Source organism: Pseudomonas sp. URIL14HWK12:I12 (assembly GCF_003097135.1).
Taxonomy (GTDB): Bacteria; Pseudomonadota; Gammaproteobacteria; order Pseudomonadales; family Pseudomonadaceae; genus Aquipseudomonas.
Window position 1 is genome coordinate 112,871 of sequence record NZ_QEQL01000004.1, and the last position, 57,671, is coordinate 170,541.

Here is a 57,671-nt window from a genome sequence, read left to right on the forward strand (position 1 = left end):
CGCTGGAGAATGGCTGGGCCTGGCCCCTGCGGCTGTCGAATCTTTACTCGATGAATGTGAGCATGACAATCGCCTGCTGCTGTTCTCGCGCGTGCGCGGCCGCCTGCAGGCGACGGCTGAAGCGCTGCAGTTACAGAGTGCTGGCCAGCGACTGCTCGAAGAGTTGGAGCAACTTCGCCGGGTGACCGGGGAATTGCGAGACCACCGGGCCCCGCCCCTACGGCTGATGGCTTGTGAAGCATTGATTGGCCATGTGCTGCCGCTCAGCGTAGCTGCCCTGCGCCGCCGTTTTCCCGACACGCCTTGCCAACTGGCCTGCGCCGACCTGTCCCATATGCAATTGGCCCTGCTAATGCGCCAGTGCGACCTGGCTTTGAGCCTGGAGCCTGCCACTCACCCGGACCTGCAGAGTACTGTGCTGCACAGTGGCAAGGTGCATCTGATCGCCCCCCGTGGCTGGCTGGGCGGCCGCCAGCGCCACGCGAATCTCACCCTGCTTGCCGGTGAGGGGATGGTTGCACTGGAGCAACCCAACCAGCTGGGCCAGGCCCTTGAGCAGCGGCTGCGCAAGCTGGCCCCGCCCCCGAGGCTGCATTTGCGCGTTCAGAGCCTGGCACTGTTGCGTGCGATGATCGAGGCCGGCGAAGGCCTGGCGCTGGTCGATCCGTTCACTGCCCACAGCGCACGGCTGGCTGGGCTTGACCAGTGCCCGGTATCGCCGGCTATCGAAGTCAAGCTGTATGCGCTGCAACGTACAGGGGCTGAAACCGGGGCAGCGCTGCGGGCGTTGAGCGAAATTGTCAGCGAAAAGGCCATAGAGGCTCTTGCAGGCTGACGTCTCAGTTCAGGCAATACCAGAATAAAGCGATCTCCCGCGCCTGGGGGTCGAGGCCTCGGTAGCGCAGCGTGTCCAGCCCCCCCAATACAAAGCCAGCACGCTCATACAAACGGCAGGCCGGCAGGTTATCGTTCTGGGCTTCGAGCATGACGCCCGGTAGCGACCGCTCATGAGCCCACTGCTTGGCTGCCTGAAGCAGCGCGCCGGCAACCCCTTGGCGGCGGGCGGGTGCATCGACGGCCAGCTCGTCGATATAAGCCAGGTTGTTCCAGTTTCGGCTTATCACGCAATGGCCCACTTGCCGCTCACCAAGCCAGGCCACGAACACCTCGCTGCCAGGCTGGCGGGCGAAATGCGCATACTCCTGCGGGTCGAGGTCGTGATGTTTACGAAACGGTGCCACCGCCTGCTGCCGCCACTGCGCCACCGGGCGGCCCACTTCGGGTTGGCAGTAGGCATCGACGATGAAGCTGAAATCCGAACTCAGTACGTAGCCGGTATAGCCACTGCCCGCCACCTTGATGCGCAGAGGTGAAGCGCTCAGGCTCAAGGCGATGCGGGCTCGGCCAGTTGTGCCCAGAGCGCCGGCCCACCCGCGGCCTTGGCGATGATCTCCAGCCGCGCTACATGTTCAGCCAACTCCGCCTCGCTGGCGCGCACGACCGGTGTTCGCCGGCGATCAGCCGGCAGGCGGCGAATCTCGCTGCCCTGCTGCCCTGCCCCCTCACCGTCTGCACCCTGCCCTGCCAATGACAGGCTGGTCTGCCCGCCGGTCATGGTCAGGTAGACATCGGCGAGCAACTCGGAGTCAAGCAGGGCGCCGTGCAGGGTGCGTTCGGACAGGTCGATGCCGTAGCGTTTGCACAGCGCGTCGAGGCTGTTGCGCTGGCCGGGGTGGCGCGCCCGTGCAACAGCGAGGGAGTCGATGATGGTGCAGTACTGGCTGATGTCGGAACGGTCTGCCTGGCCCAGCAAGGCGAACTCGTTGTTCAGGAAGCCGATATCGAACGCGGCGTTGTGAATGATCAACGTGGCGCCGCGGATATACTCGTAGAACTCATCGGCGATGTCGGCAAAACGTGGCTTGCCCTTGAGAAACTCGCTGGTGATACCGTGCACGCCGATCGCGCCCTCATCGCTTTCACGGTCGGTCTGCAGATAGACGTGGAAGTTGCGTTGGGTAAGGCGCCGGCGCACCACCTCCACGCAGCCGATCTCCAGTACCCGGTGCCCGTCGGTAACCGGCATGCCGGTGGTTTCGGTATCGAGAACGATCCAGCGATCGCCGGGGGTTTGCTGTGCCATGGGGTGCTCCTGATTGCTGGCGCGGAGGATAGCATGGGCAGGTGCCAGACATCACGGCCCCGGCCTCTCTGCCAGCGCCCCCTGCTGGCGGCGGCCCAGCGCTTGCCCCGCCTTGGCCCCATTGGGCCGGCCCAGCACCGCGCTGATCCACGCCCCCGCCTGCACTGCCAACTCAAGCGATACGCCTGTGTCGATGCCCAACCCCTCAAGCAGGTACAGCAGGTCCTCGGTCGCCAGATTGCCTGTGGCACCCTGGGCATAGGGGCAGCCGCCCAGCCCGGCGACCGCGCTGTCGAATACTGCGATACCTTCGAGCAAGCTGGCATAGACGTTGGCCAATGCCTGGCCATAGGTATCATGAAAGTGCCCCGCCAGTTGGTCGCGGGGCACGCGCCGGCCCACCACCTCCCACAACTGGCGTGCCTGCCCGGGCGTGCCACGGCCGATCGTATCGCCCAGGGAGATTTCATAGCAGCCCATGGCGAGCAGCTGCGCAGCCACCGCGGCGACCTGGTCGGGCGCGACCTGGCCTTGGTAAGGGCAGCCCAATACACATGACACATAGCCGCGAACCCTGACTCCCTCCTGCTGTGCAGCCTGTAGCACCGGGGCGAAGCGCTCCAGGCTCTGGGCAATGGAGCAATTGATGTTCTTCTGCGAAAAGGGTTCTGAGGCAGCGGCGAACACCGCCACCTCTTCGGCACCGGCGGCCAGCGCTGCCTCGAACCCGGCCAGGTTGGGCACCAACACCGGGTAGCGAGTGCCGGGGCGGCGGCTGATGCCCGTCAGCACTTGATCGGTGTCGGCCATCTGCGGCACCCACCTGGGGGAAACGAAGCTGCCAGCTTCGATAGCCGTGAACCCGGCATGGCTCAGTGCGTTGCACAAGGCAATGCGCTGCGCCACGCTGACAGGCGCCTGTTCGTTCTGCAGGCCGTCACGTGGCCCTACCTCGACTACCTGCACTCGCTTCGGCAAGCCGCTCATGGCGCGGGCTCCAGGCCGACCAGAAGGTGGCCCTCGGTAACCAGATCGCCCTCCCTGCAATAGACACCCGCCACAATGCCGGCCTGCGGCGCCCGAATGGGGTGCTCCATCTTCATCGCCTCCAGCACCAGCAATGTCGCGCCGACCTGCACCGCCTCACCTACCCGGGCGAACACCGCCGCGACACTGGCATTCATCGGGGCCGCCAACCCACCGGCTGCGGCTTGATGGCTGCCGGTTTCCGGGGGTGCCAGGCGCACCTCCTGAAAGCTCCCGTTCCATTCCAGAAACAGGGCTTCATCGCGCAGGTAAAAGCGGCAGGCGTGCTGAGGGCCACCCTGCTGGAAACCAATGCGCTCGCCTCGCAGCATCGCCTTGGGCGGGCCGCTCAAGCACACGCGTTGCACCTGCTCCCCACAGCGCAGCGCAAGGCTGCGGTAAGCGGGCGCATTCAGCCGCCAGCCACTGCACTCGGCCCAAGGCCCAACTGCCGGCACTGCGCCTGCCTGGCTCAACCAAGCCTCGGCGGCCAATGCCCAGAAATCTTCAGGCAACGGGTCGCTGCCCACCAGCAACTGCTGCTCGTGCCTGGCGATGAAGCGGGTATCCAGTTGCGCGGCGGCGAAGGCCGGGTGGGCGATCACCCGGCGCACAAACCCCAAGTTGCTGGCAAAGCCGCCAACCGCCATCTCGCCCAACATGGCCAGCAAGCGCTGGCGTGCCTGTTCACGGTTTTCGCCCCACGCGATGACCTTGGCCAGCATCGGGTCATAGAAGGGCGACACCTCGTCGCCTTCGCGTACACCGCTGTCCACACGGCGCCCGTCCCCAGGCGCCGGCTCGCGATACAGCCGCAGCGGGCCAGCGGCCGGAAGGAAACCGCGTTCGGTGTCCTCGGCATACAACCGCACCTCGATGGCGTGCCCGTTCAAGGGCACCTGGTCTTGAGTCATCGGCAGGGGCTCGCCCTGCGCGACGCGCAACTGCCAGGCCACCAGATCGAGCCCTGTGATCGCTTCGGTAACCGGGTGCTCCACCTGCAGGCGGGTGTTCATCTCCATGAAGAAGAATTCGCCACGCTCATCGAGCAGGAACTCCACCGTGCCGGCCCCCACATAGCCGATAGCCTGCGCCGCCTTCACCGCCGCTTCGCCCATGGCCTGGCGCACGGCAGGCGAGAGCCCTGGCGCAGGGGCTTCTTCGACCACCTTCTGGTGGCGGCGCTGGATCGAGCAGTCGCGCTCATGCAGGTAGAGGCAGTGGCCATGCTGGTCAGCGAACACCTGGATTTCCACATGCCGCGGGCCCAACAGGTATTTCTCCACCAGCATGCGCGCATCGCCAAAGGCGGCCTGGGCCTCGCGCTGGGCCGACGCCAGTGCCTCAGCGAGTTGGGCCTGCTGCTCCACCACCTTCATACCTTTACCACCACCACCGGCAGCAGCCTTGAGCAGCACCGGGTAACCGATGCGCTCGGCCGCTTCGGTGAAGGCCTCCAGCCGCTGGTCATCGCCGTGGTAGCCCGGTACCAGAGGTACCTGAGCCTTTTCCATCAGCGCCTTGGCCGCCGACTTGCTGCCCATTGCCTCGATGGCACTGGCCGGGGGGCCGATGAACAGCAGCCCGGCAGCTTCCACGGCACGAGCGAACGCCGCGTTCTCGGAAAGAAACCCGTAGCCGGGGTGAACAGCCTGGGCGCCACTGGCGCGGGCGGCAGCCAGCACCTTGTCGGCCGCCAAGTAACTACCTTCGGGCCGGCTACCCCCCAGGCTGATCGCACGGTCGGCCAGCTCGGCATGCAAGGCCCCGGCGTCGATGTCGCTGTGCACTGCGACGCTGTCGATGCCCAAGGCACGCGCCGTGCGAATGATGCGGCAGGCGATCTCACCGCGGTTGGCCACCAGCAAGGTCTGGATCTTCATGCAGTGTGCTCCTGCCAGTGGGGCCTGCGCTTTTCCAGGAAAGCGCGCAGGCCCTCCTGGCCCTCTTCGCTGACGCGAATGGCGGCAATGGCGTGTTCGGTGTAGTGGCGCAGCTCGTCGCCCGCACCAGCGATGGCGGCCAGCAACTGCTTGCAGGCCCGAAGCGCCTGGGGGCTGTTTTGCAGCAGGTGGCCTGCCCAGCGCGCCAGAACAGCATCGAGCCCGTCGTAAGGCGCGGTTTCGTGCAACAACCCCAGCTCAGCTGCCCGCTCACCAGTGAAGGGTTCGGCGGTGAGCATGTAGCGCCGGGCCTGGCGCTCACCCATGGCCTTGACCACGAACGGGCTGATCACCGCCGGGATCAAGCCGATTCGCACCTCTGACAGGCAAAACCGTGCGTCCTGCGCGCCGATGGCCAGGTCGCAAGCCGCCACCAGCCCCAGCGCCCCGCCGTAGGCCGCGCCATGCACCAAAGCCAGCGTCGGCATGGGCAGGGTATGCAAGCGGTACATCAATTCAGCCAACGCCTGCGCATCGGCCAGGTTGGCTGGCAGGTCCAGGGCGGCGCTGGCCTGCATCCAGGCGAGGTCTGCACCGGCGCTGAAATGCCTGCCTCGCCCGCGAAGCACCAGCAGGCGAATGCGGGGGTCGCACCGCACATGCTCCAGCGCCTGTGAGAGCTCGGCGATCATCTGCGCATCGAAAGCATTGTGCTTGTCGGGGCGATTGAGCCAGAGCGTGGCCAGGCCCTGGGCATCGATCGAAAGCTCAAGGGTGTGAAAGCTCGTCATGGTCACATCCTCAGTACGCCGAAGGTGGTGGGCTGCGCCGGCGCGTTCTGGCTGGCGGCCAGGGCCAGCGCCAGTACCTCGCGGGTCTGGGCCGGGTCGATCACCCCGTCGTCCCAGAGGCGGGCGCTGGAGTAGACCGCTTGGGCCTGCTGTTCATACTGGGCCACGATAGGCTGCTTGATACGCTGGGCCTGAGCGTCATCGAAGGGCTCCCCGGCACGGGCTGCTTGCTCCCGCTTTACCTGGACCAGCACACCGGCGGCCTGCTCGGCGCCCATCACACCAATGCGTGCGTTGGGCCACATCCACAAGAAGCGTGGGTCATAGGCCCTTCCACACATGCCGTAGTTGCCTGCCCCATAGCTACCACCGATGATCACCGTGAATTTCGGCACCCGCGCGCACGCCACCGCTGCCACCAGCTTGGCGCCGTGCTTGGCGATGCCGGCTTCTTCGTATTTCTTGCCCACCATGAACCCTGTGATGTTCTGCAGGAACAGCAACGGAATGCCCCGCTGGCAGGCCAGCTCGATGAAGTGCGCGCCCTTTTGTGCAGCCTCCGCGAAAAGAATGCCGTTGTTGGCCAGAATGCCCACAGGGTGGCCATGCAGGTGGGCAAAGCCGCACACCAAGGTGGTGCCGAACAAGGCCTTGAACTCATCCAGCTCGCTGCCGTCGACCAGCCGCGCGATCACCTCTCGCACCTCGAACGCCTGGCGCGGGTCGCTGGGTACGATGCCGTACAGGTCACTGGCCGGATACAGCGGCGGCCGCGGGGGTTTGAGCACAAGGTTGCCCAGCGGGCGGAAATTGAGGTTGGCAATGCAGCGCCGCGCCAACGCCAAGGCATGGGCGTCATTTTCGGCATAGTGGTCGGCCACACCGGAAGTCCGGCAATGCACGTCAGCACCACCGAGTGCTTCGGCTGTGACCTCCTCGCCGGTGGCAGCCTTCACCAGCGGGGGGCCGGCAAGAAAGATCGTGGCCTGTTCGCGAACCATGATGGTTTCGTCGCTCATGGCCGGTACATAGGCACCGCCGGCGGTACAAGAGCCCATCACCACCGCGATCTGGGCAATGCCCTGAGCGCTCAGGTTGGCCTGGTTGAAGAAGATCCGCCCGAAGTGCTCGCGGTCGGGGAACACTTGCTCCTGACGTGGCAAGTTAGCGCCGCCGGAGTCGACCAGGTAAATGCACGGCAGGCGGTTCTGCTCGGCGATGGCCTGGGCGCGCAGGTGTTTTTTTACCGTCAGCGGGTAGTAGGTGCCGCCTTTGACCGTGGCGTCGTTGGCCAGGATCATGCACTGCACCCCTTCGACCTGGCCGATACCGGCAATGATGCCGGCTGCGGGCACGGCTTCGTCGTAGACCTCCCAAGCGGCGAGCGCGCCGATCTCCAGGAAAGGCGAGCCAGGGTCGAGCAAACGATCGATGCGCTCGCGCGGTAGCAGCTTGCCCTTGGCCTGGTGGCGCGCCTGGGCTGCCTCGCCGCCGCCCAGGGCGATGAGGCGAGTCAGCTCACAGAGCCGCGCCAGGTGCTCGGCCATGGCTTGGGCGTTGCGGGCGAAGGTGTCGCCTCGGGTGTCCAGTTGGGTCGTCAAGATTGCCATGGGCACACTCCTCAGCGGGTTTCGTTGAACAGCTCGCGCCCGATGAGCATCCGCCGTATCTCACTGGTGCCCGCACCGATCTCGTAGAGCTTGGCATCGCGCAACAGGCGCCCGGTCGGGAATTCATTGATGTAGCCATTGCCGCCCAGGATCTGGATCGCTTCCAGGGCCATCTGCGTGGCACGCTCGGCCGTGTAGAGAATCACCCCGGCGGCGTCTTTGCGGGTCGCCTCGCCGCGGTCGCAGGCCTGGGCCACGGCGTACAGGTAAGCGCGGCTGGCATTGAGCTGGGTGTAGAGGTCGGCCACTTTGCCCTGGATGAACTGGAATTCGCCGATCGGCTGGCCGAACTGCTCGCGCTGATGCACATAGGGCAGCACCACGTCCAGGCACGCCTGCATGATGCCTACCGGCCCCCCGGCGAGCACTACCCGCTCGTAGTCCAGCCCGCTCATCAGCACCTTCACCCCACCGTGCTCAGCGCCCAAGATGTTCTCTTCGGGGACTTCGACGTCATCGAAGAACAACTCACAGGTGTTGGAGCCCCGCATTCCGAGCTTGTCGAATTTGCTGCCCTGGCTGAAGCCTTTGAAGCCCCGCTCGACGATGAATGCCGTAATGCCGTGGGCACCGCGGGCCGGGTCGGTCTTGGCGTAGATCACGTAGGTGTTGGCGTCGGGGCCGTTGGTGATCCAGGTTTTACTGCCGTTGAGCACGAAACGGTCACCCTTTCGCTCGGCACGCAGGCGCATCGATACCACATCGGAGCCGGCATTAGGCTCGCTCATGGCCAGTGCGCCTACGTGTTCGCCACTTACCAACGGCGGCAGGTAGCGAGCCTTCTGCGCCGCAGTGCCATTGCGATGTATCTGATTCACGCAGAGGTTGGAGTGGGCACCGTATGAAAGCGCCACCGAAGCCGAGCCGCGGCTGATTTCTTCCATGGCAACCACATGGGCCAGATAGCCCAGCGAGGCGCCGCCGTACTCCTCGGCGACCGTGATACCCAGCAGGCCCATCTCGCCCAGCTTGGGCCAAAGGTCGGCGGGAAAGGTATTGCTCTGGTCGATGTCAGCGGCGCGCGGCGCGATGTGGGTGCCGACGAAGGTTTGCAGGTGATGGCGAAGCATGTCGAGGGTTTCGCCGAGAGCGAAATTCAAACCGTGGCAGGTCATGGGGCACCTATGGTCAGCCGATTCTTATTGTCGTGGCCCGGCGGCGAGGCGCCGGCATGCCCTTGAGCATAGAAGGCAATCACCGAGGCGAAGGCGCCAAACGCGCCAATTTGCCGCACTGGTTTGCGCTTTGCGCGGTGGTACATTTCGCGGCCATGAACGCGACCCGCTCTCATCTTTCATCTTGGGCCTGTGCCTTGGTGCTGCTTGTGCTGCTCAACGGGCTGGCGTGCGGCATTGGCCACGGGCAGATGATGAGCACGCTGTTTCTGCCGCTGCCGCCCGCTCATGGCGAGCACGCCAGCATGGACATGGACATGAACATGAACATGAACATGCACCCCGGCAGCACCGCGGAGCCCAGGGCCGGCCACGGCCCGACAGGCAGCGAGCCCACTGCGCCGATGCCGGGCATGCATTCATTGTTCATCGACTGTTTCTTCGCAGCCTCGCTGCCCCTTGGGCTGCTGCTGTTCAGCGTGCTCGGCTGGCTGCTGCGTCATCGCACCCGGCGCTTGTCGCCCCTGGCGCTGCACGTCTTGCCATCACCGCGCTTCGCCCTGCCCGGCCTGAACCCTCGCGCGCCCTGATCCGTTCCCGTCGTTGCACACACCTGCCCACGCCCGTGATTCACGGCGCGCGCCCGCGCGTGCCGGTGTCACCGCGTGCGTCTGCCACAGAGTGTTTGGCCCCTATTCGGCCATCGAACAGATAACGGACATCATGCGCACCTACCTCAACCCCTACCGCCTGGCCCCACTGGCCATCGCCCTTGCCGCCGCCGGCGCTGCCCAGGCCGACGACAACGCCAACGACAGCCTGCTGCTCTCGCCCACAGTGATCACCGCCGTACAGCAGCAATCGCCGCTGACCATCGTCACCAACCCAAAGGACGCCCGCCAACCGGTGCCGGCCAGCGACGGTACCGATTACCTCAAGACCATCCCCGGCTTCGCCGCGATCCGCAACGGCGGCACCAACGGTGATGCAGTGTTGCGTGGGATGTTCGGCTCGCGCTTGAACCTGCGCACCAACGGCGGCCTGATGCTCGGGGCCTGCCCCTACCGTATGGATAACCCCGGTTCATACATTGCCCCTGAGACCTTCGACAAACTCACCGTGATCAAAGGCCCGCAGACCGTGCAGTGGGGCCCCGGGGCCTCGGCGGGTACGGTGCTGTTCGAACGCGAGCCGGAGCATTTCGAGCAACTGGGCGGGCGCCTCGACGCCAGCGCACTGGCCGGCTCCAACGGCCGTTTTGACCGCGTGCTGGATGCTGCCTTGGGCGGGCCGCAAGGCTACCTGCGCCTGGTAGGCAACAGCAGCCAGGCCGACGACTATCAAGACGGCGGCGGCCACACGGTGCCCTCGCGCTGGAATAAATGGAATGGCGACCTGGCGATGGGCTGGACGCCCGATGCCGATACCCTGCTCGAGCTCAGTGCTGGCACCGGCGACGGCGAGGCCCGCTATGGCGGGCGCAGCATGGACGGTTCACAGTTTGCGCGGCAGAGCCTGGGCCTGCGTTTCGAAAAGCGCAACGTGGGTGGCGCGTTGGAGAAGCTCGAAGCCAACTTCTATTACAGCTACGCAGACCACATCATGGACAACTTTCGCCTGCGCACGCCCGACGCCGGCAGCATGATGCCGATGCCCATGGCCTCGCAGGTCGATCGCCGCACTACCGGAGGCCGCCTGGCCGCCACTTGGCGCCTCGGCGCCTGGGAAGTGGTGGCCGGCGTAGATGCCTTGCGCAGCGAGCACCGGGCGCGCAACTCCCGCTACGACATGATGAGCCAGGCCTACACCGACACCAACGCCTTCCCTTGGCAGAAGGACGCGGTCATGCACAGCTACGGCGCTTTCGGTGAGTTCACCTGGCACGCCAGCGACCAAAGCCGCGTGGTGACCGGTGCCCGTCTGGATCGCAGCGATGCCGTCGACAGCCGTGCCACCTTGGGCAGCATGGGCATGGCCCGCCCCAACCCCAGCGCTGGCGAGCGTCGCGCCGAGACGCTGCCCAGCGGCTTCGCGCGTTACGAGTATGACTTGGCCCACTCACCCACCACGCTCTATGCAGGCGTTGGCCATGTGCAGCGTATTCCGGATTACTGGGAGCTGTTTTCCGCCGGTAATGGCCCGGCGGGTTCGGCGAACGCTTTCGAGGGCATCAAGCCGGAGAAAACCACCCAACTGGACATCGGCGCGCAGTATAACGGCGAGCGGCTCCAGGCTTGGGCCTCCGGTTATGCCGGGGTGGTACGCGATTTCATCCTCTTCGACTATCGAAGCACCATGGGCATGGGCAGCTCGCAGGCGCGCAACGTCGACGCGCGCATTGCCGGCGGTGAACTCGGCGCCAGCTACCACCTCACCGACCGTTGGAAAACCGACGCGACCCTGGCCTACGCCTGGGGCGAAAACCGCAGCGACCATCGTGCCCTGGCGCAGATGCCGCCGCTCGAGGCGCGCCTGGGCCTGACATGGGCCCACCAGCGCTACAGCGCCGGGATGCTCTGGCGCTTGGTCGCGGCTCAGAACCGGGTGGCGGTAGGCAACGGCAATGTAGTGGGCCAGGATTTCGCAAGCACCCCGGGCTTCGGCGTGTTCTCGCTCAATGGCGCGTACCGGCTCAACCGCCACTTCAAGCTCAGCGCAGGGGTCGACAACCTGTTTGGCAAAACCTACACCGAGCACCTGAACCTGGCCGGCGACGCCGGTTTCGGTTTTCCCGGCGACCGCGCGCTGCCTGAACCGGGCCGCACGCTGTGGACCAAAGTCGAGGTGAGTTACTGAGCCCAGTCACGCAATGACTGCAAGAAGGCCGCCAGCGCAGCGCCGCTGGCGGCCTGCGGGGCTGAGCGGGGTTGCCTGCGCAGCCGGCGGAGCTGCCCACAGCCCGCCGCACAAGCGCCTGGCACGCAAATGGTTAGCTTTCTGAACGACTGGTCAAGTTGCGGCACTTTGCTATACCTGCCTATGGATCCACATTTTCTTGCAGGAAGCGGCTGAAACCCAAGGCGAATTCCTGTGAGCGGTTCAAGGCAGGAGTGGTTATGGATAACATCGTCGTCGCCGACAAGGCCAGTGAGCAGATCACCGAAAACGTTTGGGGTAACGTCAATCTGAATGCTCCGGGTGTCGTAAGGATTCCCGCAGCCCCGCAGCAGGTCACCAGCGTTGCCCGCAGTGGGCAGAACCTGGTGGTCACCCTCAAAAGCGGCGAACAGACCACTCTGGGGAATTTCTTTGCCACCAGCCCTCAAGGGGTGGGCAGCGACATCGTCTTCGAAGGCGAAGACGGTGCCCTCTGGCAAGGTACCTACGACGCCGAAGCCTTCAATGGCCTGACCTTCGAGCAGATCGGCTCGATCGATGAATTGATCGCCGGTGCCGGTGTGGTAGGCAGCGCTACACCGACCTGGGCTATTGCGGGGCTGGGTGCGCTGGGTGCCGGTGGCACCGCTGCCGCAGCCGGAGGGCTGGCCGCAGGCGGTGGTGGCAACAATAACGGTCCAGCAGGTGTTGGCGTTGACCTGCAGGCCCCGGACGCGCCCAGCGATCTGGCGCTGTCGATCGACGGCCTAACGCTGACAGGCCGCGGCGAAATCGGCGCTACCGTCAATGTGCGCGATGCCTTCGGCAACCTCATCGGCACGGCGGTGGTGGGCAGCGATGGCCGGTTTCAGGTATCGCTCAGCACCGCACAATTGAATGGTCAGAGCTTGCAGGTCAATGTCACGGACGCTGCCGGCAACACCTCCGCCGATGCCCAGATCACTGCGCCAGGCAGTGGCGCCGCCGTGGTGGCTTCGGCCACCGACCTCGCCATCAGTGGCGATGGCAGCCTGCTCAGTGGCCGTGGCCAGGTAGGGGCCCAGGTGCGCGTTTATGATGCCAATGGCGTGCAGGTCGGCACCGGCACAGTGGGCGCTGACGGCACCTTCACCCTGCGCCTGCAGCCTTCGCAACTCGACGGCCAGGCCTTGCAGGTCAGCCTGGGGGATAACCTGGGCAACGTCTCGGCCAATACCCAAATCAACTCACCCGACCTCACGCCCCCTGCCAGCCCCGGCAGCCTTGCGCTGAGCGCCGACGGCCTGCACCTGACTGGCACCAGCTTTCCTGGCTTTCGCATACTGATCCGCACGGCCAGCGGCCGGCTGATCGGGCAAGGTCGTGCAGGCGTGGACGGGCGATTCGACATTACCCTGGACAGCCCTCAGCTCAACGGCCAATACCTGAGCATCAGCGCGAGCGACACCGCAGGCAACAGCTCGGCCCCCGCCACGCTGCAAGCGGCCGACAGCACCGCCCCCGGCCCCGTCAGCGACCTGCTGATCACACCAGACGGCAGCAGCGTTTCTGGCCAGGGTGAGCCTGGCGCCACAGTGACCATCACCGACGCTAACGGAGCCCTGATCGGTACCGGCACCGTGCAACCCAATGGCACCTTCAATGTACCGGTCACGACGCCTGTAGCCCCTGGCCAGGCCGTGAACGTCAGCCAGCAGGACCCCAGCGGCAATGCATCCAGCCCGCTGACCTCGCCGCCAGCGTCGGCGAATACACCTGAAGCCCCCAGCGGTGCGGCCAGCAGTGCCGACGGCACACGGGTGACCGGTAGTGCCCCGGCAGGCGCCACCGTGCAGGTCATCGATGCATCAGGCAATGTGATCGGCACCGGCACCGCAGACGGCGATGGCCGCTTCGATATCACACTGACTACCCCGCAGATCGCCGGCAGCACGGTGGATGTGGTGGTGGTTGGTAGCGGCAACCAAACCTCGCCCGCAGTGCCCATTACCACCCCAGACCTGACCGCCCCTCTTGCCCCCAGTGACGTGCTGGTCAGTGCCAACGGCAGCCTGGTCACCGGCCGCGGCGAAGTCGGCGCCACGGTGACGGTCACAGGTGCAAACGGCGCCGTGCTCGGTACGGCCATCGTCGACCCGGCGGGCGGTTTTGCGGTCGCTCTCAACAGCCCGCAAATCGACGGCCAGCCGCTAACCGTCACCCAGGCCGATGCGGCCGGCAACACCTCGCCCGCAACCGTTGCGCCCGCCCCGGACCTGGACGGCCCCTTGGCACTGGCCGCCATTAGCCTGGATGCCGCCGGGCTGGCATTGACCGGGGTGACCCAGGCCGGTGCACAGGTGACGGTGACCGCCAGCGATGGCACGGTACTCGGTACCGCAGGCGCAGGCGCCGATGGGCGTTTCAGCGTCAATCTCAACAGCGCTCAAATCAATGGCCAGCTGTTACAGGTCAGCGCCAGCAACGCCGCGGGCGCCAGCACCCAGGCGAGCTACGCCGCCGCCGATACTCAACCTCCTGCCCCGGTCAGCAACCTCGCCATAGACGGCGCCGGCGCTGTCATCACCGGCCAGGGGGAGCCCGGGGCGAACGTGCGCGTACTCAGCGCGAACGGCACATTGTTGGGCAGCGCCACGGTACAGGCCGATGGCGGGTTCAGCGTCACCCTGCCCCAGCCCCAGCTCAATGGCCAGGCGCTGAGCCTGGTGCAGGCCGACGCTGCCGGCAATCTCTCCAACCCTGCCAACCTTGCAGCGCCCGACACGCAGGCCCCGGCAGCCCCTCGCGAGCTGTTGATCAGTGCCGACGGGCTGGTAGTCAGCGGCCGCGGCGAACCGGGCACTACTGCGCAAGTTCGCGCGGCCGACAACACCTTGCTGGGCACCGTGCAGGTCGCTGGCGACGGCACGTTCAGCCTCGTGTTGGGCAGCCCGCGAGTCACCGGGGAGCGGCTGAGCGTGACCCACACCGACGCTGCGGGGAACGTTTCCCCCGCAGTGACCGTGACAACACCCGATCTCACCTCGCCCCCTGCACCCAGCGGCCTGGCGGTGGCCAATGGTGTGCTCACCGGCACCGGGGAGCCGGGTGCGAACGTGATCGTATACGGCCCTGGCGGCCAGGTGCTGGGCAGCGGCCAGGTGGCACCCGGGGGCAGTTTCAGTGTGACCTTGGTGCCTGCCCAGGCCAATGGCGAACTGATTTCGGTGCAACTGACCGATACAGCAGGCAATCGCTCGCCCCTGGCCAACCTCAATGCCCCGGACACTACCGCCCCCTTGGCCCCACAGGCAACCATCAGCGCGGACGGCAGCCTGGTGACCGGTACTGGCGAACCGGGCACTACCGTGACGGTCAGCCTCAATGGGCAGAGCCTGGGCACCGCCGTCGTGGCGAGTAACGGGAGCTTCACCCTGACATTGGCCACGCCCCAGGTGGCGGGCCAGGCGCTGCTGGTCAACCTGGCCGACGGAGCGGGTAATGCCTCGCCGGGCACAGGCCTGAGCGCCCCGGACTTGACCGGCCCTGCGGCCCCGTCAAGCCTGCTGGTAGTGAATGCCGGCGCGACGGTCACGGGGGTAGCCACTGCCGGCGCGCTGGTCGAGGTTCGCGACCTGGCCGGCAACCTGATCGGTTCGGCCACCGCTGGGCCGCAGGGCCTGTTCAGTGTGGCGATTGCGCCTGCACAGGCCAACGGCGAGGCCCTGGAGGTGCGGGCCACGCTCAATGGCCAAAGTGCAAGTGCAGAAGTGACCGCACCGGACACTACCCCCCCGGCATTGCCCTCAGCACTGGCTATCAGTGCCGATGGCCTGAGCCTGAGCGGCCTGGCCGAACCTGGCAGCACGGTACAGGTACGCGACACCGCAGGCGGCCCAGTGCTGGCAACCGCAGTGGCGGCCGCAGACGGCACCTTCGTGGTGGCCCTGCCGAGCGCGCCAACGATCGGCGCGACACTGCTGGTCAACGCACTGGATGTGGCGGGCAACTCCAGTGCCGATGCCAGTGCGGCCTACAGCGGCAACGCTGCCAGTGCCCCTACCGCCCTGGTGGTGTCCGCCGATGGCTTCAGCGTGACCGGGCTGGCAGCCGCCGGCATTAGCGTGACGGTCTATGGCACCGATGGCAGCCCCCTGGGCAGCGCCACGGCCGGCCCCGATGGCCGTTTCAGCGTGCTGCTGCGCACAGCCCAATTGAACGGTGAGCGTCTGCACGTGAACGCTACCGACGCCACTGGCGCCGCCTCTCCGAGCGCCGTGGTACAGGCCGGCGACAGCACTGCGCCGTCGGCCGCCACTGCGTTGGCACTCAACGCCGCCGGCACCCAGCTCACCGGCCATGGTGAGCCCGGCGCCACTGTCACGGTGCTTGGGGCCGACGGCAGCAGCCTGGGCAGCGCGCTGGTAGGTGCGAACGGGTTGTTCACCGTCAACCTGGCCAGCGCGCAACTCAACGGCCAGACGCTTCGTGCCGTGCTGGCCGATACGGCGGGCAACCTGTCGCCGGCCAGCGCGTTGACAGCGCCCGACCTCACCCCGCCGCCTGCCCCCGCCAACCTGGCCTTCAGCAGCACCGGCATGGTGCTCAGCGGCACTGGCGAACCGGGAGCTGTGGTCACAGTCACCAACGCCGCTGGCTCGGTGGTCGCCCAAGGCAACGTGGATGCCAGCGGCAATTTCCAGGTCACGCTGCAGAACGGCCAACTGACCGGCGCACCGGTGGCCGTGACGCTCACCGATGCAGCCGGCAACACCTCCCCTGCCAGCCCGATCAACACCCTGGACCGCACCGCCCCCGATGCCTTGACCCAAGTGGCGCTCAATGCCACCGGCAGCACGCTCACCGGCCTTGGCGAGCCAAACGCCACGGTGACCGTACGCGACGACGCCGGCAACGTGCTCGGCACCGCGACGGTCGGCAGCGATGGCCGCTTCACCCTGACACTCACCACGGCCCAGGCCAACGGCCAGCCATTGGTCGTCAGCCAGGCTGATACCGCAGGCAATACCTCGGTGCCGGTGAATCTGGTCGCGCCGGACATCACCGCACCGGCGGCATTGAGCAACCTTGCCCTTAATAGCAACGGCACCCAGTTCAGCGGCTACGGTGAACCGGGCGCCACGGTCACGGTACGCAGCAACGACGGCTTGACGGTGCTGGGCACCGGCACCGTGAATAGCGACGGTAGTTTCAGCCTGGCGTTGAACCCGGCCCAGCTCAACGGGCAGGTGCTCAGCGCCCGCCAGGCCGACGCCGCAGGCAACCTCTCACCCGACGCCAGTTTCACTGCGCCGGACCTCACCCCGCCGGCAGTACCCAGTGCAGCGCTGGCGCCCAACGGGCTGCAGGTCAGCGGGCAGGCCGAGCCTGGCAGCACGGTGCAGGTCCGCAGCGTGAGCGGCGCCTTGCTCGGCAGCGCAGTGGCCGCAAGCGACGGCAGCTACCAACTGACCCTCAATGCTGCTCAACTCAACGGCGAGCGGCTCAGCGTGACGGCGACCGATGCCGCCGGCAACACCTCGCCGGCACAGGCCCTGACCGCGCCCGACACCACCGCACCTGCAGCCGTCACGCAGTTGGCGCTGAGCGCCGATGGCGTGACGGTCAGCGGCTTCGGCGAGCCCGGGGCGACCATCACCGTGCGAAGCGCGAGCGGCGCCTTGCTGGGCACTGCCGTAGCCGGCAGCGCCGGGCAATTCAGCGTGCTGCTCGGCAGCGCGCCTGCGGCCAGCAGCCAATTGAGCGTGACTGCCACCGACCCCGCGGGCAACAGCTCGGCCGCTGCCAATCTGGCGGTACCAGACGCTGGGCAGCAGGTGCCAGCCACGCCCTCCGCGCTGCTGCTCAGCGCCGATGGCCTGGCGCTCAGCGGCCGCGCCGACCCCGGCACCACGGTAACGGTGCATGGCCCGGGTGGTGCGCTATTGGGCCGGGCCGAAGTGGCAGCCGACGGCACCTTCACCGTCAACCTGAGCAGCGCCCAGCTCGATGGCCAGTCGCTTGCCGTCAGCGCCAGCGACGCCACGGGGCTCAATTCGCCCTCAGCCGGTGTGAACGCGCCGGACACCACTGCGCCCGCACCACTGACCAACCTGGCCCTGAGCTACGACGGCCTGGTCGTAACCGGCCGTGGTGAGCCCGGTGCCCGTGTGACCATTACCGGAGCAGGCGGGCATACGCTGGCGGTTGCCACCGTGGCCGCCGACGGCGCTTTCAGCGCCACGTTAGACAGCGCACAGCTCAACGGCCAGGTACTGAGCCTGCAGCAGGCGGACGCTGCCAATAATGAGTCGTTGAGTGTCAGCCTCACCGCTGCCGACCGCACCGCACCCGACGCGCCGACCCAGCTGGCAGTGAGTGGGGACGGCTTGGTGCTGACCGGCAACGGCGAACCAGGCACCACCGCCACAGTGCGCGACAGTGCCGGCAATTCGCTGGGGACTGCCGTGGTGCGGGTCGACGGCGGCTTCGAAGTCAACCTGACCAGCCCTCAGGCTAATGCCCAGACCCTTTCGGTGACCCTGACCGACGCCGCCGGCAACGCCTCGCCCGCTCAATCGGTGCAGGCCAGCGACACCACGGCGCCCTCGGCGGTGACCAATGTCGGCATCAGCGCCGACGGGCTGACGCTCACCGGCCGCGGCGAACCGGGCGCCACCGTGACCGTGCGCGACGCGGCCGGCAACAGTTTGGGCACCGCCACGGTGGCCGGCAACGGCACCTTCAGCGCGCAGCTCAACAGCGCACAGGTCAATGGCGAAACCCTGAGCGTGGTTCAGGCAGACCCTACGGGCAATGTATCGGTGCCGGCAGTCTTCAGCGCTCCAGACACCGCGCCGCCGGCTGCGCTCACACAAGTTGCGATCAGCGCCAACGGTGCACTGGTCACCGGCCTTGGCGAAGCCGGGGCCACCGTGACGGTCAAGACTGCCGCCGGCGTGCTGCTGGGCAGCACCGTGGTTCTGGCCAATGGCACCTTCAGCGTTGCCTTGGTGCCCGCGCAGATCAACCAGCAGGTCTTGACCGTGCAACAGGCCGACCCGCCCGGCAACGTCAGCGTGCCCAGCCAGGTCACAGCGCCCGACCTTACGCCCCCCGCGGCGGCGCTGAACCTTCAATTGGCTGCCGGCACCACCCTGACCGGCACGGGCGAAGCCGGTACGTTGGTGAGGGTGACTTCGGCCAGCGGCGCGTTGCTCGGCAGCGGCACGGTCGCGGCCAATGGCGCCTTCAGCATCACGCTGAGCAGCCCGCAGACCAACGGCCAGAGCCTGTTGGTCACGCTGGCCGACCCCAGCAACAACCTGTCACCGAACGCCACCCTGGTGGCTGCCGACACCACCCCGCCGGCACTGGCAGCCAACTTGAGCCTGGCCAGCACCGGCCTGTTGCTCAGCGGCCAAGGCGAAGCCGGGGCGCGGGTCACAGTCACCAGCGCAAGCGGGGTAGTGCTGGGCACCGGCACCGTGGGTGCCGACGGCAGTTTCAACGTGGCACTCAACAGTGCCCAATTGAATGGCCAGCGCCTGAGCGTGATTTTGCAGGACGCTGCCGGCAACCCCTCCCCGGCTGCCACCCTGGTCGCCACCGACGTGACCGCGCCGCTGGCGCCCACCGCACTGGCCGTTACCAATGGCGGAGCCACCCTGACCGGCAACGGCGAGGCCGGCGCCACCGTCACCGTGCGCAACGCCAGCGGCGCGGTGCTGGGCTCAGCACAGGTCGGCACCGATGGCAGTTTCAGCGTCAGCCTGGCCCCTACCCAGGCCAATGGGCAGGTGCTCAGCCTGACCCAAACCGATGCTGCGGGTAATGTGTCTCTGCCGGGCAGCGTCACCGCCCCAGACACCACCGCACCCAACGCCGCCGGGCAACTGAGCCTCACCGCAGACCTTCTGGGCCTGGCCGGTACCGGGGAAGTGGGCGCTACGGTGACCGTGCGCTCCGGCACGACGGTGCTGGGCACCGGCATCGTCGATGCCAATGGCAACTTCCTGATTGCCTTGCAGCGGTTGGCGCAGGGCAACGAACAGTTGCAGGTGCGGCTGACCGATACCGCCGGGAACGTCTCGGCGGCAGCCAACCTCACGGTGCCGACCATCGCCCCGCCCGCCTCGCCCACAGGCCTCAGCCTGAGCGCGAATGGGCTGGTACTGACCGGTAGCGCCAGCGCAGGTACCACGGTGAATGTCTACAGCGCCGACAATACCTTGCTGGGCAGCACGGTGGCAGGGGTAGGCAACACGTTCAGCGTCAGCCTCGGCAGCGCCCAGCTCAACGGCCAGGCCCTGCACGTTGTGGCCAGCCTCAACGGTGCCAGCTCAGCACCCGGGTTGATCACGGCGGTCGACATCACAGCACCCGCCATCGTCACTCAAGTGCTGATCAATGCCACCGGCACCCAAGTGACCGGCCGTGGCGAGGCAGGTGCCACCGTCACGCTGCGCTCGGCCAGCAATGCGGTGCTGGGGACTGCAACCGTTGGCGCCGACGGCACGTTCAGCGCCAGCCTCGACCCCGCCCAAGCCAACGGGCAGCCAATCACAGTGGTGCAACAGGACGCTGCCGGTAACCTGTCGACCGGGGTGACCCTCACCGCACCAGACCTTACCCCACCAGCCCTGCCCACCGGCTTGGTGCTCAATGCGGCGGGCACGCTCCTGGCCGGCAGCGGCGAGGTAGGTGCTACGGCAAGGGTCTATAGTGCGGCGGGCACTTTGCTGGGCACGGCCGTGGTGGGCGCCAATGGCCAGTTCAGCGCCCCCTTGAACACGCCGCAAACCAACGGCCAGGTGTTGACCGTGCGGCTTACCGATGTTGCTGGCAACACCTCGGCCGGTGCCAGCTTCACCGCGCCAGACACCACAGCGCCCGCCGCTCCCGGGGCGGTGCAGATCAGCACCAGCGGTACTCAGGTCAGTGGCACCGGCGAAGTGGGCGCGCGGGTGAATGTACGCAACGCCGCGGGCACGTTGCTTGGCAGCGGCACGGTCGCGGCCGACGGCACCTTTGCCGTGGCGCTGGGCACTGCTCAGGTGAACCTGCAGGTGTTGAACGTGACGCTGACCGACGCCGCCAACAACGTATCGGCAGCCAGTACCGTCACCGCCCCGGACCTCACGCCGCCGGCCCTGGCCACCGCCCTGGCGGTGAGTACCGACGGGCTGGTGCTCACCGGCAGTGGCGAGGCCGGGGCCACGGTCACGGTCAAATCGCCCACCGGCACGGTGCTGGGCACTGCGACGGTGGCAAGCAACGGCAGTTTCAGCGTAGCCCTCAACGCCGCCCAGCTTAAAGGCCAGACCTTGAACGTGACCCTGACCGACAGCGCCGGCAACGCTTCGGCGGGCGCTGCGGTGGTGGCCCCGAACCCCAATGCCAGCTTGCCGGTAACCGCTACCGACAACCTGGCGCAGGCTGAAGTCACGCTGACTCCGGTGACAGCGCGGCAGAGCTACAGTGATTCGTTCACTGCCGTGATCAACGTCGGCTTTACCCAGTACTACAACTTCAGTATTGCCAGCGGCACCACGGCCCACCCCGTATTGACCCTGACCAGTGGCAATTCGCTGGGGCTGCTCAACGGTTCGACCTTTAGCCTGCAGGTGAAAAACGCCGCAGGCGCCTGGGTGACCGTGGCCAGCGGCAACAACAGCAGCCTGTTGCAAGTCTCGCTGCTGGCCGGCGGCACGGCCGTGCAGGCCAACCTCGCCACGCTGCAGGCCGGTGACTATCGCATCGCCCTGACCAGCGGCGGGCTTAACGTGGCAACGACGGTGGCCAGCCAGTTGCAGGTGGATGTCACCAGCCTGACCCAGTTCACCGGGGCGCCGACGGCCGTGAGTGGCAACTTGGTGACCGACCCTGGTGTGAACGGCCAGGCCGACAGCCTCGGCCCAGACCAGAGCGCCACGGTCAGCGTTCTCAAGGGGGGCACCTTCGTAGCCGCAGGGAGCGGCACGACCGTGCAGGGCCTATACGGTACATTGACCATCGACGGTGCCGGCAATTACACCTACAGCCCCACCGGCACCGCCAGCAGCGTGGGCAAGGTCGACACATTCACCTACGAGTTGGTGCACAGCAATGGCTTGGTCAGCACGGCACGGCTTTATGTACGCATCGACAGCCCCCAGGCCACCGAAACCTGGAGCAGCACTGACCTCTCCGCCAACGCCACAGTGGTCGACGCCACCAATGATGTCACCAGCAGCGCCCTGACCCTGATACCCAAGGAGATCGTCACCAGCGGCACACTCGGCACCCAGAGCGTGCTGCTAGGGGGCAGTTCGGCCACCTATAACACCAGCGTGGCGGCTGGCACGACGGGCGACCTGACCATTGGCCTGAGCTCGGCCAACCTGCTGAGCCTGTTAGGCAGCGTGCAGGTGCAGCTGTACCAGCAGGTCAACGGCAGTTACCAGCTGGTACGCACCATCAGCGGCAGCAGCCTGGTGGCGTTGGGTACCAACACCTACGGCATCACCTTGCCCGGCCAAGTGGCAGGCAATTACCAGATCAAGGTCACCACTGGCGGCATCGGCCTGGTCACCAGCCTGACCACCACCCTGACCAACACCGCTACGGTGATCGGCCAGTTCGTGGTGGGCAGCGCCACGGTGGCCAGCGGCAACCTGCTCACCGATATCGCCGGGGCCGGGCCGGACGTGACCGGTTCACCCTTCACCACGCTGAGCGTGCTGGCCGCCGGCAATTTCGTGCTGCCCGGCTACAACGGCGTTTCGGTGGCCGGCACCTACGGCACTTTGCTGGTGCAGGCCGATGGCAGCTACACCTACACCCTCAATCCAGGGCTTGCCAGCTCTGTGATCGGCCGCGCCGACACCTTCACCTACGAGCTCACCCACCCCAACGGCACTACCGACACCGCCACACTGACCGTCAACCTGACCCAGGCTGGCGCTAGCACCTTCGCCGCGCTGGCAATCGCGCAGGACAATACCCTTCAAACGGACGCAAGCCTGGCCGCCGCCGGCAGCGACACCGTGCTGCAGGGCACTGCCGGAAACGACACCCTTGACCCGGGCCACGGCGGCGCGGTGACCCTGCAAGGGGGCGCTGGCAACGATACCTTGGTGGTGCACGACCAGCAGTTCGCGAACGTCGACGGGGGCAGCGGCACCGACACGCTGCTCTGGGCCGGCGGCGACGCGGTGATCGACCTCGGCAACCTGGCCGACCGCATTCACAACATCGAGATCATCGACCTCAACGACACTTCCCGAGTGGACCTCACCCTCAGCCTGACCGACCTGATAAAGGTGACCGACAGCGGCAATAACACCCTGCTGATCAAAGGCGGCAGCCTGGACAGCGTGCACATGACCGGCATCTGGAACAGCGATGGCGGTACGCACCTGGCTGATGGGGTCAGCTATACCCAATACACCCCTCAGGAAGACCCCACCCACCACCTGTGGGTGCAGAACGGAGTGCAAGTGGTTTGACCTCTCGTTGCCAAGCCGGCCTCGCAAACAACCCGCGCACCAGTAAGGGCATTCAGTGAAGCCACCCCGATCACGCTGCACAACGCTTTACCTGGCGCTGGCATTGTCCGGCACCTTGCTTGCCCACTTGGCCCAGGCTCAGGACGACATCGACCCAGCGTTGCGCCGGGTCAGCCCGACTCAACTGCTCACACGCCCGGCCGATGTCCCGGCGCGGGAACCGGCCGCGGCCCGTAACTCGGGGCAGAACCGCATCGACCTGCCCGAGGCGGTCGCCCAGGCCGTGCGCTGGCACCCCAGCATCGCTCAGGCGATCGGCGTGCTCTACCAACAGGGTGAAGGCATCAACCTGGCCGAAGCCGGCTATTACCCTCAGGTTTCAGGGGGGGTGAAGGCTGGGGTGCAGAACGGTAACAACGGCCAGCAGGGCAGCCAGGCGCTGTCTCTGTCGCTCAAGCAGATGCTCTACGATTTTGGCAAGGTACGCGGGGCGGTGGACACGGCAAAGGCCCGCGCGGCGCTGGCGCAGGCCGGCGTTCTGCTCGCGGTGGACCAAGTGGCCCGCGATACCGCCTACGCGTTCATCGAAACCGAGCGCTATGACCGCTTGGTAGACATCGCCCGAGAACAGGTCAGCGGGGTCGGCGCGATCGTTGAACTGGCACGCCAGCGGGCAGAGCTGGGGGCCAGCACCCGCTCGGACGTGGTGCAGGCGCAATCCCGGGTGGACGGCGCTCGAGCCAGCCTTCAGGAGTACAAGGCCCAGGCCGCGCGCTGGCAGTCGACCCTGGCCAACCTCCTCGGGCGCAGCTACAGCCCGGCGCTTTCGGATGCACGCAACCGGCTGCTCGACGGCGCCTGCACGGCGGCATCGGGTACTGGCGACACTCAGCCCGGCGTATTGCAGGCGCTGGCGCAGCGCACCCAGGCCCGCGCCGAGCTGAGCCAGGCCAAGGCCCAGGCATACCCGACGCTGTCTCTTGAGCCCTCGATCAACCACTACCTGGACAACGACTATGATCGTAACAACCCGGCCCTGGAGCGCACCCAGACCGGCCTCTACCTGAACCTGGAAGTGCCGATCTATCAGGGCGGCGCCACCAGCGCGCGCACGCGCGCTGCCGCCCACGCGCTGGTGGCGGCCGATTCGGCCGAAGATGCCGCGCGCCTTCAGGCCCGCCAGGGGCTGACCGAGGCTCAGGCGCAAACCGCAGGGCTTGGCCTTCGCCTGCAAGCATTGGCCGCGCGCCAGGCCAGCATCCGCGAAGCGCGCGAGCTGTATGAGCGGCAGTACATCGACCTGGGTACCCGCCCATTGCTGGACCTGCTCAACGCCGAGCAAGAGATTCATCAAGCCCACTTCGACCTCGCCGGCACTCTGGCCGACCAGCAGCGGCTGGCCGTCGATTGCCTCTATAACAGCGGCGCCCTGCGCCGCGTCATGGGCCTTGAAGGCCAGGCCGTGCAAGGGGTGGAGATTCTGCCATGAACGACGCCGTACACCTGCCACCCAAACCAGAAAGCACCGGGCCCGGTGACCTGGCACCCTGGCTGGAAGCCATCCTGCGGGTTGCCGGGCATTACCGCCTGGACGTATCCCCCCAGAGCATCAAGCTTGCCGCCCAGGATGGCGGCCCCGGAGAAGACGAAGCCATCCGCCGCATGGCACGCCAGGCGGGGCTGAGCGTGCGTTTCACCTCGCTCAGACCCGAGGCGCTCAACCCTTGGCGGGTACCGATGGTGGTGCAGTGCGACGATGGCCAGGTCGGGGTACTGGAAAGCATCGGTGCCGACGGTGGCCTAGGGGTAGCCTTCAGTGGCGACCAAGGCCTGCAAGCCCGCCTGGAGCCGGAGCAGTTGCTGGCACGCACGCTGCGTGTAGCGCTGCTGCGCCCTGCCCGCCCGCTGCGCGATGTGCGCACCGACGACTACGTCGCCCCATTTGACGAGCACTGGTTCCGCCGCATCGTGCTGCGGGACCTGCGCCCCTACAGCCTGGTGATGCTGGCGTCGCTGGTGGCCAACCTGCTGGGCATGGCCGGTGTGCTGTTTTCCATGCAGGTCTACGACCGGGTGGTGCCGGCCGAGTCGCTACCCACGCTCTACGTGCTGTTCGGCGGCGTAGCGCTGGCATTGCTGTTCGACCTGCTGATGCGCCTGTTGCGCCTGCACATCACTGACTTGATGGGCAAGCGCGCGGACTTGCGCATTTCCGACCTGGTGTTCGGCCATGCGCTGCGCTTGCGCAACTCGGCGCGGCCTCGTTCCACTGGGTCGTTTATTTCGCAGCTGCGCGAACTGGAACAGATTCGTGACCTGATCACCTCAAGCACCGCAACCGCACTGGCCGACTTGCCGTTTTTCCTGCTGTTTGTGCTGGTGTTCTGGTTGATCGGTGGCTCACTGGTGGCAGTACCGCTGGTGGCGCTGCTGTTCATGCTGCTGCCGGGGCTGTTGGCCCAACGCAAGCTGGCCCGGTTGGCCAATGCCTCGATGCGTGAGTCGGCGCTGCGTAATGCCGTACTCGTGGAAACGGTGCAGGGGCTGGACGACATCAAGGCCTTGCAGGCCGAAGCGCGCTTTCAGCAGCAATGGAATCACTACAACGCCACCTGCGCCCAGAGCAGCCTGCAACTGCGCAGCCTCACCAACGGCCTGGTGACCTGGACGCAGAGCGTGCAAAGCGCGGTGTACGCCGTGGTAATCGTGATAGGTGCGCCGATGGTGATCGCCGGCGACATCACCACCGGCAGCCTAGTGGCGGCGTCGATCCTGTCGTCGCGGATGATGGCCCCGATGGCACAGCTGACCACCGTACTGACGCGCTGGCAGCAGGCCAAGGTTGCCCTCCAAGGGCTGAACAAACTCATGCAAGCCCCTGTTGACCATCCTGAAACCCAGGCCCGCGTGCATGTGCCCGCCCTGCGCGGTGATTACCGGCTGCGCCAGGCCGAGTTTCGCTATGCCCTAGACAGCCCGCCGGCCCTTCGGGTGCAGGCACTTGATATCCAGCCCGGCGAGCGCATCGCGGTGTTGGGGCGCAATGGCGCGGGCAAGTCGACCCTGCTGCAGGCCTTGGGGGGCGCCATGGACCTGGCCCAGGGCGAGATCAGCCTCGATGGCATCGCCCTCAACCACCTGGACCCAGCCGACCTGCGTCGCGACGTCGGCTTGCTGCAACAGCACGCGCGGCTGTTCCATGGAACCCTGCGCGACAACATTACCTTGGGCGCCGGGCAGGCCAGCGACCAGGAAATCCTGGCTGCACTCAATGCCACGGGCGCGCTGGACTACATCCGAACGCTTCCCAAGGGGCTGGATCACCTGATCCTCGAAGGCGGCCTCGGCATGTCCGGCGGCCAGCGCCAGAGCCTGCTGATGGCCCGCCTGCTGCTGCGCCAGCCGCAGGTACTGCTGCTCGACGAACCCACTGCAGCACTGGACGACGTCAGCGAGAAACGCCTGCTCGACAACCTTTCGGTGTGGTGCCAAGGCCGCACACTGATCGTAGCCACTCACCGGCTCAGCGTGCTGCAGCGCGTTGAACGAGTGCTGGTGCTCGACGGCGGGCGTATCGTCATCGACGATGCGCGCGATGCAGCCCTTGCCCGGTTGCGTCAGGGAGGGGCAGCATGAACCAGCCCCCGCGTACCCCCGGCAACCCGATGCTGCGCGCACCGGGCGGTGTTTCCTATCTCGACGGCGAAGACGACCGGGCAGTGCTGCGCGCGGGCCGCGTGATCGGCCTTTGCGCGCTCATGCTGGGGGCCTTTCTGGCATGGGCTGCCTGCTTCGAGGTGGTGGAAGTGTCCAGCGGCTCGGGCAAGGTGATCCCCAGCTCCCGCGAACAGGTTATCCAGTCGCTGGAGGGCGGCATCGTCGCGCAGCTGAACGTAAGCGAAGGCGACCTGGTGGAGCGTGGCCAGGTGCTGGCGCAGCTTGACCCTACTCGCGGCGAATCCAACGTCGGCGAAAGCGAGGCGCGCTACCGCGCGGCCCTGGCCAGCCAGGCGCGGTTGCAGGCGGAGGTCAGCGGGCGGCCATTGGTTTTCCCTTCCGAGCTCAACGCCTGGCCGCAGCTGATCAAGGCCGAAACCGAACTGTACTCCACCCGTAAACGCGGGCTGCAGGACACCCTCACCGGCATCCAGGATTCACTCAAGCTGGTCGACGATGAGTTGCAGATCACCGAGAACCTCGCGCGTATCGGTGCCTCCAGCCGGGTCGAGGTGCTGCGCCTGACCCGGCAGAAGTCGGAGCTGGCGCTCAAGGCCACGGAGGCACGCTCGGACTACATGGTGCGTGCTCGGGAAGAGCTGGCCAAAGCCAGTGCCGAAGCCGACACCCAGTCGGCGATCGTCCGGGGCCGGGCCGACTCGCTGGAACGCCTGACCCTGCGCTCGCCGGTGCGGGGCGTGGTCAAGGGCATTGAAGTCAATACCTTGGGCGGGGTGATCCCGCCCAATGGCCAAGTGATGCAGATCGTGCCGATGGATGAGCAATTGCTCATCGAAACCCGCATACAACCGCGCGACATCGCCTTCATCCACCCCGGCCAGGAGGCCAAGGTGAAGATCAGCGCCTACGATTATTCGATCTACGGCAGCCTGGCCGGCAAGGTCGTGACCATCTCGCCCGACACGTTGCAGGATGAGGTCAAACGGGATGTCTACTATTACCGGGTATACATCCGCACCAACGAAAACGCCTTGCACAACAGGGCCGGTAAAGCATTTTCCATTGTCCCGGGCATGGTTGCGACGGTCGACATCCGCACCGGCGAGAAGACTGTGCTCGACTACCTGATCAAACCGCTGAATCGCGCCCGGGAGGCCCTGCGTGAACGCTGATCAGCGCCGCGCAAGGGTTCCGGCCTCGGCTGCCTGAAAGCGCCGCCATTCTTTGGCGATCTCGCCGTAGGGCATGAAGATGCTGACGCGTGGCTGGCCAGCAAGGTCTGCACGGTGCAACTGCGACAAATCGCTTTGGGTCAGGTAGGCAACGTTGATACCCACTACCTCGCCGTCGCCGCCAAATACTGGCCCGCCGCTCATGCCTTTGGCCGTAGGGCCATTGTGGGTGGCGTAGAACACCCCGTCGCGGGCATCAAGGCGCACTACCGCAGGCAGCGCGTGGCCCTGGCCCAAGATGGGCACATAGAGCGAATTGAACCCTACGGCGGTGACAGTTTCACCCGGCCGGTACTGGCGCCACATCGGCACCTGCGCCTTGTGGCGGAAGAACTGCACGTCGCCCTTGCCTTGGTATTCGCTGCCTGCCACATAGGGCAGGTGCTTTACGGTGACGGCATAGTCGGCGTTCCACTGGATCGCAGTGGCCATCATCATCAGAGGCAAAGGCCCGCCGGAATGGACGACGAAAGCCTGGTCGTAAATGGGGTCCTTGATATAGGCGGTGGGCATTCCATTGCACCCACCGAGCAGCAGAAGCGCTGCTAGCAGATACAGGTTGCGGAACATGGTAGGCACGTCTTGAATGAGCGAGAACGCGGCAAATATGTCAGAGTGCCACTACGCTTACAATACGATGCGACCTTAATTTGATGCGCCAATTATTGGCGCAAAAGATAATTTTTCTTCCCGCGGCTTTGTAGGACATTCGCTATAGTCTGCGTAAGCCATACGGCATCAGGGTTTGCTGCAGTGTCAACCCATTGACTGCGCACGTTCTGCCCCTGAGGGTGCTACGGGTGACTCTACTGCAGCCCGACGAGCGGTAGGCTTAGCTATGCCGTGGCATTAGCCAATTGATCAGCAACAGGCAGGCAAAACCGATCAGCATTATCAAAACGGTGCGTTTGTTTTGGGAGCTGGGCTGCACGAGGTGTATCCATGGCCGAGGCAGCCCGAGCCGCCCCACTTTCGACAGCCACACCACGCAGGCGCCAGCGGTGAACAGCCAGCCCGTGTTTGCCCACTTCTGCCACCCTGTGTGCGAGAGCGCCGCACCGATTGCCAGGCTGCCCGCCGCCAGGGGCAACAAATGCCGCACCAGCAGCAGACCACTTCCTTGGCCGTAGTAGCGCGTAGGGATGAGCTTACGGCTGATCAGCACGTCCCACCTCCCTACCGCGCGAGCAACGCGGCCCCATAGGCAATACACCGCCGTACCGATCCAGAGCATCAGTGGAGCGCTGACCAGCGCGGACAGCAGCGCGTTGATCCATCCATGCCGCGCCCCTTGGTAATCGACGAGCGAATGGGTGCCCAACGTAAACGTGAGCAAGGCCCACAAACCGACATACAGCTTTTTGTCGACCGGTTGCGGGAACCAACGGCGCCAATGGCTGCAATACCGGACCCCCAACTGCTCACACGCCTCTGGATACTGGTATTCCAGGGCCTGCGCCAACTCGTTGCAGGCGTGCCAGTCCGCCTGCGTGAACGCATCGGCAGCCCGACGGCGCTGAGCATCGCTCAACGGCATCAGCAGAAAACTGGCCGCGCGGCCTTGCGGCAGGCCGCGCCCGGCGCTGCTGTCGAGGGTTCGACGCAGGGCGTCTAGCCAAGCCTGATCCTGGCAGCGTTCAATCAGCCGCCCCCACCGCCAGCCTTCACAAGGCAATTGCCCCAGGTCATCGTCCCAGCCCATCAGTCGGCTCAGCGCCTCGAAAAATGCTGGGGACCATTGGCTGCGCTCCACCAGCACGACCATCTGTTGCTCGAACTCCAAACGCCGATCAAACGGCAGCAACCATTCGCTAGTGAGCCAGGCCCGGACCGCATCGAGCACCTCACGGTCGCGGCCCTCCTCGAGCCAGGCATGCATCTGTTGCGGCGAGATGCCCGGGGGCACCTCTGCCTCAGGCACCTCTGCCTCAGGCACCTGTGCCGGGGCGAGCGCGGCCGGTGGCAGGGGCTCGACCCTCTGCACGGGCTGGGCGGGCGCGCTTTGGCGTGCGGCCGGCTCGGCCAATGGCGGGTCAATGCCCTCGGCCGGCTCACTGAGGGCCGGCCAAGGGTCGCCCTCTGGCTGGCCGGGGTCGTGGAACTGGCGCGCCAGCGACAATGCCTGGTCATATGCCTCACGCAAACGCTGGAAGGCCTGGGCATCCTCATCTGGCCGGTGCACTTTGAGCAGCCGTGCATAGGCCCGTTTTACGCTACGTTCGTCGGCGCCCGGCTCCAGCCCCAATACGCTCCAGCAACTCATGGTACCTACCCCTGCCCATCCAGCTCGCTGGCCTGCGCTGCGATTTCGGTGCGGGCCTGGCGAATCAAGTGCTCATCCTGGCTGTCGAGCAACTGCTGGAAGCGCCGCGCCAGATGCGCCACATATTCGCGCTGCTCGCCCAGGCACTCCTGGTAGAGGCGGTCCAGCCTGGCCATCAGCAAGGTGTTGGCCTGCTGGTCGCGCGGGTGCACCTTCAGCGCGGCAAGGGCCTTGAGGCGTTCGGCGATCTGCTCGGGGCTCAGCACGCCGGGATTGTTCTCGATCACCAGGCTGCGTTGTTCACCGGTGCTGGGGATATGCGCCTGTGCCTCAAGCAAGCCATTGGTGTCGTAGGTGAAACGCACCTCCACCCCCACCTGGCCAGCAGGCATCGGCGGCACTGGCACCTCCAGCTCGCCGAGAAAGATGTTGTTTTTTACCAGCCGGCTCTCGCCCTGATAGATCCCAAGCTTTACCACCTTCTGGTTGTCCTGCAGGGTGTAGACCGTTTGCTGGCGGCTCACCGGCACCACGCTGTTGCGTTCAATGATCGGCAGGTAGTGGCCGTCCTGGTGCTCGCGCCCCTGGCGCACGCAGGTTTCGATACCCAGTGTGTAAGGGCACACGTCGGTGAGCACCACCTCTTCGAGCGAGGCATGCCGGGCCTTGAGCGCCGCCTGGATGGCCGCGCCCTGGGCTACCACTTCATCAGGGTTCAGGTGCATGGCCGGAATGCGCCCGAACAGTGCTGCGACCAGCTTGCGCACCAACGGCATGCGGGTGGTGCCACCGACCAGCAGCACCTGGTCGAGGTCGCCGGCGCGAATGCGCGCGTCGCGCAAGGCCCGCTCGATCGGGGCCCGCAGGCGATCAAGCAAGGGTTGGGTAAGCGTCTGCAACTGCCCTTGGGTGATGTCCAGCCCCCACTCCTGGTTCGCCTCCCGCAGGACAAACCGAACACGGGTGTCGGTACCCAAAGCATGCCTTACACGCTGGGCCTCACGGCGCAGGCGTTGGGCCAACCCAGGCTGCGTGACATCGGGCAGGGCCTGTGCACCGACCTGCGCGATGAAATACTCCACCAGGCAATCATCGAAATCTTCGCCGCCCAGGAAGTTGTCGCCAGCGCTGGCACGCACCTCCATTACCCCCTCGAACAGCTCCAGTACCGAGACGTCGAAGGTCCCGCCGCCCAGGTCAAATACCAGAAACGTCGCTTCGTCGCGCTGATGGATACCGTAGGCCAACGCGGCGGCTGTGGGTTCGTTGATGAGCTTTTCCACCTTCAGCCCTGCCAGCTCACCGGCGATGCGTGTGGCTTTGCGCTGGGCATCGCTGAAGTAGGCCGGCACGCTGATCACCGCCTCGGTGACCGGCTCGCCCAAGGCACGCTCGGCGTCTTCCTTGAGGCTGCGCAGTAGCATGGCCGATAGCTCTTCGGGCCCGTAGGGGCGGTCACCCAGCCAGGTTTGCTGCGCGCTGCCCATATGGCGCTTGAACAGCGCAGCGGTCAGGTGCGGGTGGGTTTGCAGGCGCTCTCGGGCGATGTCACCAGCCACCAGCAGGCCATGGTCGTCCAGGCCCACCACACTGGGGGTGAGCCAGTTGCCCAGCGCATTAGGCAACAGCCGCGCTTGTTCGCCGTCCCAGGCGGCAACCAGGCTGTTGGTGGTGCCCAGATCGATCCCGATCATCATGACTATGCTTCCTTGTTAAATGCGCAGCACCGTTAAAACCCAAGAGTGACAATGGGACTTACCGAGCATCGCCCCAAAAAAAGGCACTGCTGCCCTCTATGCCCTGTCTTGGATCACTACCCAGGGCGAAACCACCACCGCCCAGAGTTCGGGCGCCCCCTGTGCATAGGCTGCGGCGCGCGAGGCAGAGAGTTTCTCAAGCTGCCCAGCCTCCAACCAGGCCGATACGCTGGCACGATCGTCCTCGGCCACCGCTTGCGCCACGCTGATCAAATCCAGCGATGATGCGACCCACAACAGTGCGCCCCGAGCAAAGAACGGTTCCAGTGCTTGCCATTCAATCCGCGCTGTTTCACCGAGCAATTTGGCATAAAGGGTGCTTGTCTCTTCACTCATCGGGTCACTCGGCATAGCGTAAAAAACGCGGATGATAACGCCGGCAATACCTGGTAGCAAAAACATAGCGGCCCTTGCGGCCCTGCGGTAGGCGCGCCCTGTGCGGCCGTTTCAATGAAAGATGGCGGCAATATATAAATATTTTTCAACCAGGCGACACCGCCAACACCGCTGGCCCAAGGCCTGCTTTCAACCACCTTGCTCGCACTCTACACTGCGCCCTGGCTCCCACGAGCTGGCCAGCGGGCCTGGTTTCCCTGCCAGGGCGAACGGCCTGGCGGCCATGGCCGCCGGACTATAAAAAAGACAAAACACCAATGGAGCACTCCATGCACAACGCTAGCAAATTCACCCGCCTGTTCGCGGCCATGGTCCTGGCCGGGGTTGCGAGCCACGCGTTCGCCGCCGACACCATCAAGATCGGCATCGCCGGCCCTAAAACCGGCCCGGTGGCCGAATACGGCAGGATGCAGTTCATCGGTGCGCACATGGCGATCGATCAGATCAACGCCAAGGGCGGGGTCGACGGCAAGAAGCTTGAAGCGGTGGAGTACGACGACGCCTGCGATCCCAAGCAGGCTGTGGCCGTGGCCAACAAGGTTGTCAACGATGGTGTCAAGTACGTCGTCGGCCACCTGTGCTCCAGCTCCGCCCAGCCCGCCCAGGACGTCTATGAAGACGAAGGCGTGCTGATGGTTACCCCGGCGGCCACCAGCCCCACCATCACCAGCCGCGACCACAAGCTGGTGTTCCGCACCATCGGCCTGGACAGCGCCCAGGGCCCGGTAGCCGGTAGCTGGATCGCCGATCACGTCAAGCCCAAGACGGTGGCCGTGATCGATGACAAGCAGCAATATGGCCAGGGCATCGCCGATGCCGTTGCCAAGACCTTGCAAGCCAAGGGTGTGAAGGTCGCAGTGCGCGAGAGCATCAACGCCGGCGACAAGGACTTTTCCGCTCTGATCGCCAAGCTCAAGCAGGCCAACGTCGACTTCGTCTACTACGGTGGCTACCACCCCGAGCTGGGCCAGATCCTGCGCCAAGCCAAGGAAAAAGGCCTGAACGCCAAGTTCATGGGCCCTGAAGGGGTAGGCAACGATTCGCTGTCGCAGATCGCTGGCGAGGCCGCCGAAGGCCTGCTGGTCACCCTGCCCAAGTCGTTCGACTCCGACCCGGCCAACCAGGCGCTGACCAAAGCCTTCCAAGACAAGAAAGAAGACCCAAGCGGCCCGTTCGTATTCCCGTCCTACGCTGCGGTCGAGGTGATTGCCGACAGCATCAAGGCGGCCAAGAGCGAAGACCCCGACAAGGTCGCTGCCGCCATCCGTGCGGGCAGCTTCGATACCCCTATCGGCAAGCTGACCTACGACGAGAAAGGCGACCTCAAGGACTTCCAGTTCGTGGTGTACGAGTGGCACTACGGCAAGCCCAAAACCGAGGCCAAGTGATGCACGGTGGGCGCGCCTCAGGCGCGCCCACCTTCGCCTGCCCCATCCGATTCATGGCCTGCACGGCGCGATCCGCCGAACGGGCCGCCTGAAAATCTATAAAACCGTTACCCGCGGTTCACTGTGAACGTCCGAGCCTGGCATCGCGCCATTTCGGTGTGCGTTGCAGCGAAATGCAGCCCAGGTTTTTAGGAGCGCGGCACCATGCCCGATATTTTCCATTTCCTTCAGCAACTGGTGAACGGCCTCACGGTCGGCAGCACCTACGCGCTGATCGCCATCGGCTACACGATGGTCTACGGCATCATTGGCATGATCAACTTCGCCCATGGCGAGGTGTACATGATCGGCTCTTATGTGGCCTTCATTGTTCTGGCCGGCCTTGCGATGCTCGGTATCCACAGCCTGCCGTTGCTGATGATCGCCGGCTTTGCCGGTGCGATCATCGTCTGCAGCGCCTATGGCTACAGCATCGAACGAGTGGCCTACCGGCCGCTGCGCGGCGGCAACCGGCTGATTCCGCTGATCTCTGCGATCGGCATGTCCATCTTCCTGCAGAACGCCGTCCAACTCTCGCAAGGTTCGAGCAACTGGGCCATTCCCAATCTGCTGCCGGGTAACCTGAGCTTCGGCCCGGGGGGCAATCAGCAAGTGCTGATTTCCTACATGCAGGTGGTGGTGTTCTGCGTGACCCTGGTCGCCATGATCGGCCTGACCCTGTTCATCTCCCGCTCGCGCATGGGCCGCGCCTGCCGTGCCTGCGCCGAGGACATGAAAATGGCCGGCCTGCTGGGCATCAACACCAACAACATCATTGCCCTGACCTTCGTGATCGGTGCAGCACTGGCGGCCGTGGCGGCCATGCTGTTGTCGATGCAGTATGGCGTGATCAACCCCTATGCGGGCTTTCTGGTCGGGCTGAAGGCCTTCACCTCCGCTGTGCTAGGCGGTATTGGCAGCATACCCGGCGCCATGCTCGGGGGGCTGGTACTAGGTGTCGCCGAAGCCTTCGGTGCCGACGTATTCGGCGATCAGTACAAAGACGTAGTAGCGTTCGGCCTGTTGGTGCTGGTGCTGCTGTTTCGGCCCACCGGCCTGCTGGGCCGCCCCGAGGTTGAAAAAGTATGAGTCGTTACTTCAAACAGGCGCTGTTCAGCGCACTGCTGGTGTGGGCTATCGCCTACCCGATCTTCAACCTCAAGCTGGAGTTCTCTGGGGTGATGCTGCAGGTTCGCGGCGCCGATGGCATCACGTTGCTTCTGATTGCCGTTTGCTCGCTGCTGTTGTTCCTGCGCGTGCTGTTCACCGAGCAGCTCGCCGGGTTGCGCGGCGCTGAACGCAAGCCTCTGGTGCCGCCCAGCCTGAGCAACTACCTGACCCTGCCCAAGACCCAGCGCTGGGGCATGGCGGCATTGATCGTGCTGGCGTTCGTATGGCCGTTCTACGGCTCCCGCGGGGCGGTCGACATCGCGACGGTGATCCTCATCTACGCCATGCTCGGCTTGGGCTTGAACATCGTGGTAGGCCTGGCTGGCCTGCTCGACCTGGGTTACGTAGGCTTTTACGCCGTCGGCGCCTACAGCTACGCCCTGCTCTCCCACTACCTGGGCCTGAGCTTCTGGGAATGCCTGCCCATCGCCGGCCTGCTGGCCGCCGCGTTCGGCTTCCTGCTGGGCTTTCCGGTGCTGCGCCTGCGTGGTGACTACCTGGCGATCGTGACTCTGGGCTTTGGCGAAATCATCCGCCTTTTCCTGCGTAACCTGTCGGACATTACTGGCGGGCCCAATGGGATCAGCGGCATCGAAAGGCCCACCTTTTTCGGCCTGACGTTCGACCGCAGCGCGCCGGAAGGTGGCCAGACCTTCCACCAGTTCTTCGGCCTGCCCTACAACTCGGCCGACAAAGTCGTGTTCCTGTACCTGATCGCCCTGTTGCTGACGCTGCTGGTGCTGTTCGTGATCAACCGCCTGCTGCGCATGCCGATCGGCCGCGCCTGGGAAGCGTTGCGTGAAGACGAAATCGCCTGCCGCGCATTGGGCCTGAACCCGACCATCATCAAGCTCTCGGCCTTCACCTTGGGCGCTGCCTTTGCAGGTTTCGCTGGCAGCTTCTTCGCCGCGCGCCAAGGGCTGATCACGCCCGAGTCGTTCACCTTCCTGGAGTCGGCCACCATCCTGGCGATCGTCGTGCTGGGCGGCATGGGCTCGCAGCTTGGCGTGGTGCTGGCGGCGATCGTGATGATTCTGGTGCCGGAGCTGATGCGCGAATTCAGTGATTACCGAATGTTGATGTTCGGCGCCATGATGGTGCTGATGATGATCTGGCGCCCGCAGGGCTTTTTGCCAATGCAGCGCCCCCACCTGGAGCTGCGCCGATGAGCCAGAAGAATCTGCTGGAAGTGTCTGGCTTGTCGATGCGCTTTGGCGGCCTGCTGGCGGTCAACGGGGTGGGCATGACGGTCAAAGAGAAGCAGGTGGTGTCGGTGATCGGCCCTAATGGGGCTGGTAAAACGACCGTGTTCAACTGCCTGACCGGTTTTTACCAGCCCAGCTCGGGCAGCATCCTGCTCGACGGCGAACCCATTCAGGGCCTGCCGGGGCACGTGATCGCTCGCAAGGGTGTGGTGCGCACCTTCCAGAACGTGCGCCTGTTCAAGGAAATGACGGCGGTGGAAAACCTGCTCGTGGCACAACACCGCCATCTCAATACCGGGTTTCTCGCGGGCCTGCTGAAAACCCCCGGGTTTCGTCGCAGCGAACGCGAGGCGATGGAATACGCCGAGCACTGGCTGGAGCAAGTCAATCTCAAAGAGGTTGCCAACCGCCCCGCCGGCACCCTTGCCTATGGCCAGCAACGCCGCCTGGAAATCGCCCGTTGCATGATGACGCGCCCGCGCATTCTGATGCTCGACGAGCCTGCGGCAGGCTTGAACCCCCGCGAAACCGACGACCTGAAAGCGCTGATCAGCGTGCTGCGTGAGCAGTACAACGCAACGGTGCTGCTGATCGAGCACGACATGAAGCTGGTGATGAGCATCTCCGACCATATCGTTGTGATCAACCAAGGCATGCCGCTGGCCGATGGCACCCCTGAGCAGGTGCGTGACAATCCCGAAGTGATCAAAGCCTACCTGGGGGAAGCGTAAGATGCTGGTGTTCGAAGACGTTTCTACCTTTTACGGCAAGATCCAGGCGCTGCATGGCGTGAACGTGGAAATCAACCAAGGCGAGATCGTCACCCTGATCGGTGCCAATGGCGCCGGCAAGTCCACACTGCTGATGACCTTGTGTGGTAGCCCCCGGGCGCAATCGGGCAGCATCCGCTACCAGGGCGAGGAACTGACGGTGCTCGAGCCTGCGCAGATCATGCGTAAAAGCATCGCCGTGGTACCCGAGGGGCGCCGTGTATTTGCCCGGCTTACCGTGGAAGAGAATCTGGCCATGGGCGGTTTTTTCACGGCCAAGGGCGACTACCAGGCACAGCTCGACAAGGTACTGGGCCTCTTCCCACGGCTGAAGGAGCGCTTTCATCAACGCGGCGGCACCATGTCAGGTGGCGAACAGCAGATGTTGGCCATCGGCCGCGCTTTGATGAGCCAACCCAAGCTGCTGCTGCTTGACGAGCCCTCCTTGGGGCTGGCGCCCATCATCATTCAGCAAATCTTCGACATCATCGAGCAGTTGCGCCGGGACGGGGTCACCGTGTTCCTTGTAGAGCAGAACGCCAACCAGGCGCTGAAAGTCGCTGATCGAGGTTACGTGCTGGAGAACGGCCGGGTGGTGATGCAAGGTACCGGGGAGGCGCTGCTGACCGACCCGAAGGTCAGGGATGCTTACCTGGGAGGCTAACCCCCCTGACATCGAAGGCCCGCTTGCCCGGCGGGGGCTTGCCCCCCGTCACCAGGCAAGCGGGCTTCTCATTTTGCAGCCCGAACGGGCAAGCGTTGCGATCGCACTGTCTACAAACGAAAAAACCCGGCCAGTGGCCGGGTTTTTTCTTAAGCGCTTACCAATTACTTGGCTTGAGCTTCTACGTTCGCTTCAACGCGACGGTTAACAGCGCGACCAGCTTCGGTGGCGTTGTCGGCAACCGGGCGAGACTCACCGTAGCCAACCGAGTTCACGCGGCTGCCCTGAACGCCATACTGGTTAACCAGTACGTTGCGAACGGCGGCAGCACGTTTTTCGGACAGCTTCTGGTTGTAAGCGTCGGTACCCACGGAGTCAGTGTGACCTTCCACAGTAGTGGTGGTCTGTGGGTACTGCTTCATGAAGTCAGCCAGGTTTTTGATGTCGGCGTAGCTGTTAGGCTTGACGACGGCCTTGTCGAAGTCGAACTTCACGTCCAGCTCAACACGGACGGTTTGAGCGACGGCTGGGCAGCCATCAGCGTCAACTGCGGTGTTGGCAGGGGTGTTCGGGCACTTGTCGACGTTGTCGCACACGCCATCTTGGTCGGCGTCGGTGCAAGCGTCGGCAACAGGAGCTGCTACCGGAGCCGGGGCTGCTTTCTTGGCGCCACCGCCGAAGTTGACACCAACACCAACGCTCGGAGCCCACTCGGTCTCACCGCGGTCGATGTTGTACATGGCTTCTACGCCGGCACGGGCATAGACGTTTTCGGTGAAGTAGTACTTGGCACCGGCGCCAGCATTGAAGAAGGTGGAGCTGTCGCGGCCGCTGTGACCGTTAGCCTGGACGTTGCTGATGCTCTGATGCGAGAAACCAGCCGAAACGTATGGGCGCAGACCAACACCAGGGGTACCGAAGTGGTACAGAGCGTCCAGAGCGGTGTCGCCGCCGTGGATCTTCTGGTTGCCGGTGTCGTTCTTCGAACGCATGTTGTGGATGCCGTCGTAGCCCAGGCGCAGCTCGACGTCGTCGGTCAGGAAGTAACCGACCGAACCGCCGTACAGGTTGCCGTTGTCCAGGTCACGGGAGCTGTCGGTGTAGTATTTTTTGGTGAACAGCTCACCCTCGACTGCGCCTTGGCCCTGTGCCAGTGCGCCGAAAGAGGTTGCGGCTACCAGAGAGCCGATGGCCAGGCCCAAGGTGTTTTTCAGTTTCATCCGTTAAATCCCCATATGGTGATTGTAAAGCGGCCCCCACTTCTGAATGTATCGGGGGCAACTCGGCGCCAAGTCTAGCAGAACTCGACGCACGTTAGAGACAAGCGCGCTTGATTAAGTTTCCGTCATGTCCGCGAATTTATCGCGAAGCTTATCGAGCGCACGCTTGTATCGCATCTTGGTCGCGCTCAGACCCATGTGCATGATATCCGCGATCTCCTGGAATTCCAGTTCCGCAACAAAGCGTAGAACCAGGATTTCCCGGTCGATCGGGTTCACATGCACCAGCCAGCGGTCGAGACCTCCTCGCTCCTCAGGCTTGGGCGTCTTGTCTTCGGTAGCCTCCTCGATCGGGTCGAGGCTCAAGGCATCCATCAACCGACGCTTGCGCCGTTCCTTCCTGTACTGCGTGATGCATTCGTTATAGGTGATGCTGTAGAGCCAGGTCTTGAACTTGGATTTGCCCTCGAAGTTCTTCAGGCCATACAGCACCTTCAACATCACCTCCTGACAGACATCGTCGGCGTCGCGGTCGTTCCCCAGGTAACGCGCGCACACATTGAAAAGCGTGCGTTGATAGCGACGCATCAGCTCTTCATAAGCTCGCGTCACGTGGAACAGCTCCTCGTGGGCGCGCTCGACCAACTCTTCGTCGGTCAGCGCTCGCGGGTCGTATCGCAAGGGGGGCAGAGGCACGGTCGTTCGGTCAGTCAGGGCAAATATGAGGTGTATGCCACGCGGGCCCGGCGGCGCCGGGCGTTCCGGGGCGGCATAGTACCAGCATTTACCAGGTCAGCGGCTAGTGACCTTGTGCTCGAGCAGGCGTTTGTTCGCCAGTGAGACAAGGTCGCCTTCTTCATTGATCAACGTCGTCTTGACCGTGCCGATCTCCTCGATATGCCCTGCCGTGCCATCTACCTCTACCCACTGCCCCACCTGGAACAGCTCCCGCACGTAAATGCCTGCGAGAATCTGCCCGGCAAGCTCCCGGCTACCCAGCCCCATGGACAACGCCACGGCCAGGCCGATGGTCACCAGCACAATGACGATTACATGGTTGAGCAGGTCTGTCTTGATTTCCAATTGGCTGATCGCGACCGAAATGCTGATCACGATCACCAGCCATTGCGCGATGCGCCCGAGGCCCGCCGAGTAATCCAGCCCCACGCCTTCGGCCGCACCCCGCACGATGCCGTTGACCAACTGAGCCAACAGCACACCCACCAGCAATACCAGCGCCCCGCCGAACACTTTGGGCAGGTACAACGCCAGCACGTCCAGCGTCGCCGATACCCGCTGAAGGCCCAGCGACTCGGCGGCCGATACCAGGAACACCAGCAGCACGAACCAGTAGACGATCTTGCCCACCAAGGCAGAAATGGGCACGCGGATACCGGCGCGGGTCATCAGCTTGGTCAGGCCGGTGCCGCCCATGATGCGGTCCAGGCCCAGTTTGGCCAGCAGGCGAGAGAGCAGTGCGTCGAGCAGCTTGGCCACCACGAAGCCCAGCAGCACAACCACCAGGGCGCCGAACAGGTTCGGGATGAAACCTGCGACTTTACTCCACAGTGCCGTCATCGCGGTCACCAGGCTTTGCGTCCAGAGGTCGAGTTCCATGTTCAATCTGCCTTATCCGCGCCTTCTGCGCGGCGGGTACGACGGGAAACGGGCGATACGTGGGCCGAGCCGTTGTTCAGGCCGATCATGAACGCCGACAGGCAACGGCCCATGAGGCCGAACAGGTCGGTGGCACCTACCTGGCGATTGGCGGTCTTGAGCACGCGGCCCAGGCGGCTTGCGTCATCGCGCGCGCCTTCGGGGGCGTTGAGCAAGTCACGTAGCGATTGTTCGAACGGATCGTGCATCAGGCACTCCTCGTTTAAAGGTGAACGAGAGACGAGCCGGCGAACCGGCAGGTCACATTCACCTCAGCCACTTTCATGCTAAAGCCAGCGCAGGCGCCGGAAGATCAACCACTGCCCTGCGGCCAGCGCCAGTAGCAACAGGCAGGTGGCGGCGAACCCATAGGGGCTGCCAGAGCCCGGGATGCCACCCACATTGATGCCCAGCAGCCCGGTCAGGAAAGTCATGGGCAGGAAGATGCCGGTGATCACGCCGAAGCGGTACATCGTGCGGTTCATCCGCTCGCTGAGCCGGCGGTCTTCGGACTCCAGCAACAGCGCGACCCGCTCACGGGTCAGCTCCAGTTCTTCGAGGTAGCGAGTCAGGCTGTTGTTGAGCTCGCTCCAGTAGTCACCATCGTCTTCGACGAACCAGGGCAGCTTCACCCGGGCCAACTGGCCGTAGATATCCCGCTGAGGTGCCAGAAACCGCCGCAGCGCAGCCGCCCGGCGCCGTACCTGGAGCAGGCCCGGGTGATCGGGCTGATACCGGTCGTCGGCATCGATGCGGTCTTCTTCGCCATCGACATGGTCGGTCAAGGTCTCAACCAGGGTCTGGATACGCTCGGTCAGGTGCTGGGCCATATAAAGGACGAGCTCGGACGCCGTACGCGGGCCCTTGCCCTCACGCAGTTGCATGATCAACTCATCGGTGGCGCGAAGCGGCCGCAGGCGCAGGGAGATAACCCGCTGTGCTTCGGCGAAGATTCGCAGTGACACCATGTCTTCGGGCTGCGCGCCGGGGTTGAGGTTCACCCCCCGCATGAACAGCAGCATCTGAGCCTCCGGCAGCGGAACCAGCCGCGGCCGTGTATTTTCTTCCAGCAGCAGGTCGCAGACGAATTCGCTCAGGCCGCTGCGCTCGCGCAACCAGGCCTGGGCGTCGGGGTGGCTGCGGTCCCAGTGCAGCCAGAGGCTTTCATGAGGGGCCAGTGCCAGGCCCGGCAACTGATCGTAGGCAAGCGGCCTTGCGCCGCCCTGGCCGTCCAGCACCAAAGCCTGGACAAGCCCTCGGGTAGTGTTTTGATCGTCGTACATCCGCGGCAGGCAGTCCTTATTCAGGCATGTTCAAGGCAATGGGCGATACGATAACGCCGTTGTTGTCTGCGTAGATGAATTCGCCAGGGCGAAAGGTCACACCGGCGAAAGTCACGGGTACATCTATGTCGCCGATGCCGCGCTTGTCGGTTTTCAACGGGTGCGGTGCCAGCGCTTGAACGCCCAGGCTGATCTGGGCGAGCACGTCGACATCGCGCACACAGCCATAGACCACAATGCCTTCCCAGCCGTTCTGCGCAGCTTTCTGAGCCAGCATGTCGCCCAGCAGGGCTCGGCGCAGCGAGCCGCCTCCGTCGACCACCATTACCTTGCCCTGGCCCGGCTGCTCTACCAGTTCCTTGACCTTGGAGTTGTCTTCGAAACACTTGACCGTAACGATCCGCCCGCCAAACGAATCGCGCCCACCAAAACTGCTGAACATCGGGTCGAGTACCTGAACGTGCTCGGGGTAAGCGTCGCACAGATCGGGGGTTACATAGTGCATGGCCGGCTCCTTGGGTGGTTTGGGAGAAAACTCGCCCAACAGCTTAGCCGTTGCAAGCCCCTAGGCGGCATGCGACTTGTGACCTATGTCGTCAGCCTGGCGCAGCCAACGCTCCAACAGGGGCCACACTTCCTGCTCGGCAGCCTCGCCCAGCAGCATCTCGACATGCCCGAAATCCCGGGTATAGCCGGCGGCCTGGCTCAGCTCCACGAACAGCCGTGGCTCGCCGCCAGCCTGCTCGAACAGCGCACGGCAGGCCCAGGCAGGGTCTTGAAGGTCCCCTGCCCCAGCCACTGCCAGCAGCGGCACCTGGCTATCGGCCAGGGCAGCCCACCACGGGCCGGGCTTGCGGTAGCCACGTAACAGTTCAACTGCAACCCCTGTCGGCTCATCCTCGGGCCCGCGCTTGAAGCGCCGGCCGCTGATGTGGTCGAACCGCCGCAGCGCCGTGCGCAACAACCAATTGATCGGCCACCAGCGCATTGCACCGCGACACCGACTGACCTGGCTGCCAAACAGCGCAGCACTGGCGATATGCTCGTGAGTAAGGCTGCCCAAGCCCAGCGCCATCGCCAAGGTGGTACCGCCTAGCGAATGGCCCACCCAGTGCGGGCGCCGGCCGTTCATTTCGCTGACGAAGGCATTGATGGCCGGAAGGTCATAGCGAGCGTAATCGTCGACGCGGTTGCTGGCGTAACCCTGGTTTCGCGGGGACAGCCCATGCCCGCGCATTTCGGGGATCCACACGTCGTAACCGGCACGGGCAAGCGCCGGGCCCAGCCCCAGCCCGCTGGGGGAATACCAGAAGCGGCGATTCGAAAAGGCGCCGTGCAACAGCACCACGGCCGGCCCACGGCCCGCTCGTGGGGCGCACAAGCCCAGGCGAGTGACGGCGAGTTCGGTGGTGAAGTCCAGGCTGTTGTTGGCCTTGACCAGGTAGACGTCTTCGCTGAGGTCGCCCCGGCGCTCTGCGCTGGCCAGGGCAACTGGAAACAATGTACTGCTGCTTTGCATGATGCTCTTGCATGAAAAAAGGGCGGGTTGGCACCCGCCCTGTCGTGATCCAGGCGCCCCGTGAGGGGCGCATCCATCAGGCCTGTTCGTCGGCGAGGAAGAACCAGGTCTCCAGCACTGTATCGGGGTTCAGCGACACGCTGGCGATACCCTGTTCCATGAGCCATTTGGCCAGGTCCGGGTGGTCCGAAGGGCCCTGGCCGCAGATGCCGATGTACTTGCCGGCCTTGTTGCAGGCGGCGATGGCACTGGCCAGCAGCTTCTTGACAGCGGGGTTTCGCTCGTCGAACAGGTGGGCAATGATGCCCGAGTCGCGGTCCAGGCCCAAGGTCAGTTGAGTCAGGTCGTTCGAGCCGATGGAGAAACCGTCGAAATACTCGAGGAACTCGTCAGCCAGCAGGGCATTGGAAGGCAGCTCGCACATCATGATGACCTTTAGCCCGTTTTCGCCGCGCTTAAGGCCATTGCTGGCCAGCAGCTCGACCACCTGGCTCGCTTCACCCAGCGTACGTACGAACGGCACCATGATCTCGACGTTGGTCAGGCCCATGGTCTCGCGAACCCGCTTGAGCGCCCGGCACTCGAGCTCGAAGCAGTCACGGAACGACTCGCTGATGTAGCGCGAAGCCCCGCGGAAGCCCAGCATCGGGTTCTCTTCCTCAGGCTCGAACAACTTGCCGCCGATCAGGTTGGCGTATTCGTTGGACTTGAAGTCCGACAGGCGCACGATGACCTTTTTCGGCCAGAAAGCGGCGGCCAGGGTGCTGATGCCCTCGACCAGTTTCTCGACATAAAAGCCGACCGGGTCATCGTAGCCAGCGATACGCTTGTCGACGCTGTCCTTGATCTCGGCCGGCAGGTCGGCATAGCCCAACAACGCTTTGGGGTGCACGCCGATCATGCGGTTGATGATGAATTCAAGCCGCGCCAAGCCTACGCCTTCGTTGGGCAGCTGAGCGAAATCGAAAGCGCGGTCGGGGTTGCCGACGTTCATCATGATCTTGAACGGCAGCTCGGGCATGGCATCGACCGAATTCTGCTTGATGTCAAAGCCCAACTGGCCTTCGAAGATGAAACCGGTATCGCCTTCGGCGCAGGAGACGGTTACACCCAGGCCATCGGTGAGCAACTGGGTGGCGTTGCCGCAACCGACCACCGCGGGGATGCCCAGCTCACGGGCGATGATCGCTGCGTGGCAGGTGCGCCCGCCGCGGTTGGTGACGATCGCGCTGGCGCGCTTCATCACCGGTTCCCAGTCAGGGTCGGTCATGTCCGAGACCAGCACGTCACCGGGCTGCACCTTGTCCATTTCCGAGACGTCGTGGATCACCCGCACCTTGCCGGCGCCGATGCGCTGGCCGATGGCGCGGCCCTCGACCAGCACCTTGCCTTTTTCCTTGAGCAGGTAGCGCTCCATGACGTTGGCGTTGGCTCGGCTTTTAACGGTTTCCGGGCGGGCCTGAACGATGTAGAGCTGATGGTCATCGCCATCCTTGGCCCACTCGATGTCCATCGGGCGGCCATAGTGCTTTTCGATGATCATCGCCTGCTTGGCCAGCTCGCTGACCTCGGCATCGGTAAGGCTGAAACGCGCGCGCTCGGCCTTGTCGACGTCCACGGTCTTGACCGAACGGCCGGCCTTGGCTTCGTCGCCGTAGATCATCTTGATGGCCTTGCTGCCCAGGTTGCGGCGCAACACGGCCGGCCGGCCCGCTTCAAGGGTGGCCTTGTGAACGTAGAACTCATCGGGGTTGACCGCGCCCTGCACCACGGTTTCGCCCAGGCCGTAAGACGAGGTGACGAACACCACGTCGCGAAAGCCCGATTCGGTGTCGAGGGTGAACATCACACCCGCGGCGCCGGTTTCCGAACGAACCATGCGCTGCACGCCGGCCGACAGCGCCACCAGCTTGTGGTCGAAGCCCTGGTGGACGCGGTAAGCGATGGCGCGGTCGTTGAACAGGGAGGCGAACACCTCCTTGGCCGCGCGAATCACGTTCTCGACACCGCGAATATTAAGGAAGGTTTCCTGCTGGCCGGCAAAAGATGCATCGGGCAGGTCCTCGGCGGTTGCCGAAGAGCGCACGGCTACGGCGATGTCGGGGTTACCCTTGGACAACTCGGCGAAATGTTCGCGAATTTCCTGGTTCAGACGCTCGGGAAACTCGGCTTCCATCACCCATTGACGGATCTGTGCGCCGGTCTTGGCCAGGGCGACCACGTCGTCGACATCCAGTGCATCGAGGGCCGCGTGGATGCGGTCGTTCAGGCCGCTTTGATCCAGGAAGTCACGGTAGGCCTGAGCCGTGGTGGCGAAACCTCCGGGCACCGACACCCCAGCACCGGCCAGGTTGCTGATCATCTCGCCCAGGGATGCGTTTTTGCCTCCCACATGCTCCACATCATGGACGCCGAGCTTATCGAGGGAAACTACGTACTCTACCAAGGTGATCTCTCCGCAAAAGGGTTGAAACAACACTTGGCCAGGTGGGCATCAGCCTTCCCTGGCGACGACGGCCTACGCCGGAAAGCCGGGTGGCCAGGCACTAAGACCAGCAAAACGCGCGTATCATAGCCAAGATCGACTGGCAGCCTAAAGGCCCTTGAACAGATGAAACGTTCCGCCTTCTTCATTTCCGACGGTACCGGCATCACTGCCGAGACTCTGGGCCAGAGCCTGCTGGCACAATTCGAAAACATAACCTTCAACAAGTTCACCCGCCCCTATATCGATACCGTGGACAAAGCCCGGGCGATGGTGGCGCAAATCAACGCCGCCGCCGAGCGTGAAGGTGCCCGGCCGATCATCTTCGACACCATCGTCAACCAGGACATCCGCGACATCCTGGCAACCTCCAATGGCTTCATGATCGACATCTTCTCCACCTTCCTTGCCCCGCTGGAACAGGAGATGGGCGCACATTCTTCGTACTCGGTAGGCAAGTCGCACTCCATCGCGCGTAACTCCAACTACATGGAACGTATCGAAGCGGTGAACTTCGCCTTGGACAACGACGACGGTGCCCGCACGCATTATTACGACAAAGCCGATCTGATATTGGTGGGCGTGTCGCGTTGTGGCAAAACACCGACGTGCCTGTACATGGCAATGCAGTTTGGCATCCGCGCGGCCAACTATCCGCTGACCGAAGACGACATGGAGCGCCTGCAGTTACCCAAAGCGCTCAGTGTCTACCGTCACAAACTCTTCGGCCTGACCATCGACCCCGACCGTTTGACTGCCATTCGCCATGAGCGCAAGCCCAACAGCCGTTATTCGAGCTTTGCCCAATGCGAGTTCGAAGTGCGCGAGGTAGAGGGCTTGTTTCGCCGAGAGAACATCCCGCATATCAACTCGACGCACTTCTCGGTGGAGGAAATCTCCACCCGGATTCTGGCGGAAATGGGCGTCGAGCGGCGGTTCAAGTAGTTACCTGGCCGCGCCTCTTTTCCATAGGGCGCGGCCCAGCCACCAATTTGGGAACTCCTGAGGTTCAAGGCCCCAGGTTAGCCAGCACCACCAAGGCTGCCATCACCGTGATCGCCCCGCCAATACGGGTGGCGATTTGCGCAAATGGCAGCAGCTGCATGCGATTGGCTGCCGTCAGAATGGCAATGTCACCTGTACCGCCCAGCCCGCTGTGGCACCCGTTGACGATCGCGGCCTCTACGGGGTACATGCCCAGCCGCCGCGCCACCACGAAGCCGGTGCCTACCAGCACCAGCACCGTAGTGACGATGGTCAGCACATTACCCAGGTGAAAGGCTGCCGTCAGTTCGCTCCAGTGCGTGACCGCAATCGAGTTGGCGAACAGCAAGGGGTAAGTCACGCAGGTGGTGAAGAACTGGAACAGTACGCGCGCACCTTGCTCCAGGCGCGGCGGGATGGCCTTGAGCAGCTTCAACAGCACCGCCAGCAGCAACATGCACACCGGCCCCGGCAACCCGAACAGCGCATGCAGCAGCACACCTGCCAGGTACAAGCCAATGGCGCACATCCCGGCAGCAATCACATTCATCACGATCTGGCTGTCGAACGCAGCCTCGACTGCTTCGCCGCCGGGTGCTTCTGCCGCTTGCTCGGTCACCTGCAGCCGCCCGTTACCGGTCAGCGCTGGGAAACGCCGGCCGAGCAGGTCCAGGGCGCCGCAGGCAGTGATGGCCACCAAGTTGCCTAGCAGGATGATCGGAAGCAACTGGGCGAGAATCTTGCCTGAATCAAGCCCCAGAATTTCGCCATAGCCCACCGACAGCGGAATGGCGCCCTCGCCCAGCCCGCCACCCATCACCGGCACGATCACGAAAAAAAGCACCTGGCGCAGCGGCATGCCACAGGCGACACCGACCGCCGCACCGGCAATCAATGCCAGCACCGACCCCAGTGCCAGTGGCAGGAAGATCTTGGCAAACCCTTTGATGATCAGGTTGCGGTCCATGGTGAAGATGCTGCCTACCACCACGGCCGACACGAACAGGTAAATGAAGTTGCTCTGCTTGGTAAAACTGGTCACCGGCGCGATCAGCCCGGCCGGCACCCAGCCCAGGCTCACCAGGTAGGAAGGCAGAAACGCCGAAACAATGGCCGCGCCGCCAATCTTGCCCAACAGGGGCAAGCCCTTGCCGATGGCTGCGCAGGTAGCCCCACCCAGGCCGATCACCGCCACCATGATCGGCAGGTCGGGCTTGAGCTGGTTCATCGCCAGCAACCCGCCGACCAAACCCACCAGCGCTAGGTAGATAGGCAAGGGGATGAAGCTCACGCGGATGTCCATCAACCGCCATAACAGGGCCGGGCGCTGCCGGGGGGCGGGCGCCAGAGTCGTTTCGCTGTGCATGGTGAACCTCATTTTATTGTTGTAGTGGGTTATGAAGGGTCAGGCCGGCAGCAGGCCAGCGCTGCGGGCCTGTTCGATCACGGCGCGCGCACTGGCAACGAAAGGCCCGTCGACCATATGCCCATCGACCTGGTAGGCCCCCACCCCCTCGCGCTCGGCCTGTTCGGCGGCGGCCAGCACCCGTTGGGCCCGGGCGATCTGCGCCTCGCTGGGCTGAAACGCGAGGTTCGCCGCCGCCACCTGGCTGGGGTGAATGCACGACTTGCCCGTGAACCCCAACCGCCGCGCCTGCTCGGCCTCCTGGCGAAAGCCCTCGGCATCCTGGATCGCTGCCCAGGCGGCGTCGTAGGCGTGGATACCCGCCTCAGCTGCCGCCAGCCGCACCGCCAGTTGCACCGGCAGCACCACCGTTGGCTGATATCGCTCGATGCCCAGCGGTTCGAACAGGTCTGCAAAACCCAATTGCAAGCCCATCAACAGCGGGTCGGCGCAGGCGATGTCGGCCGCTAGCCGCAAACCCTTGGGCGATTCGATGGTGGCAAGAATTCTCACGGGCCGCGGCCAGCGGCGCAGGCGCTCTGCCAGCTCCCGAACCTGGTCGGGGTGCTCTACCTTGGGCAAGTTGATGATATCCAGCGCCACACCAGCCAGCGCCTCCAAATCAGCCTCGTGATGCTCGCTGGCCTGGCCGTTGACCCGCACTACCACGACCTTTCCCGAAGGCTGCAGGCTGGAAAGAAAGGCACCCAGAGCCGCGCGCGCCTCGCCTTTGCCGGCCGCGGCCACGGCGTCCTCCAGGTCGAAGCTAACGCCGTCTGCGGCCGATGCCAACGCTTTGGAAAAAAGCGCCGGCCGTGAACCGGGCACGAAAAGTTTGCTGCGCATGGCCAATCTCGTTGTTGTGATATGAGGCCATAGTGCAAGGGAGGTAAAACCAACTAAAGTGCGTATTTCTAGCTTCACAATCCAGTTTTGGTTCACTTATGGACACACGATACCTTGCAAGTTTTCTCGAAGTTGCCCACTCAGGCTCCACTGCCGCAGCTGCCCGGCGCCTGAACCTCACCCCCACTGCTGTGGCCCAGCGCATCAAGGCGCTGGAGTTGGAAATCGGCGCCACCCTGCTCAGCCGTGCCGGGCGCAGCATGCAACTCACCGCCGCGGGGGCGGCACTGGTGGGCCCGGCCCAGGAGCTGTTGCAGCGCACACGCGACCTCAAGGCCATTGCCGCCCAAGACACCGTGGCCGGTGACCTGCGCATCGGCTGTATCAGCTCGGCACTCGGCTACCTGGTGCCCGGCGTATTGGCCACGTTGATCGACAGCTTCGAACACCTGCGCCCGCACCTGGAGCCGGCATTTTCCGATGCGCTATATCGCAAAGTGCTAAGCGATGAGATCGATGTCGCGCTAATGGTTCGCCCCGCGTTCGAGCTGCCCAAGGAGTTCGCCTGGCGGCCACTGCGCGACGAGCCTTTCGTGGTGCTGGCCCACGCGCGCTTGGCGAGTCGCCAGGCAGTGCGGGCGCTGCGCGAGGAGCCCTTCATCCGCTACCACCGGCGCTCGTATGGCGGCCTGCTGGCCGACTGCTGGCTGCTGGAGGCCGGCATCGCGCCGCATGAGCGCTTCGAAATCGATGCCCTCGACGCCATTGCCGCGCTGGTGCAGGGTGGCCTGGGTGTGTCGCTGGTGCCGCAGTGGCAGCCCTTGCACGCTCAACCGGGCCTGGTTCAGTTGGCGTTGCCGGGCCCGGGCCTGCAACGGCCGATCGGCCTGCTGTGGCGGCGCAACAGCGCACGCCAGCGGCTGATCGAGGTATTCAGCGAAGTCTTGTTCAACGCCCTGCCCGAGCAACAATCCATAATTTCTGGAGTATGAAGCCACTAAAAAGACATTTTATTCAGCGTTCATCGTTCCCAGAATGGCGTCAACGCCGCCCACTGCGGCTGCGACAACAACAATGGAGACACACGATGCACACCACCGGCGCTGGCCCTCTGGCAGGCATCACGGTACTGGACCTCAGTGCCTACATCGCAGGCCCCTACGGCTGCTCGCTTCTGGCCGACCAGGGCGCCCGAGTGATCAAGATCGAACCGCCCAGCGGTGACAACTTGCGTAAATACCCCTCAACACTGGCCAGTGAAAGCCGCGCCTTTCTCGGCGTAAACCGCAGCAAGCAAGGTGTGGCCCTCGACCTGAAGGCCCCGGGCGGGCGTGAAGCCCTTCTGGCGTTGGTGCGCCAGGCCGACGTACTGGTGCACAACTTTCGCCCCAGCGTGCCGGCCCGGCTGGGTATCGCGTGGGAACAGCTGCAGGCGGTGAACCCCCGGCTCATCTACTGCAGCGTCACCGGCTACGGTGAACAGGGCCCGCTCAAAGACAAAGCCGGCTACGACCAGGTGCTGCAGACCATGACCGGCATGTGCAACGCCCAGGCCAAGCCTGGCGGCGCGCCTGAGATTCTCTATGGGTCGGTGGTGGACTACTATGCCGCGGCGATGGTGGCCAGCGGTGTAGCCGCGGCGCTCTATGAGCGAGAGCGCACCGGGCTTGGCCAGGAGGTGGGGGTATCGTTGCTGCGCAGCGCCCTGGCCATGCAATCTGCGCGGCTGGTATGGGCTGAGCAGGAGCCGCGCGAACTGGACCGGGACATGCGCTCAGGCGGTATCACCGGCCTGCACCCTACCGGCGACGGCTACCTGTACCTTTCGGCCAACACCCCGCACTTCTGGCAGGCGCTGTGCGAGCTGACCGGCCTGGCTCACCTGGCCAACGACGAACGCTTCGACAGCGTACGCAAGCGCGCACAGAACAAGGACCTGCTGATCCCGCAACTGCATCAAGCCTTGCGCCAGCACAGCGCCCTGGAATGGGAGCGGCGCTTCGGTGAAGCGGTGCCTTGTGCCGCAGCCCGCCCGCTGGAGGCGATGTTCGACTTCGAGCAATGCCAGGCCGAGGCCCTGATCAGCGATTTCGAGCACCCCATAGTGGGCCGTTACCGCGGCTTTACACGTGCCGTCACCTTTGGCCGCACGCCCGGCCCAGCCCCCTTCGCCGCACCGGTCTTCGGCGCCGACAGCGACCAGGTGCTGGCCGAATACGGTTTCACCGCCCGCCAGCTGGCCACGCTGCGTGCCCAGGGCGCGCTCGTTTAAGTCGCTGTTGTTTCCATAATCACAACAATCAGGAAACCCCCATGCCCAGCTCCCTCGCCGCGCCGCGCAACCTGCGCACGCGCTTCACCGAAGGCACCATCGGCCTGTTCGAGCGCACCATCCCCGACCCTTTCGTGCTGGCAGTGTTCATCACCCTGTTGGTGGCGATCGCTTCCTGGCTGATCGCACCACAGGCTTCGCTGGATGCGCTGTTCGGTGGCTGGTACAAAGGCTTTTGCAATATCTTCGGCTTCGCCTTGCAGATCACCCTGGTGCTGGTGCTCGGCCATGCGCTGGCACACGCGCCCCTGGTGCAGCGCGGCTTCACCCACGTCATCCGCCTTGCGCGCACGCCTAATCAGGCCGCGGCATTGATCTTCCTCTGCGTGGCTATCACCTCGTTTTTCAATTGGGGCTTCGGCCTGGTGCTGTCGGCGCTGCTGGCGCGGGAAATCGCCAAGCGCCTGCGGGTGGATTTCGCCTGGATCGTGGCGGCGGGCTTTTCCGGCTGGGTCGTCTGGGCAGGCGGCTTGTCCAGCTCCATCGTGCTGGCCCAGACCACCCCTGGCAGCCCGATGAACGTGGTGCAGAAGATCACTGGGCAGGTGCTGGGCATGAGCGAAATGGTGTTCACCCCGTTCAACCTGGTACCGACCGCGTTCATGCTGCTGGTCATGCCCTTCGTGCTGGCGGCGCTGCGCCCACGTGAGCAGGACATCATCGCCCTGGACCTGGCCCGCCACCCCGACCCCGAGCCCCGCCAACGCCCGCAGGGGCGGCTGAGCTTTGCCCAATGGCTGGAGCACTCGCCGCTCGGCAGCCTGGCCATGGGCGCACTGGGCATCGGCGTCATGCTCTACGCCGCTGCGGGGCACCTGTCGCTGTCGGGCGTCAACGGTGTGATCGTGGTGATGTTCACCGTCGGCATCCTGCTGCACGGCAGCCCGCTGGCCTATGCCGATGCGGTCAAGGCCGCCGCGCGCCAGAGCGGCTCGATGATGCTGCAGTACCCGCTGTACGGCGGGATCATGGGCATCATGGAAGCCAGCGGCTTGCCAGGGGTGATCGCCCAGGGCTTCGTTGCCATTTCGACTGCACATACGCTGCCCTTCTGGAGTTACATCTGCTCGCTGCTGGTGACCTTCCTCATTCCCAGTGGCGGCGGCCACTGGGCGGTGCAAGGGCCGTTCGCGATCCCGGCGGCGGTCACCCTGCATGCTTCGTTGCCGGCCACTACCATGGCAGTGGCCATGGGCGAGCAGGTTTCGAACATGCTCCAGCCTTTCTGGGCAGCGCCGGTGGTGGCCATGGCGGGCGTGGGCGTGCAACGGGTGCTGGGCTTCACCTTCGTGACCTTTCTGGTGGCCGCCTTTGCGTATGGCGCTGCCCTGCTGTGGCTGGTGTGACATGAATAACGCCTGCGACGCCCATATCCATGTGATCGACCCACGCTTTGCCGTCGCCGATGGCTCCACCCCTGCCCCCGGCCGCACCCTGGCCGACTGGCAGCGCATGGCTGGCCCTTTGGGCCTGAGCCGCGCGGTAGTGGTGCAGGCCAAGGTGCATGGCACCGACCCTGCGTGCCTGCTCGACGCGCTTGCCCAGCTACAAGGCCGCGGCCGCGGCATTGCGGTAGCAGATACGTCTGTCAGCGACGCCCAGTTGCAACGGTGGCACGCAGCCGGCGTACGCGGGCTGCGCTTCAGCCTGTGGAACCCGGCCGATGCGGTGGTCAGCCTGGCGATGATCGAACCCTTGGCCCAGCGCATTGCCGAGCTGGGCTGGCACGCCCAGCTGCACATGAGCGCTGAGCAGATCCTCGAAGCCCAAGGCGTGATTCGCCGGCTGCCGGTGCCCGTGGTGTTCGACCACCTGGGCCGCCTGCCACCGGCGGCGGGCACCGCTCATCCAGCGTTTGGCTTCATCGCCGAGCGCCTGGCTGCTGGGCAGGCCTGGGTGAAACTCAGTGGCGCCTACCTCAACACCCGGATCGGTGCCCCAGCCTACCCAGACGCCAGCGACGTGGCGTGCGCCTACCTGAGCATCGCCCCCGAGCGGCTGGTGTGGGGCAGCGACTGGCCGCACGTCACCGAAGCCGAGCACCCGCCGAGCGATGCCGGCCTGCGCGCCCTGCTCGATCACTGGACGCAAAGCGCCGCGCTCACCCGCCAGGTGTTGGTCGACAACCCGGCGCGGCTCTACGGCTGGCCGCTGTAGGCTCGGCGTGCGCGGCAGATGGCACCGTGGTGGGTATCGGCCCAGCCGATCAGTTGGCGCATCGGTACCAGGAACGATTCACCCAAGGGGGTGAGGCGGTATTCGACCCGTGGCGGCACCTGCGGGTAGACCTTGCGTACCACGAACCCATCCTGTTCGAGCCGGCGCAAGGTGCGGGAAAGCATCTGCCGGGAGATGTCGGCGATCTCCCGGCCCAGTTCGTTGAAGCGCACCACACGCCCGTCAAGCGCCTCCATGACCAGCAGGCTCCACTGGTCACCGATCCGGTCCAACACATCACGGATCGGGCAGGGTTGGTCGAACTCGACGGCAAGGCCGGCTGGTTCGTCGTTCATGTTGAAAACCTCCGAGGCAGTCACTGCGCGCTGACCGAGTCTCGTTAGATTGACTTCTTGTGCGCGGCGAGGCAGCACCGTACCTTTATCGGCCTCAAAGGTCTACTTTTCATACCTGATCCATAAACTGCACCCAAGGAGTTCTGCATGCCTCGTATTGCCTTGATTGGCGCCTCTGGCCAAGTGGGCTCGCGCCTTCTCGCCGAGCTTTCCAAACGCGGCCACAACGTGACCGCCATCGCCCGCCACCCGGAACGCATACAGCCCCTGCCCAACGTGACGGCCGTGGCCGGCGACGCCAACGACAGCGAGAAACTGCAACAGCTGATCGCCGGCCACGACCTGGTCATCAGCTCGGTGCACTTCACCGCCAGCCAGCCGGCACAGCTGCTGGCCGACGTGCGAGCAAGTGGGGTGCCTCGCTACCTGGTGGTGGGCGGCGCCGGCAGCCTGCTCGCAGGCGGCAAGCGCCTGATCGAATCACCCCAGTTCCCTGCCCAGTACCTGGCCGAGGCCACCGCCGGGGCAGCGTTTCTCGACCTGCTGCGCCAGGAAAGCCAGCTGGACTGGACGTTCTTGTCACCCTCGGCAGAGTTCTTCGCCGGTCAACGCACCGGGCAATTCCGCCTTGGGCGAGACGAGCTGCTGGTGGGCCCCGAAGGCAGCCGGATTTCGTTCGAGGACTACGCGGTGGCCATGGTCGACGAGATCGAACACCCACGCCATTCGCGGCAGCGCTTCACCGTCGGCTACTGATCCTGGCCGCCGAGCACATGCTCGACGCGCATGGCCAGTGCCTCAAGCGTGAACGGTTTGGTGAGGATGCGCATGCCAGGGTCCAAGTGCCCATGGCCGATCACTGAATTCTCGGCGTAACCGGTAATGAACAGCACGGGCAGGCCCGGGCGCACCTGGCGTGCAGCCTCGGCCATTTCCCGACCGTTCATACCACCAGGCAGGCCTACATCACTGATCAGCAGGTCGATGCGCTCGTCCGAGCGCAGCACTTTGAGCCCCATTGCACCGTCGGCGGCTTCGATCACGCAGTAACCCAGGTCGCCCAACACCTCCGCCACCAGCATGCGAACTGAGGGCTCATCGTCCACCACCAGCACGCGCTGGCCCGCGCTGGCCGGGGGCGGCACGCCCTCGGCCTGGTTGAGCGCTTCTTCCTCGGCACTGGCGTAATGCCGGGGCAGGTAAAGGCACATGGTGGTGCCCAGGCCCACTTCCGAATAGATGCGCACCTGGCCACCGGACTGGCGAACGAAGCCGTAGACCATCGACAGGCCCAGCCCGGTGCCCTCACCCAGCGCCTTGGTGGTGAAGAACGGTTCGAAGGCCCGCGCCATCACCTCGGGGGTCATGCCGCAGCCGGCATCGCTGACACTCAGGGAAATATACTGCCCTGGCGCCAGCTCCCGCTGGCTGGCCAGCCGCTCGTCGACCCAGCGGTTTGCGGTTTCGATGGTGATCAGGCCCCCGCCAGGCATCGCATCGCGCGCATTCAAGCACAGGTTCAGCAACGCGTTTTCCAGCTGCGGTGGGTCGACGAACGTGGTCCACAGCCCGGCGGCAGTGATCACTTCGACATCAATGCTGGGGCCGACACTGCGGCGGATGAGCTCCTCCATCTGCACTACCAGGCGGTTGGTGTCCACCGCACGCGGCTCAAGCGTTTGCCGGCGCGAAAAAGCCAGCAAACGGTGCGTGAGCGAGGCAGCCCGGCGTGAGGCCGAATGCGCCGAGCCAACGTAGCGCTCCAGTTCCTGATAGCGGCCTTGGGCCAGGCGTGTGAGCAGCAACTCCAGCGAGCCGGAAATGGCCGTGAGCAAGTTATTGAAGTCGTGGGCGATGCCTCCGGTGAGCTGCCCCACCGCCTCCATGCGCTGCGACTGGCGCAGTGCCTCCTCAGCCAGGCGCAGGCGTGCTTGTTCGCGAACGCGCTCGGTCACATCGAACATCAACATGTAGGCGCCGATCTGCTGTGGCTGGGTATCGAACAGCGGGTTGAATTCCAGCTCGTAATGGCGCCCCCCCGACCCGAGCGGCACATCCAGCACCTCGCTGAACACCTCTGCGCGCAGGGCGCGCGACCACAAGCCCTGCCATTGGGCCACGCGCTCCGGGTCACTGCTCAAGGCATGTTGCAGGCTCTCACCACGCTCGGGACGCACACCGAAAAGCCGCTCGAACTCGCGCGCGGCAGAGCCGTTGATCGCCAGCCAGCGATAGTCGTGATCGAACACGTGGATCATGGCGCTGGCACCGTCAACCACCGCGGCCAGCACCCGTTGCTCGGCCTTGGCCTCCCGAACCCGTTGCTCGAGGGTTTCGTTGAGTTCCTTGAGCGCGCGTTCGGCACGTTTGCGTGGGGTGACGTCCTGAAACAGCACCGCCACCTGATGACGGCTTGCCGGCTCCATGCGAAACGCCGTCACGTCCAGGTAGCGGCCGGTGGCGACCAGCTCCTGTTCGAACCGGATCGGCTCGCCGGTGTGCACCACATGGCCGTAGCGAGCGAGCCAGGCATCGGCCTCGGCCGGGACCATTTGCCGCAGGCGCTGGCCGACCACGTTCTCGATACCGGCATGCTTGGCGTAGGCCGGGTTGGCCAGCACATGCACGTAATCGCTGAGCGGGCCGTGCTCGCTGTCGATGAACTCGATCACACAGAAACCTTCGTCCATGGTGTCGAACAGGAAGCGATAGCGCTCCTGAGTTTCGGCCGGCAGCGCCTGCGCGCGAAGGCGGGCGTTCTCCGCCTCCAGCTCGCGTATCCGCGCTTGCATGGACTGGATGGGGTCTGTGTTCACCGAAGCTCTCTTGGTTGAGCGAAAAATGCCGATGATACGCTCATCGGGCCGCCAGACGCCTTACTTGGCCTGAACCATCTGCCGTGCACGCTCGGCCAACTGGCGAAGCTCGAAAGGCTTGGTCATCAGGGCCATGCCCTCTTCCAGGCTGCCGGCGGCCATCACTGCCTGCTCGGCGTAGCCGGTGATGAACAGGGTGCGCAGCCCAGGGCGCAATACCCGCCCGGCATCGGCCAGCTGGCGGCCGTTCATGCCGCCGGGCAGGCCGACGTCGGTGATCAGCAGGTCAAGCGGCATCGGGCCCTGCAAAATGGCCAGGCCGGTTGCGCCATCGGCTGCTTGCGTCACCGAAAAGCCGGCATCGGCCAGGCTATCGGTAAGCAACGTACGCAGGGCCGGCTCGTCGTCGACCACCAGCACCCGCACACGCCCCTCCATCGAAGGCGACGGCGGCAGGCTGTCGGCGGCGGTCGCTGCGGGGTCTACCCCCACATGCCGCGGCAGGTACAACGTCATGGTGGTGCCTTGGCCCACCTCCGAGTGGATACGCACCTGGCCGCCGGACTGGCGAACGAACCCATAGACCATCGACAGGCCCAGCCCGGTGCCCTGCCCTATGGGCTTGGTGGTGTAGAACGGGTCGAAGGCGCGGCACAGGACATCTGGGGTCATGCCGGTGCCGGTGTCGGCCACGCTCAAGGCCAGGTAATGCCCGGCGGCAAGGCCGATGTCCAGCGCCGGGCCCTCTTCCAGCGATTGGTTGGCACCGGCAATGCGCAAGGTGCCGCCGCCCGGCATAGCGTCGCGGGCGTTGATGCACAGGTTCAGCAGCGCGGTTTCCAACTGGTTGGGGTCCACCAGGGCTTGCCACAGGCCTGCATCGGGCTGATAGGCCACCTCGATCTGCGGGCCGACGCTGCGATTGATCAGTTCCTGCAACCCCTGGACCAGGCGGTTGACGTCAGTAGGCTTGGGATCGAGCGTTTGCCGGCGTGAAAACGCCAGCAGCCGATGCGTCAGTGAAGCGGCACGGCGCGTGGCGTCCTGAGCGGTTTCGATGTAGCGCGGCAGCTCGGCCAGCCGGCCCTGGCTCAGGCGCGCCTGCAGCAGCTCGAGCGACCCGCTGATCCCGGCCAG

Annotated in this window: 43 protein-coding genes (2 of these 43 running past the window's edge); 19 read left to right on the top strand and 24 right to left on the bottom strand. The window is 64.8% G+C overall.

The features are described from left to right. A protein-coding gene (locus F474_RS13265) for a LysR family transcriptional regulator (protein ID WP_097085142.1) crosses the window boundary here: on the top strand, positions 1–835 show its 3' portion. It extends 59 nt beyond the left edge of the window; only the last 835 of its 894 coding nucleotides appear in the window; its start codon lies beyond the left edge, outside the window; it ends in the stop codon at positions 833–835. A 4-nt stretch (positions 836–839) separates the two neighbouring features. Here F474_RS13265 and F474_RS13270 read toward each other — a convergent pair whose 3' ends face one another. The 7 genes from F474_RS13270 to F474_RS13300 are packed head-to-tail and all read right to left on the bottom strand — an operon-like array spanning position 840 to position 8,628. Further along, on the bottom strand, positions 840–1,388 hold the full coding sequence (locus F474_RS13270; RefSeq protein WP_097085141.1) for a GNAT family N-acetyltransferase: 549 nt from the start codon (positions 1,386–1,388) through the stop codon (positions 840–842). After that, positions 1,385–2,143, bottom strand: coding sequence for a DNA polymerase III subunit epsilon (gene dnaQ, locus F474_RS13275; RefSeq protein ID WP_097085140.1), 759 nt, complete (start codon positions 2,141–2,143; stop codon positions 1,385–1,387). The genes F474_RS13270 and dnaQ overlap by 4 nt, the downstream gene beginning before the upstream one ends. 51 nt (positions 2,144–2,194) lie before the next feature. Then, positions 2,195–3,130, bottom strand: a complete 936-nt coding sequence (locus F474_RS13280; RefSeq protein ID WP_097085139.1) for a hydroxymethylglutaryl-CoA lyase — start codon at positions 3,128–3,130, stop codon at positions 2,195–2,197. Beyond that, entirely contained in the window at positions 3,127–5,052 is a 1,926-nt protein-coding gene (locus tag F474_RS13285) for a biotin carboxylase N-terminal domain-containing protein (RefSeq protein WP_097085138.1), read from the bottom strand. The genes F474_RS13280 and F474_RS13285 overlap by 4 nt, the downstream gene beginning before the upstream one ends. Then, positions 5,049–5,843 (bottom strand): enoyl-CoA hydratase-related protein, encoded by a 795-nt coding sequence (locus F474_RS13290; protein ID WP_097085137.1) that lies wholly within the window; start codon positions 5,841–5,843, stop codon positions 5,049–5,051. Before F474_RS13290 ends, F474_RS13285 begins: the two co-directional genes overlap by 4 nt. Before the next feature lie 2 nt (positions 5,844–5,845). Next, positions 5,846–7,453, bottom strand: a complete 1,608-nt coding sequence (locus F474_RS13295) for a carboxyl transferase domain-containing protein (protein WP_097085136.1) — start codon at positions 7,451–7,453, stop codon at positions 5,846–5,848. 11 nt (positions 7,454–7,464) lie between these two features. Beyond that, a complete protein-coding gene (locus tag F474_RS13300; RefSeq protein WP_097085135.1) occupies positions 7,465–8,628 on the bottom strand; it encodes an isovaleryl-CoA dehydrogenase in 1,164 nt (387 codons plus the stop codon). A gap of 56 nt (positions 8,629–8,684) precedes the next feature. Between F474_RS13300 and F474_RS13305 the strand changes: the two genes are divergently transcribed. The 6 genes from F474_RS13305 to F474_RS13330 all read left to right on the top strand — a co-directional run bounded on the left by F474_RS13305 (position 8,685) and on the right by F474_RS13330 (position 27,763). Next, on the top strand, positions 8,685–9,218 hold the full coding sequence (locus tag F474_RS13305) for a hypothetical protein (protein ID WP_097085134.1): 534 nt from the start codon (positions 8,685–8,687) through the stop codon (positions 9,216–9,218). 133 nt (positions 9,219–9,351) lie between these two features. Then, complete coding sequence (locus F474_RS13310) at positions 9,352–11,424, top strand: TonB-dependent copper receptor (protein WP_097085268.1); 2,073 nt, start codon at positions 9,352–9,354, stop codon at positions 11,422–11,424. 260 nt (positions 11,425–11,684) lie between these two features. Then, positions 11,685–22,913, top strand: coding sequence for a BapA/Bap/LapF family large adhesin (locus F474_RS13315; RefSeq protein ID WP_097085133.1), 11,229 nt, complete (start codon positions 11,685–11,687; stop codon positions 22,911–22,913). 97 nt (positions 22,914–23,010) lie between these two features. After that, the gene (locus F474_RS13320) at positions 23,011–24,402 is read left to right on the top strand and encodes a TolC family outer membrane protein (protein ID WP_371916144.1); all 1,392 of its coding nucleotides are present in this window, start codon (positions 23,011–23,013) and stop codon (positions 24,400–24,402) included. Then, complete coding sequence (locus F474_RS13325; protein ID WP_097085132.1) at positions 24,399–26,549, top strand: type I secretion system permease/ATPase; 2,151 nt, start codon at positions 24,399–24,401, stop codon at positions 26,547–26,549. The genes F474_RS13320 and F474_RS13325 overlap by 4 nt, the downstream gene beginning before the upstream one ends. Positions 26,550–26,578: 29 nt before the next feature. Beyond that, a complete protein-coding gene (locus F474_RS13330) occupies positions 26,579–27,763 on the top strand; it encodes an HlyD family type I secretion periplasmic adaptor subunit (RefSeq protein ID WP_097085266.1) in 1,185 nt (394 codons plus the stop codon). On the opposite strand, the gene F474_RS13335 is transcribed toward F474_RS13330, so the two are convergent. The 4 genes from F474_RS13335 to F474_RS13350 all read right to left on the bottom strand — a co-directional run bounded on the left by F474_RS13335 (position 27,764) and on the right by F474_RS13350 (position 32,179). Further along, positions 27,764–28,393: a trypsin-like peptidase domain-containing protein gene (locus tag F474_RS13335; RefSeq protein WP_097085131.1), complete on the bottom strand. Its 630-nt coding sequence runs from the start codon at positions 28,391–28,393 to the stop codon at positions 27,764–27,766. It abuts the gene before it with no gap. 262 nt (positions 28,394–28,655) lie between these two features. Beyond that, positions 28,656–30,086 (bottom strand): J domain-containing protein, encoded by a 1,431-nt coding sequence (locus F474_RS13340; RefSeq protein WP_116562254.1) that lies wholly within the window; start codon positions 30,084–30,086, stop codon positions 28,656–28,658. A gap of 5 nt (positions 30,087–30,091) precedes the next feature. Further along, positions 30,092–31,783, bottom strand: a complete 1,692-nt coding sequence (locus F474_RS13345) for an Hsp70 family protein (RefSeq protein ID WP_097085129.1) — start codon at positions 31,781–31,783, stop codon at positions 30,092–30,094. Between the two features lie 96 nt (positions 31,784–31,879). Continuing rightward, positions 31,880–32,179 carry a DUF2288 domain-containing protein gene (locus tag F474_RS13350; protein ID WP_097085128.1) on the bottom strand — a complete coding sequence of 100 codons (300 nt, stop codon included), beginning with the start codon at positions 32,177–32,179 and terminating at the stop codon, positions 31,880–31,882. A 329-nt stretch (positions 32,180–32,508) separates the two neighbouring features. On the opposite strand from F474_RS13350, the gene F474_RS13355 reads away from it, so the two are divergent. The 5 genes from F474_RS13355 (at position 32,509) to F474_RS13375 (ending at position 37,475) form a co-directional block, all read left to right on the top strand. Further along, complete coding sequence (locus tag F474_RS13355; protein ID WP_097085127.1) at positions 32,509–33,627, top strand: branched-chain amino acid ABC transporter substrate-binding protein; 1,119 nt, start codon at positions 32,509–32,511, stop codon at positions 33,625–33,627. A 204-nt stretch (positions 33,628–33,831) separates the two neighbouring features. Further along, entirely contained in the window at positions 33,832–34,755 is a 924-nt protein-coding gene (gene livH, locus F474_RS13360; protein ID WP_097085126.1) for a high-affinity branched-chain amino acid ABC transporter permease LivH, read from the top strand. Beyond that, entirely contained in the window at positions 34,752–36,005 is a 1,254-nt protein-coding gene (locus tag F474_RS13365) for a high-affinity branched-chain amino acid ABC transporter permease LivM (protein WP_097085125.1), read from the top strand. Before livH ends, F474_RS13365 begins: the two co-directional genes overlap by 4 nt. Then, positions 36,002–36,772, top strand: coding sequence for a high-affinity branched-chain amino acid ABC transporter ATP-binding protein LivG (gene livG / locus F474_RS13370; protein ID WP_097085124.1), 771 nt, complete (start codon positions 36,002–36,004; stop codon positions 36,770–36,772). Before F474_RS13365 ends, livG begins: the two co-directional genes overlap by 4 nt. Position 36,773: 1 nt before the next feature. Next, entirely contained in the window at positions 36,774–37,475 is a 702-nt protein-coding gene (locus F474_RS13375) for an ABC transporter ATP-binding protein (RefSeq protein WP_097085123.1), read from the top strand. A 164-nt stretch (positions 37,476–37,639) separates the two neighbouring features. Here the strand turns inward: F474_RS13375 and F474_RS13380 are convergent, their stop codons facing one another. The 8 genes from F474_RS13380 to ppsA all read right to left on the bottom strand — a co-directional run bounded on the left by F474_RS13380 (position 37,640) and on the right by ppsA (position 45,599). Continuing rightward, entirely contained in the window at positions 37,640–38,695 is a 1,056-nt protein-coding gene (locus F474_RS13380; protein WP_097085122.1) for an OmpA family protein, read from the bottom strand. 114 nt (positions 38,696–38,809) lie between these two features. Next, positions 38,810–39,376: an RNA polymerase sigma factor SigX gene (gene sigX, locus F474_RS13385; RefSeq protein ID WP_097085265.1), complete on the bottom strand. Its 567-nt coding sequence runs from the start codon at positions 39,374–39,376 to the stop codon at positions 38,810–38,812. Between the two features lie 111 nt (positions 39,377–39,487). Then, entirely contained in the window at positions 39,488–40,312 is an 825-nt protein-coding gene (locus F474_RS13390; RefSeq protein WP_097085121.1) for a mechanosensitive ion channel domain-containing protein, read from the bottom strand. A gap of 2 nt (positions 40,313–40,314) precedes the next feature. Further along, a complete protein-coding gene (locus F474_RS13395; protein WP_097085120.1) occupies positions 40,315–40,560 on the bottom strand; it encodes a CrfX protein in 246 nt (81 codons plus the stop codon). Between the two features lie 78 nt (positions 40,561–40,638). Beyond that, positions 40,639–41,634, bottom strand: coding sequence for a CorA family divalent cation transporter (locus F474_RS13400; RefSeq protein WP_097085119.1), 996 nt, complete (start codon positions 41,632–41,634; stop codon positions 40,639–40,641). Positions 41,635–41,650: 16 nt separating this feature from the next. Beyond that, positions 41,651–42,139 carry a ribonuclease E activity regulator RraA gene (gene rraA / locus F474_RS13405; protein ID WP_097085118.1) on the bottom strand — a complete coding sequence of 163 codons (489 nt, stop codon included), beginning with the start codon at positions 42,137–42,139 and terminating at the stop codon, positions 41,651–41,653. Positions 42,140–42,199: 60 nt separating this feature from the next. After that, a complete protein-coding gene (locus F474_RS13410; protein WP_097085117.1) occupies positions 42,200–43,153 on the bottom strand; it encodes an alpha/beta fold hydrolase in 954 nt (317 codons plus the stop codon). 76 nt (positions 43,154–43,229) lie between these two features. Then, positions 43,230–45,599 (bottom strand): phosphoenolpyruvate synthase, encoded by a 2,370-nt coding sequence (gene ppsA / locus F474_RS13415; RefSeq protein WP_097085263.1) that lies wholly within the window; start codon positions 45,597–45,599, stop codon positions 43,230–43,232. Between ppsA and F474_RS23265 the strand changes: the two genes are divergently transcribed. Beyond that, positions 45,546–45,728 carry a hypothetical protein gene (locus F474_RS23265; RefSeq protein WP_097085264.1) on the top strand — a complete coding sequence of 61 codons (183 nt, stop codon included), beginning with the start codon at positions 45,546–45,548 and terminating at the stop codon, positions 45,726–45,728. The two genes, ppsA and F474_RS23265, sit on opposite strands and share 54 nt — an antisense overlap. A 36-nt stretch (positions 45,729–45,764) precedes the next feature. Next, positions 45,765–46,583, top strand: a complete 819-nt coding sequence (locus tag F474_RS13425; protein WP_097085116.1) for a pyruvate, water dikinase regulatory protein — start codon at positions 45,765–45,767, stop codon at positions 46,581–46,583. Between the two features lie 64 nt (positions 46,584–46,647). Here F474_RS13425 and F474_RS13430 read toward each other — a convergent pair whose 3' ends face one another. Both F474_RS13430 and F474_RS13435 read right to left on the bottom strand, forming a co-directional pair. After that, on the bottom strand, positions 46,648–47,988 hold the full coding sequence (locus F474_RS13430; protein WP_218191656.1) for a 2-hydroxycarboxylate transporter family protein: 1,341 nt from the start codon (positions 47,986–47,988) through the stop codon (positions 46,648–46,650). 39 nt (positions 47,989–48,027) lie between these two features. Continuing rightward, entirely contained in the window at positions 48,028–48,873 is an 846-nt protein-coding gene (locus F474_RS13435; RefSeq protein WP_097085114.1) for a CoA ester lyase, read from the bottom strand. 98 nt (positions 48,874–48,971) lie between these two features. Here F474_RS13435 and F474_RS13440 point away from each other — a divergent pair, with 98 nt between their 5' ends. The 4 genes from F474_RS13440 (at position 48,972) to F474_RS13455 (ending at position 53,362) form a co-directional block, all read left to right on the top strand. After that, a complete protein-coding gene (locus tag F474_RS13440) occupies positions 48,972–49,865 on the top strand; it encodes a LysR family transcriptional regulator (RefSeq protein WP_097085113.1) in 894 nt (297 codons plus the stop codon). A 95-nt stretch (positions 49,866–49,960) separates the two neighbouring features. Then, entirely contained in the window at positions 49,961–51,145 is a 1,185-nt protein-coding gene (locus tag F474_RS13445) for a CaiB/BaiF CoA-transferase family protein (RefSeq protein ID WP_097085112.1), read from the top strand. Between the two features lie 41 nt (positions 51,146–51,186). Further along, positions 51,187–52,551 (top strand): TIGR00366 family protein, encoded by a 1,365-nt coding sequence (locus F474_RS13450; RefSeq protein WP_097085111.1) that lies wholly within the window; start codon positions 51,187–51,189, stop codon positions 52,549–52,551. 1 nt (position 52,552) lies between these two features. After that, positions 52,553–53,362, top strand: coding sequence for an amidohydrolase (locus F474_RS13455; protein ID WP_256577737.1), 810 nt, complete (start codon positions 52,553–52,555; stop codon positions 53,360–53,362). On the opposite strand, the gene F474_RS13460 is transcribed toward F474_RS13455, so the two are convergent. Then, positions 53,344–53,718: a helix-turn-helix domain-containing protein gene (locus F474_RS13460; RefSeq protein ID WP_097085109.1), complete on the bottom strand. Its 375-nt coding sequence runs from the start codon at positions 53,716–53,718 to the stop codon at positions 53,344–53,346. The two genes, F474_RS13455 and F474_RS13460, sit on opposite strands and share 19 nt — an antisense overlap. A 147-nt stretch (positions 53,719–53,865) precedes the next feature. Here F474_RS13460 and F474_RS13465 point away from each other — a divergent pair, with 147 nt between their 5' ends. Then, complete coding sequence (locus F474_RS13465; protein WP_097085108.1) at positions 53,866–54,474, top strand: NAD(P)-dependent oxidoreductase; 609 nt, start codon at positions 53,866–53,868, stop codon at positions 54,472–54,474. Here F474_RS13465 and F474_RS13470 read toward each other — a convergent pair. Further along, entirely contained in the window at positions 54,468–56,534 is a 2,067-nt protein-coding gene (locus F474_RS13470; RefSeq protein ID WP_097085107.1) for a PAS domain-containing protein, read from the bottom strand. The two genes, F474_RS13465 and F474_RS13470, sit on opposite strands and share 7 nt — an antisense overlap. 60 nt (positions 56,535–56,594) lie before the next feature. Then, positions 56,595–57,671, bottom strand: the 3' portion of a protein-coding gene (locus F474_RS13475) for an ATP-binding protein (protein ID WP_371916139.1). The gene runs 627 nt beyond the window's last position; 1,077 of the gene's 1,704 nt are visible here — the last part of the coding sequence; its start codon lies off the right edge, out of view — the gene reads right to left on this strand; the stop codon is at positions 56,595–56,597.

Excerpts from the sequence above, each read along its gene's own strand:
- dnaQ (WP_097085140.1), bottom strand. The coding sequence starts at position 2,143 with ATGGCACAGCAAACCCCCGGCGATCGCTGGATCGTTCTCGATACCGAA.
- F474_RS13280 (WP_097085139.1), bottom strand. The coding sequence starts at position 3,130 with ATGAGCGGCTTGCCGAAGCGAGTGCAGGTAGTCGAGGTAGGGCCACGT.
- F474_RS13285 (WP_097085138.1), bottom strand. The coding sequence starts at position 5,052 with ATGAAGATCCAGACCTTGCTGGTGGCCAACCGCGGTGAGATCGCCTGC.
- F474_RS13290 (WP_097085137.1), bottom strand. The coding sequence starts at position 5,843 with ATGACGAGCTTTCACACCCTTGAGCTTTCGATCGATGCCCAGGGCCTG.
- F474_RS13295 (WP_097085136.1), bottom strand. The coding sequence starts at position 7,453 with ATGGCAATCTTGACGACCCAACTGGACACCCGAGGCGACACCTTCGCC.
- F474_RS13300 (WP_097085135.1), bottom strand. The coding sequence starts at position 8,628 with ATGACCTGCCACGGTTTGAATTTCGCTCTCGGCGAAACCCTCGACATG.
- F474_RS13305 (WP_097085134.1), top strand. The coding sequence starts at position 8,685 with ATGCCCTTGAGCATAGAAGGCAATCACCGAGGCGAAGGCGCCAAACGC.
- F474_RS13310 (WP_097085268.1), top strand. The coding sequence starts at position 9,352 with ATGCGCACCTACCTCAACCCCTACCGCCTGGCCCCACTGGCCATCGCC.
- F474_RS13315 (WP_097085133.1), top strand. The coding sequence starts at position 11,685 with ATGGATAACATCGTCGTCGCCGACAAGGCCAGTGAGCAGATCACCGAA.
- F474_RS13325 (WP_097085132.1), top strand. The coding sequence starts at position 24,399 with ATGAACGACGCCGTACACCTGCCACCCAAACCAGAAAGCACCGGGCCC.
- F474_RS13330 (WP_097085266.1), top strand. The coding sequence starts at position 26,579 with ATGCTGCGCGCACCGGGCGGTGTTTCCTATCTCGACGGCGAAGACGAC.
- F474_RS13335 (WP_097085131.1), bottom strand. The coding sequence starts at position 28,393 with ATGTTCCGCAACCTGTATCTGCTAGCAGCGCTTCTGCTGCTCGGTGGG.
- F474_RS13340 (WP_116562254.1), bottom strand. The coding sequence starts at position 30,086 with ATGAGTTGCTGGAGCGTATTGGGGCTGGAGCCGGGCGCCGACGAACGT.
- F474_RS13345 (WP_097085129.1), bottom strand. The coding sequence starts at position 31,783 with ATGATGATCGGGATCGATCTGGGCACCACCAACAGCCTGGTTGCCGCC.
- F474_RS13350 (WP_097085128.1), bottom strand. The coding sequence starts at position 32,179 with ATGAGTGAAGAGACAAGCACCCTTTATGCCAAATTGCTCGGTGAAACA.
- F474_RS13355 (WP_097085127.1), top strand. The coding sequence starts at position 32,509 with ATGCACAACGCTAGCAAATTCACCCGCCTGTTCGCGGCCATGGTCCTG.
- livH (WP_097085126.1), top strand. The coding sequence starts at position 33,832 with ATGCCCGATATTTTCCATTTCCTTCAGCAACTGGTGAACGGCCTCACG.
- F474_RS13365 (WP_097085125.1), top strand. The coding sequence starts at position 34,752 with ATGAGTCGTTACTTCAAACAGGCGCTGTTCAGCGCACTGCTGGTGTGG.
- livG (WP_097085124.1), top strand. The coding sequence starts at position 36,002 with ATGAGCCAGAAGAATCTGCTGGAAGTGTCTGGCTTGTCGATGCGCTTT.
- F474_RS13375 (WP_097085123.1), top strand. The coding sequence starts at position 36,774 with ATGCTGGTGTTCGAAGACGTTTCTACCTTTTACGGCAAGATCCAGGCG.
- F474_RS13380 (WP_097085122.1), bottom strand. The coding sequence starts at position 38,695 with ATGAAACTGAAAAACACCTTGGGCCTGGCCATCGGCTCTCTGGTAGCC.
- F474_RS13390 (WP_097085121.1), bottom strand. The coding sequence starts at position 40,312 with ATGGAACTCGACCTCTGGACGCAAAGCCTGGTGACCGCGATGACGGCA.
- F474_RS13395 (WP_097085120.1), bottom strand. The coding sequence starts at position 40,560 with ATGCACGATCCGTTCGAACAATCGCTACGTGACTTGCTCAACGCCCCC.
- F474_RS13400 (WP_097085119.1), bottom strand. The coding sequence starts at position 41,634 with ATGTACGACGATCAAAACACTACCCGAGGGCTTGTCCAGGCTTTGGTG.
- rraA (WP_097085118.1), bottom strand. The coding sequence starts at position 42,139 with ATGCACTATGTAACCCCCGATCTGTGCGACGCTTACCCCGAGCACGTT.
- F474_RS13410 (WP_097085117.1), bottom strand. The coding sequence starts at position 43,153 with ATGCAAAGCAGCAGTACATTGTTTCCAGTTGCCCTGGCCAGCGCAGAG.
- F474_RS23265 (WP_097085264.1), top strand. The coding sequence starts at position 45,546 with ATGCTCCACATCATGGACGCCGAGCTTATCGAGGGAAACTACGTACTC.
- F474_RS13425 (WP_097085116.1), top strand. The coding sequence starts at position 45,765 with ATGAAACGTTCCGCCTTCTTCATTTCCGACGGTACCGGCATCACTGCC.
- F474_RS13430 (WP_218191656.1), bottom strand. The coding sequence starts at position 47,988 with ATGCACAGCGAAACGACTCTGGCGCCCGCCCCCCGGCAGCGCCCGGCC.
- F474_RS13435 (WP_097085114.1), bottom strand. The coding sequence starts at position 48,873 with ATGCGCAGCAAACTTTTCGTGCCCGGTTCACGGCCGGCGCTTTTTTCC.
- F474_RS13440 (WP_097085113.1), top strand. The coding sequence starts at position 48,972 with ATGGACACACGATACCTTGCAAGTTTTCTCGAAGTTGCCCACTCAGGC.
- F474_RS13445 (WP_097085112.1), top strand. The coding sequence starts at position 49,961 with ATGCACACCACCGGCGCTGGCCCTCTGGCAGGCATCACGGTACTGGAC.
- F474_RS13450 (WP_097085111.1), top strand. The coding sequence starts at position 51,187 with ATGCCCAGCTCCCTCGCCGCGCCGCGCAACCTGCGCACGCGCTTCACC.
- F474_RS13455 (WP_256577737.1), top strand. The coding sequence starts at position 52,553 with ATGAATAACGCCTGCGACGCCCATATCCATGTGATCGACCCACGCTTT.
- F474_RS13460 (WP_097085109.1), bottom strand. The coding sequence starts at position 53,718 with ATGAACGACGAACCAGCCGGCCTTGCCGTCGAGTTCGACCAACCCTGC.
- F474_RS13465 (WP_097085108.1), top strand. The coding sequence starts at position 53,866 with ATGCCTCGTATTGCCTTGATTGGCGCCTCTGGCCAAGTGGGCTCGCGC.